The sequence below is a fragment of the Nonomuraea sp. B10E15 genome (assembly GCF_039871615.1).
GTDB lineage: Bacteria > Actinomycetota > Actinomycetes > Streptosporangiales > Streptosporangiaceae > Nonomuraea.
Map to the genome: position 1 here is coordinate 1 of NZ_JBDPMB010000035.1, position 56,871 is coordinate 56,871.

The following is a 56,871-nucleotide window of genomic DNA, read 5'->3' on the forward strand; positions in this document are numbered from 1 at the left end:
ACCCACAGCGAAATCACCCGGTGACAGACGATCACCCGCCATGATCAGGCACCGTCACCTGCCCGAACACCGCCAAACGAGCTCAGGCAAGGGGCGTGACCTGCGATTTCAGGATGGAATTAGCCCACTGGTCGCACGCGTGTAAGGGCGCCGCCGGGGTGGATCTGGTGTTCCTCGCCCCCTATTTCGTCGAGGCGGGGCACAGCGTCGAGCACACCGAAGCGCTGCTGGCGGGCATCCCCGCGTGGAAAGAACTGCCTGCCGTTCAGGTGGCCGGACTGACCGCGCTGTGGACGCTGGTCCGGCTGCACCGGGCCGAGCACGGAGACGAGGTCCGCCGCCCAGAGGAGATGCGCCTGGCCCGTGTCGGGCGCACATGGCTGGCGCACCTGCTGACCAGGCTCTGACCAGGAGCCGACGATGCCGGCGCGGCAACCCGTACCAGTGCGGCCCCACCCGGGAAGGCTGTGCTGTGCCGCGCCCACGTGCGGGGTGTGCCCGGTGTCGTCGTCCCCGCCGCCCCGCACCTTCGGCGCAGGCCGGAGCCTCCGCAGCGGCTCCGGCCTGCGCCACCACCACCCAAGCCCAAGGAGATACCGATGTTGGCGCGCGAAGTTGAAGCCGCCGCTGACGAGTCAGCACGCAAAGACGTCCAGGAATTGGAGCAGACCGCCCGTGGATGGTTCCACGTGGAGTATTCCCTCCACGGACGAGCGTTCGTCGCCTACTACCGGGGCCACTGCCCTCCGGGCGGCATCATGTGCCGGGCCGCCGTCCGCAGCCAGCTCCTCATGCTGATGGACCGGGTGGCGCCGCCCGGCTGGCGCATACCGGACCTTCCACTGGTGTCCGCCCGGCCGAGCGCGCACCGTTCTACCCCGCGAAGGTAGCCAGCCATGACGAGGCGCCGTCTTCCCACGTCCGACGCAGGTGGCCAACGCGATCCAACACACGCCGCGGAATCCGCGGTGGAGCCCTCCAGCTTCGTGTGGGAGACGTACAACCCCACCGGCGGCACCCTCCGCATCAGCTACACGTCCTGCTGCGGAGCCTTCGAACTCGCCTCCGAGGGCGGCCACTTCTTCGTACTGCGCTCCACCGGCGACGGCGGCTACGAGGAGACCGGCCGCGGCCTCCACCGGCAGGCGATGGACCTCTACATCACTCTGGCCGAGCGTCACCGCGACGAGCATCTGCGCCGCGGGGAGAGGCCAGAGCCCGACACCTTCCTTCAGGACGAGGGTCAGCGCGGCTAACCGGCACTGCGAATGCGCCCGCAGCAATCATCGACCAGTTGCCCATCACAACCGACAAGAGGAGACCTGCCCGTGACCACCGACAACGACGTCCAGGACGCCGCCGAGCTACGTGACGCCATGGTGCGCGAACTGCGCGATCAGGGGGCCATCCGGTCCGAGGCCGTGGCGGCGGCCGTCGCCACGGTGCCGCGTCACGTGTTCACGCCGGGCGAGACGCTGCAAACCGCCTACGCCCCGGACCACGCGCCACTCGTCAAGGCCGGCCCCAACGGCGGCAGGCATCTCAGCGTCGTCTCCGCCGCCCATCTCCAAGCCACCATGTTGGAAGCGGCCGAGATCGAACCCGGCATGCGTGTCATCGAATACGGAAGCGGCGGCTACAACGCGGCCTTGGCGGCCGAGCTCGTCGGTAAGCGCGGACACGTCACCACAGTGGACATCGACCCCGACATCGTCGCTCGGGCCCGTACCTTCCTCGACGAAGCGGGCTACCACCACGTGAACGTGATGCTGGGCGATGCGGAGCAAGGCGTTCCCGGAGCCGACCCATTCGACAGAGTGATCGGCACGGCAGGATTCTGGGACATCCCACCCGCATGGCTGGAGCAGCTCGCCGACGACGGCCGGATCGTCGTCCCGCTCAGATTCAAAGGGACGACCCGCTGGATCGTCTTCGACCGTGGCAGGTCCGGCCTCGTCAGCCGCGCCTACGGGTTGTGCTCCTTCGTACCAGTCCAGGGGGCCGGCTCCCACACCGAGCGGACCATCACGATCGACAACGGCGTGATGGTGTGCCTCGACGACGAGAGCCTCAGCGTTGACGCGGAGGCGTTGCGCAGGGCGTTGCATCTGCCGAGGATCGAACGCTGGTCCGACGCCGTGTTCGACATGCCCGACGAGCAGATGCTGTTCCTGCTCACGAACGACCCGGACATGGCACTGCTGTATGCCGACCAGACGATCGTCGACCAGGAACTGCTCGCACCCTCGACACTCAAGGGCGTGCCCGTCCTGATCAGCGGCGACAGCTTCGCCTACCGGGCCGCACGACCGAACGCCGACATGAGCAGCGGATACGAGAGCGGCGTCTACGCCCACGGGCCGGCGGCCGAGAACCTCGCCGCCCGCTACGCGGAGCTGCTGCGCCGGTGGGCGGACAAGCACCACCGCCGCGGCGCCGCGTCCATCCGGTACATCCCCAAGCCCTCCGACCCGCCGGCCCCCTCCCCAGGAGTGGTGGCGAAGCGGCACGGGACCGTCGTCGTCACCTGGCCTTAGACCGCCGGGCTCCCAGGGGAGATCGGCCGATCTTCCCTGGCGAGCACCGGGGAATCCCGCCCACCCCAACAAAGGAGGAACCGTCATGACCACCCACGCTCCCGGAAGTACGGCAACGCTCGCACCGTCCGAACCGGAAGGCAAAGACACCGACGGCTGGGACGCCGACTGGCTCGCCGACCTGGACGTGTCCATCGTCGAGTCCGGTGTGGCCGCCGAACAACTCATCCGCATGACCGACGACGGATGCAACTCGACCTGCGGAACAGCGTGCGTCAGCTGCAAGTGAGCACCCAGATCCCCGTCACCTGATGACCCGAGCGCCCGGCCGGCGCGAGTCACCGTCCGGCCGGGCCACCCTCCAGCCACGAGAGCGGATCATGTACCGATACCTCGATGCCGCCGTGTTGCGGGCCCCCGCCTGGCCGCCACACCAGCAGGTCGCGTCATGGCCCGACCTGACCCACCAGGGCGCGAACAGCGCCTCATGGAGAACCTGGCTGGCACGTACGTGGCAGACGCCCGGTTTCGCGGCGGCCGTGGAGCAGGCCAGCCCGGATCTGGCACGGCGCGTATGCGAGATCTGCTCCGGAGAGCCGATCTCTGATCAGAGTGTGCGCCGCGCAGTGCTGTCCGTGATGCGCTACCTGCTGCGCGCCTCTGGCCGCGCGACACCGTTCGGCCTGTTCGCCGGGGTCGCTCCGGCTCGCATCAGCGCCGCAACCGATCTGCCTGCGGCGCGCATCGGGGACGCGCACCGTCCGACAGCCCGTGTCACAGCCGAATGGCTCGCCGCGGTCGTTCAGCAGCTTGAAGGCGAGACAGCGCTCCGGCGACGCTTGACCGTGGTCGCCAACAACCTCGCGTTCGAGCGGGACGGCCGCCTGGTGCTCGAACACCGCGCCAGCCCTGAAGCGGGTGGCGCCCCAGGGCATGTGAGCGTGCGCGCCACCGCCCCCGTACGGGTAGCGCTCCGGCTGGCGCGTGTTCCGCTCCCGGTCGCGGATCTGACGGACGGGCTGTCGGCCGCCTTCACCCGAACTCCCGAGAGCACGATCGACACGCTCGTGGCCGAGCTGGTGGCGCAACGCCTCCTGCTCACCAGCCTGCGCCCACCCATGACGGCCTGCGATCCGCTCCGGTGCCTCCTGCGTGAGCTGGACGCGGTGAACGCGGACGAGATCGGCGAGGTGGCCGACGTCGTCAAATGTCTGCGCGATGTCACTGACGAGCTCGACCGTGTATCCTCCGCTGCGGCGGCCGATCATCGGGCGCGTGCGGTGGCCGCGATGGCAGCCATCCACCGCACCAAGCGCCCGCCGCTCGCGGTCGATCTGCGCCTGGACGCGCAGGTGACAGTTCCAGCCGCTGTGGCGGCAGAGGCCGCCATGGCGGCGACCGCGCTCGTCCGCCTTGCCCTCCGCCCTGCCCTCAGCACGGGCTGGATGACCTGGCATCAACGGTTCCTGGACCGCTACGGGCTGCGCGCCCTGGTCCCACTCCGAGACGTGGTCGACGCCACCATCGGGCTCGGCTACCCGGCCGGTTACGACGACGGCGACCGCGTACCCGAAGAGGCGTTGACGGACGGCGACCGCAAGCTGCTGGCGCTCGCGCACAACGCCGCGATGCGCCGCCAGCACGAGATCCTGCTCGACGACACCATGATTGCCGACCTCGGCGGGGTGGCCCCCGACGCGCCGGTTCAACCCTCCTCGGACCTGACCATGCGGATCGACGCACCCAGCCCCACCGCGTTGGCCGAGGGCCGGTTCACGCTCACCATCGTCGGGGCGTCACGCGCCGCGGGAACCATCACCGGCCGGTTCCTCGACATGTTCGATGACGAGCATCGGCAGCGGATGAGCACCCTGTACGCGGGCGTGCCCACGAGCACCCGGGACGCGCTCGCCGTCCAGGTGTCGGCGCCCGCCCCGTACATCGGCACCGACAACGTCGCCCGCGCCCCCCGAGTGCTGCCGCAGGTGTTACCGGTCGGCGACCATCCCGGCGGCGCGCACGTGCTCGCGCTGGATGACCTCGCTGTCACCGCCGACCTGCACGGCATCTACCTGGTGTCACTGTCGCGTCGCCGCACCGTCGAGCCGGTGATTCTCAACGCGGTCAACCTGATCCAGCACACGCACCCGCTGGTGCGGTTCATCCTCGAAGCGCCACACGCCCTCCAGGCCCCGTGCACAGGCTTCGATTGGGGCCCCGCATCCGCGCTGCCGTTCGTCCCCGCGCTGCGCTACCGGCGCACGATCATCTCCCCCGCCCGGTGGCGGCTCACCGCAGCCGACCTGCCCGCGCCTTCGGCCGACTGGAGAGAATGGGACAACGCCTTGACCGCCTGGCGGGAGATGGTGGCGCTGCCGGAAACGGTCAGTCTCGGGGGCGGCGACCAGCATCTGCAGCTCGACCTCTGCGAGCCTGCGCACCGCGCCCTGTTGCGCGCCCAGGTCGACCGCACCGGCACGGCGGTGCTGCGCGTCGCCTCCGACGCGAACGCGGCAGGGTGGATCGGCGGGCGCGCCCACGAGGTCGTGATCCCTCTCGCCGCGACCGGCCAGCCTGCCGAACCGCCCCGGCTCCCGAACGAGGTGACCTTCCGCGACCACGGTCTCCTACCGGGTCAGAATGGGCGGCTGTCGCTCAAGCTGTACTGCCACCCCGACCGGCACGACGCCATCCTCATCCGCCACCTTCCACGCCTGGTGGAAACGCTCAGCAGCGAAGCGCGGTGGTGGTTCCTGCGCTACCACGACCCCGACCACCATCTCCGTATCCGCCTCGCCGTGCCTGACCACACGTCCGCCGACGCTGCTGCCGAGGTCACCGCGTGGAGCGCGCAGGTGCGCCAGGCCGGGCTGACGTCGCGCGTGCAGTGGGACACCTACTTCCCGGAGACCGCCCGCTTCGGCGGCGACTCCGCCATGAACGCGGCCGAGGCCTACTTCGCCGCCGACTCGGCCACTGTCGTCGCCCAACTGACCGCGATCATTGCTCGGAAAGGGCCCCACCTGCACGCCCTGACCGCCGCCAGCCTGCTCGACATCGCCTCCGCCTTCCTCGGCGACCACGTAACGGCGATGCGATGGCTGATCAGCCATGCCCAAGCCGACGCTTCCGCGCCCGACCGCGCTATCTACGACCAGGCCGTACGCCTGGCCCGACCCGACGATCACCGGGCCCTGGCCGCCTGTCCGGAAGGCGAGCAGATCGTCTCCTGGTGGGCGCGCCGCCGGAAGACACTCGCCTCCTACCGCCGCGCACTCGAGGAGGCGGGCACGATTCCCCCGGCTGCCGTGCTGCCCGATCTGCTGCACCTGCACCACGTCCGCATGGCCGGCACGTCGCCGGCCAGCGAGCGGGCGTGCCTGCACCTGGCCCGCGCCGCCGCCTTGAGCTGGACCGCACGTCCCAAGAGGAGCAGGTCATGAACAAGTCACACAGAACCGCTCTCGCCGTAGCCGATGTCATTGCCACGTCGCTGGCCGATCCGCAGCCGTGGACCGCCCAGCCGCCAGGCGACGGCCTGGTCTGGCCGCAGTCGTTGTGGGCGGGAGCGGCGGGGATCGCCCTGCTGCACATCGAGCGTGCCCGCTCCGGGCACGGTGACCCAGAGATCGCGCACGCCTGGCTTGAAGTGGCCGCCTCCGGCGCGCTGACGAAGGCGGCGAACGCGAACCTGTTCTTCGGCGCTCCCGCGCTGGCCTTCACCATGTACACGGCCGCGGGCACCACAGGCCGCTACCAGCGAGCGCTGGAGCGCCTGGACGACGCGGTCACGTCGATAACCCGCATCCGCCTGACCGCAGCGCACACGCGCATCGTCCGCAGCGAGCAACCCGAAATGAAGGAGTTCGACCTGGTTCGCGGGCTGGCCGGCCTGGGCGCCTACCACCTCAGCCGCCACTCGGACCACCCGATCACAGCCGACGTGCTGTCCTACCTGGTGCGCCTGACCGAGCCACTGCACGCAGGCGGCGAGCTGCCCCCATGGTGGACGACCGTCGCGCCCAATGGGGAGCCCAGCTCGGACTACCCACACGGGCATGGCAACCTGGGCATGTCCCACGGCATCTGCTCGGCGCTGGCTCTGCTGTCCCTGGCTGTGATCCGCAACGTCGGCGTGGCCGGCGCGAAAGAGGCGATCGAACGCATCTGCGTCTGGACCGACACCTGGCGACAGCAGGACAACGCAGCCGCGTGGTGGCCCGGTGTGATCACCATCGAACAGGTACGCGAGCAACGCACCGACCCCTCGCAGCGCCCCCGGCCGTCGTGGTGCTACGGGATCAGCGGCACGGCTCGCGCCCACCAGCTGGCCGGCCTGGCGCTCGCCGACGAGAGGCGGCAGAAGGCCGCCGAAGAGGCGATGCTCGCCACCCTGCGCGATCCCGCCCAACTTGATCGCCTCCCGGAGATCGGCCTGTGCCATGGCACGGCTGGACTGCTCCACTCCGCTTGGCGGATGGCCTCCGACGCCCGCACTCCCCAGCTCGGCGACGAACTCCCGCACGTAGCCGCCCGGCTCGCCGCGCAACTCGCCCGCCCCGCAACGCTGGAACTTCTCGACGGCGCCGCCGGGGCCGCGCTCGCGCTGCACTCCTTCGCCACCGGCACCGTGGTGTCGGGCTGGGACACTTTCCTGCTCTTGGGCTGACTTGGAGTCGACCGCATGGACGCTCGCCCGTGGCGGCAAGTCAACGTCACCTTCCACGATTGGGCTGAAGCCGAACACAACGCCGTGACCCATCTCGCCCCGCTGCTTGCTGGGGCCGAAGACGAACGACTCATCACCGCATGGTTCTTCATGCGCAAACCGCCCTGCTGGCGCATCCGCTACTTCCCTACCTGCGATCAGACGCAGACGCACCTACAGGGTCAGCTGGACAACCTCATCCGGCAAGGTCACATCAACACCGCGACCGAGGTCATCTACGAGGCCGAACCGCACGCCTTCGGCGGTGCCGACGCCATGACGTGCGCCCATGACCTGTTCCACCTCGACAGCCGACACCTGCTCGCCTACTTCGCCAGCCATCCAGGCGTGAAGCACCGCCGCGAACTGTCGATCCTGCTGTGCACCACCTTGCTGCGCTCAGCAGGGCTGGACTGGTACGAGCAGGGCGACGTGTGGGCGCGGGTAGCCGACCACCGCGACCTCCCCGACCCTCTCTCCCCAGAGCGGCGACAGGCGCTGGAGGTCGACCTGCGGCGGCTGATCAGCGTGGACACCCGGCCTCTGATGCGCAGCCGGGAACTCCTCACCTTCGCCGACCAGTGGTCAGCCGCTTACGAGACAACCGGCCGTGAACTGGCTGCTCTGTCCGCCAAGGGGCTATTACGCCGCGGCCTGCGTGCCGTCCTCGCCCACCACATCATCTTCGCGTGGAACCGGCTCGGCATGCCCTACGCCAGCCAGGCCGTACTAGCCCACACCACCAGAGACGTCGTTTTCGGACGCGCACCGAGTCCGAGGACTCAAGGAGCAGAAGACATGACCCCCTCGCTGCAGCAGGTCGCGCAACGCTTCCCCCTGATCGCGCGACCCCGCCCGGCGTGCCTGCCCCTCAGGACACGCATCGCCGAGCTACGCACCCTCAGCGATGAGGCCGCCCACGGCACGGAGGCCGGCCACCTCACCCTCGCTGCCGAGACGCTGAACAAGTCGGCGCTGATCGCCAGCGACTGCGGTGTCTCCGCTCTTGCCCGTTCCCTGTGCTGGCGACACTTCTCCGCCTACCTGCCCGCATGGCCGCTGGACGCATCCCGGGCACGCTCGGCTCTGGAGCCGCTCGTCAACCTCGCCCGGCTGGCCATCCGCGAGCACGATGGCGCCCGCGGCTACCTCCTGCTGTACGACCTCTTCCACGCCGTCAGCAGCGCGGGCACAGCCGACATCGACGGCCGCCATATCCCGTTCGACGGCCTCACCCGAACCGACGCCGAACTCCACACGGTCCGCACGTGGCTGTGGGGTGTCTTCCTGAACGAGGGCATCCGGGCGCTCATCAGCGCGGACCAGTGGGACCAGGCGGTCGCCCACGCACAGCGCTACCGCGGCGTCGGCCGAAGGCTCCTGGACGGCCGGCAGGCCACCATCATCGCTCACTGCCTCGCCGGAGACACCGACACTGCCATGGGGCTTGTCGCAGACAGCGCACCCGAGCAGCCGTGGGAACACGCGGTCGCAGGGTGCCTGGACGCGCTATGTAACCGTGCGTCCGGACGCTCGCCCGGCGAAACGCTCGCCGCAGTTCGACGCCGTTATTTGGAACTCGACCGGGCGCCGGGGCTGCTGGTCTTCCGAACGCGCCTCGGCCTGACCCTTTTCGATCTGGCCGCCGATATCGATGGGCCTTCGGCCGACCACTTGTTCTCCTCCCTGATCGGCAACGTCCTCGCCTCTGGGGACGGATACGCCGCTCGGGAAGTCCTCGCACATGCTGGGCACCCGGCGTTGCCCTCCGTCGCTGAGGAGGCACTGATCGCCGCCGTGCACGCCGCCGGGCTCGGGGCTGGGACGATCCCTGACCCGGCGATGGCCGATCTCCTCGCCGCCGTGGAACGGTGCGAGAAGGCACTAGGACAGAGCCTACCCGCATCCCGTCCGTAGCCGTTGCCCACGAGGGGACCCGAACGTCAGCTATGACCGTAATAAGACGCGCATCGCCCTCCCCCTCCATCTTCGCCAGGAGACCTTGGCCCCGGTGTCCTCCTCTTCCGGGGTTCATGGCAACAGCTCATCCATGTACGACGACATGTCCGCCGGCCCGATCGGCGCGTCCTCCGTCGTGGGCACGTTGGCCCACACGGTCTTCCATCCGCGAGCATCCAGGCGTACGCCCCACTGCTGCGCCAGTTGTTCGACGAGACGCAGGCCCCGTCCATGACAATCGCCATCATCGGGATTACGAGGGCGAGGAAGGGTTGTGCCCCCTTCATCGGTCACCTCGATACGGGCCAGGCCCTCGCCGATCGCGATCACGTCGGCGGTGACCAGACCTCCAGGCCATCCCGACCGGCTGTGGACCACCGCGTTCGTCACCAACTCGCTCGTCACGAGCTGGGCGCCGTCGACGCACTGGTGGTGCGCAGCTGTGAGCGCGTCTCCCACGAAACGCCGGAGCAGCGGCACTGAGCGGGCCATCCCCGGCAGCACCATTTCGCCGAGGAATTCGCCATTCACCGGACCGACCGGGTACGCGCGACAGGCCCGACTGAATAGCTGTACTGTTGTTCTCGATTTACCCCGAATGTCCACTTTGTTTCCACGGCCCGACCTTTCGTCTGCGGCGCTGTGCAACCTTGCGCCCGGACACGTCGCGTCAATCGGTGCACCATGTAGACGCACAGGTTACTGTTAATTACGCAAAGTCATCATGCAGTTACACTGTTCATCCTGTCAATGCACAGTGCAGATTCGGAGTGATTCAAGCAATGAGATAGTGATGTCGATTGACGGTCTGGCACACTGCCCCCATGCCACCGCCCCACAGCCCTACCGTGAGACTCCGACGTCTCGCGCGCGAACTACGCAAAACGCGCGAAGAAAGAGGATTGACGCCCGAAGCTGCCGCCGCCCAACTCGGATGGAGCCGCAGCAAGGTCAGTCGCATCGAAACAGGCCGGACGATGGCAAGCCCCAAAGATGTCGCCTCCGTCTGCGACCTCTACGGCGTAGGGTTCGACGTCCGAGCCGGACTGATCCAACTGGCGAAGGACGTCCGGCAACGCGGCTGGTGGACGGCCTACGCCGACGTCTTCACCGGCTCCTACATCGGCCTCGAAGACGAGGCCCACCTGATCCGCCAGTGGGAGGCACAACTCGTCCCCGGACTCCTCCAGACGGAGGACTACGCCCGAACGGTGATCAGCACTCTCCGCCCCGGCGATGACGTGCAACGCCGGGTCATGGCCCGCATGGCGCGACGCACCCTGCTCAGCAGACCCAATGCCCCCGAACTGTGCGCGATACTCGACGAAGCCGTCCTACGCCGCCCGGTCGGCGGCCCGCAAGTGATGTACGAGCAACTCGAAGCACTCCTGATCGCCAGCCGGCGCCCCAACGTCACGATCCACGTCCTCCCTTACGAAGCAGGGGCCCACGCCGGATTGGAAGGAACCTTCACCCTGCTCAGCTTCGCCGAGGAGATCGACCCCGACGTGGCCTACGTGGAAGGCACCGCAGGCGACATATACGTCGAAAGCACAGAGCAGGTCGACCGCTGTAAGCTCATCTTCGAACGCATCCAAAAGGCCGCACTGCCCTCAGACGACTCCCTCCAGATGATCAACGAGATCAAGGAAGCCCTCTGCCATGGTTGATCTTTCGCAGGCTATCTGGGTCAAAAGCAGCCGCAGCGGCGGCGGAAACAACTGCGTCGAAGTAGCACGCAACCTCCCCGGCATCATCGCCGTCCGCGACAGCAAGAACCCACATGGGCCAGCGCTAATTTTTACGGACTCCGAGTGGGCAGCTTTCCTGGCAGGGGTGAAAGACGGAGAGTTCGATAACGCCTAACGCGCTGGCGCTACGCGCAACGTTTAGCTTCGACACCTGTAACGTGCTTTGGGTTCCGGCGTGCCCAAAAACATGGAGACGCCAGCCCGACTATGAAAACGCAGCCGAAGCGGCATATCTACGATCTTAAGCAGATAGCGGTTGGCGGCCAGTGGCTCCTGGACGACAACCGGACGTCAAGCACGACCAGGCTCGAGTCGGCTGATAGTTTCTTCTTCTCGCGCAGCAGGTCATGGATCGTCTTGTCGGGGCCGTCATCACGCCACCTGCTGAAGTAGTAGTACGTCGCGCTCTTGGGCGGCAACCCTCGTGGCCGCTGACCGACCGGTACTTGCGGCCTTCCGCGCCGCGGGTACCGGCTCGATCAACGCCCACCTCCACTCAAATCACAGCGCTTCACAGCGCACGCCGTCACCCAGACAGTCCCTCAGCACGGATACGCGGAGCGGTGGCTGCCGGAAGCGTTGTGACGGTCCCATGACCTGCGAAATCGGTTGATGCGAAGCGATGCGGGATAGGTGTGTGCCATGTCCGAATCCCAGCCACGGATCCGAAACGAGATGATCGTGGGGATGCTGGCCGCTCCCGGCCTCACGGCCGAGCTCGCACGCAATCTGTCCCGCAATCTGACGGTACGGCTGGGTGAGCGATTCCCCGGTTACTGCTGGCGGGTCGAGCTGGAAACGGCGGTGCAGGCTGGTCCGGTGGGAAGCGGCGAGGACGTGGTTCGGATGACCCGGAACGGCTGCTCCACGAGGCATGGCTGCTGGCGATCTGCCTGACCGATCTGCCCGTGCACGTGGGGCGGAGACCGGTCACCGCGCATGTCAGCGTCTCGCTCAGAGTCGGCGTGGTGTCGGTGCCCGCCCTCGGGCCGGTGGACGTCGAGGAGCGCTTGGAGGAGACGGTGCTGCGCATCGTCGAAGGAGTGCTCGACGAGCAGGTGACCCGCGACGGTGCGCACTCCGCCGACATTGACCGGAACCTGCGGATGCGCCAGCGACTGGAGAAGCTCACCTCACCCGTCGGGCGGCCGGACGAGCCGGAACAAGGCACCTTCCGGCTCGTCACCGCGGCGACCCGGGGCAACATCCGGCTGCTCGCCGGTATGGTCCGGGCCAACCAACCCTGGAAGCTGGTGATCGGGCTGTCGCGAGCTCTGGTGGCCGCACTGGGGACGGGCGCCTTGGTGCTCACCTCTCCCGGCATTTGGCGAATCGCCGACGGGATGGGAGCAGGCAGGCTCACGCTTCTGACGGTGGGCTCGCTGCTGGCCATCGGTTTCACCCTCGTTCTGGTTCACCGGCTGTGGGAGAACGGTCCCGACGGCAGCCGAGGCAAAGAGGTCCGCGAGCAGGTGATGCTGTTCAATATGGCCACCGTAATCACGGTCACGATCGGGATTCTCACGCTGTATCTGGCGCAGTTTCTGATCGTCTTGCTTGCAGGGCTGGCACTGATCACACCCGATGTCCTGGAGAGCGAGCTCAAGCATCCGGTCGGCCCGGCCGACTACATGCTGCTGTCGTGGCTCGCCGCCTCCATGGCAGTCGTTGGTGGCGCGCTCGGCGCGGCCCTGGAAAACGAGGACGTCGTACGTGCCGCCGCCTACGGCTACCACCCTGAGGAGCCGACCGAGGCCGGTCATCACGAAGACCGAGAGCAGGCGTGAGCTCGCCCTCCGGGACAGCGAACCCGAGGAGAACCGCCACGTCGAAACCGTCGGAGGTGATGCCTGCCCGGGGCGAGGTGGAGCACGAGCTCGACGCCAGGCAGGCGATGAGGGCGCAGTCGTCGTCCTGGAGGTCCTCTTGGCGGAGGGCGAGCAAGAGCAAAGCGGCCTGTGCTCGGTCTGGTTCGAGGCGCAGGAAGGCGATCAGGTCCAATATCTCGGCATGATAGATCTTGGCCGGGTCGCCGGCTGGAAGGCCGAGGTGGCCGTGGCCTCCAGGGAGATCAGCCGTGCGTGCGGTCCCAGACGAGTGGCGCGAGCGCGAGGGCAGCAGGAGGGAGACCGAGGAACTCCCCGCGCACACGGAATCTCAGCGCGGGTGAAAAGCCGGACCCACTGAGAACTGGCTCAGCAGGCTCGCCGCTGTCGGGGATCAGCTGCAAGTGTGTGCCTGAGCTGGGCAGATGATGGACGGCACCGGACCGGGCCGGGAGATTCACGGGTCCCTGTCCGAGGGTATTGGTCACCGTGTACGACGGTCGCAGCACACACAGCACGATGCCAGGTACAGATCATGAACGACCCGACGGACAGATCAGGCGCGCCCGGGCCTTCATCTTCGGCCGAGGCCGTGGCACACGAGGTCGCCCGCAGGCCGGGGAACAGCAGGCTGCTCGCGATGCTGGTCGCTGCCGAGCATGGGATTCTCTACCTGGTGTCGTTCGCGCTGCTGGCTCTTGGCGTCGGCATTCTCGCTCTGATGACCCTCACGATCGTCCAAGGAGGGGCATCTGGCGCTGAGAAAATCATTATCATCCTGGAAGAGCTACTCCTGGTGCTGATTGTGCTGGAGATCTTCGTGACGGTGCAGACCCACCTGGGGGGCGGCCGCCTACAGCTGGAACCGTTCATCATCGTCGGCATCATCGCGATCATCCGGCACATCTTGTCGGTGGTCGTCCGGTTGACCATCCCGGTGAACCCGGCAGAGAGCCGCCAGCAGCTCACGGAGCTTGCCATCTACGCAGGGAGCGCCTTCATACTGGTCGCGGCGTTGGCGCTGGCGCGATGGTCGCGGCGGCGGTCCACCCTGTCCGCTGTCGGGCGCGACGACTCCAGCGCTTCTGAATGAGAACTGTCCGATCCTCGCCGTCAGCTTTCCTCCTTCCGTACCTGGTCCGGCCGCTTGTCCGGGCGAAGACCGCGCCAGCTCGGATGCCGCAGACGGCCGTCTGCAGTCCACTCCGTGTACTGCACCTCGCCCACCAGGGCGGGATCGACCCAGCGCGCGTCGCGCGCGTGCGGGCGCGGCAGCTCCTCGTCGAACGGGCTGTCCGGCCGCTCGTACGGCGCCAGTCGGGCGACGAGATCCCGCAGCATGTCGTCCGTGAAGCCCGTGCCTACATGCCCCACGTAGACCAGCCGTCCCGCGTCGTCGTACACGCCCAGGAGCAGCGATCCGATCGTGTCGGCGCGTCTGCCCTCGCCTGGTCTCCAACCCCCCACGATCACCTCCTGGGTGCGAAAGTTCTTCACCTTCACCCAGTCGCGGCTGCGCCGTCCCGGCAAGTAAGCCGATGCCAACCGCTTGGCGACCACGCCTTCCAGCAGGCGTTCGCGGCTCCGCCGGAATGCCGCGGCCCCGTCGCCGACGCTGTGGGACGGGACGTTCCAGCGTTCTCCCGCCGCCACGGTCGCCGATAGCAGTTCTCTGCGTTCCGCGTACGGCAGGTCGATGGTAGGGGAGTCGTCCACATGCAGAACATCGAAGATCAGATAGGAAACCGGAGTCGACCGAGCCAATGCCGCGACTCTGCTCGGATCCCGCTGGTGGATGCGCGGTTGTAGCGCGGTGAAGCTCGGCACGCCCCGGTGGTCGAGTGCGACGATCTCCCCGTCGAGCACGGCGCTGCCGCGTACGGCGGTCGGGAGCGGTCGGAGCTCCGGATAGGCGGCCGTGACGTCGAGGCCGTTGCGTGAGACCAGCCGGAGCGCGGCGCCATCGACGTAGCCGAGCGCCCGTGCACCGTCCCATTTCATCTCGTAGCCGAACAGCTGGTCCTGTGCCGACGGCGGTAGCTGCCCAAGCCGCGCCAGCATCGGTGAGTACTTCGGAAGGTCCCCCATGAGGAGGTCGTACCCAAGTGCGGAACGCATCTGTGACAACCGAGGCCGGGTGAGATACGCGGACTGAGCCGGTCTCACTTCTCCGGCGGGCCGTACTTGCCAGGGGAGAACTCCTGTGCCCGTCCCTCGCGGACTGCCTGGCGCAGGGCGGCGCGGAATCGGCCGGGTCCCCACGTACGGCCGCGGACGCGCTCGGCGAGCGTGTCGCGATCCGCGGGGCCGTGGTGCTCCAGCGCGTGAGCCACCTCGTCGATCTCCCGATCCAGTGCTTCCTCGGCTATGGCGGCGTGCCGGCTGGCCGTCCCACTGGTGCCGATCGCGCCTGGCGACGACAGCCTGGTCCCGGGACCTGGGCGGAAGCGTCGGGCCCCTGCGCTCTCCAGCGTCCTCCGTCGCTTGCTGCGCGAGCGGGCCCGCTCCCTGCGCTCCGCCGCCTCGCGCCTGCTCTCCATGCTCAGGCCATACTCGTTCTCGGCCCGGAGCAGGGACTCGCGCTCGGCGGGCTCCATCTCTTCTTCCTCCGCCGTCAGCGGGCGGGCGATGTTCTCCAGCGACTGCTGCTCGGCCCGGACGCCGAACAACAACTCGGCGATGCCGCCGGTGGCCATGGCCACCGCTCCGATGAAGAACCCGACCGCCACCAGGCTCACGTTGCCACTGTGGATGAACTGGCCGAACAGGGCCGGCCCGGTGACGCCGCCGATGGCGGTGCCGATCGCGAAGAACAGGGCGATGGCCAGGGCCCTGGTTTCCATCGGGAAGACCTCGCTCACTGTGAGATAGGCGGAGCTCGCACCCGCCGAGGCCACGAAGAAGGTCAGCGCGATCAGGGTCATGAACGAGCCTGTGGTCAGCGCCTTGTTCATGAGCAGCACGGCGATCAGGGCGGTCAGGGCGGCGGAGACCAGATAGGTGCCGGCGATCATCGGAATGCGGCCGACGGTGTCGAACCAGCGCCCCATGACAAGGGGACCGAGGAAGTTGCCAAGTGCGAAAATGGCCATGAAGTACGGGACGTTGCCGGACGTCACGCCGAAGAAGCCGTTCAGCAACGTCCCGAGATCGAACGTGACGGCGTTGTACAGGAACGCCTGGCCGACGAAGAGAGCCATGCCGAGGATCATCCGGCGCGGATAGCGCTCCATGGCCACCCGGGTGATCTCGCGGAAGGGAATTGCCTTCCGCTGCCGGACGGTGATCGCGGAGCCGGGCGGCGGGAGCTCCTGACCGGTCTCCGCGCGGACCTCCGCCTCGATCCGGTTCACGATCCGTTCGGCCTCCTCGGTGTGCCCGTGGATGAACAGCCAGCGCGGACTCTCCGGGAGATGTCGGCGGGTAACCATGATCGCGAACCCGATGACGCCGCCAATGGCGAAGGCCAGCCGCCAGCCGAGGCTCGGCGAGAACAGCGGGCTGAGGAAGGCGAGCGCGGCGACGCTGCCGATGGCGGCGCCCACCCAGTAGCTGCCGTTGATGGCGAGGTCCACCCGGCCGCGGTTGCGCGCCGGGATGAGCTCGTCGATGGCGGAGTTGATTGCGGCGTACTCCCCGCCGATGCCCATCCCGGTCAGGAAGCGCAGGAGGAACAGGTACCAGGGCTGGACGGCGAAGGCGGTGGCCACAGTGGCGGCCATGTAAAGCCCGAGCGTGACCACGAACATCTTCTTGCGGCCGAGGCGGTCGGTCAGCTGGCCGAACAGGAGAGCCCCGATGCACGCTCCGGCGACGTAGATGGCCGCCGCGGTGCCGATGTCGGCGGTGTTCACGGCGATGCCGCTGCCACGTTCGGTCATGCGGGAGGCGACCGCGCCGACGATCGTCACCTCCAGTCCGTCAAGGATCCACACGGTTCCGAGCCCGAGGACGACCTTCCAGTGGAATCCGGCCCAGGGCATGCGGTCGAGGCGGGCGGGGATATCGGTTCGAACGGTGCCAAGCCGCGATGTGGTCATGGTCAGAACTCCTTCACGTAACACCGACGAATGGCGGGGCGGCGAAGCCCTGGCCGTTCTGCGCTGTACGGTGGGCTACATGCTTCGCTGTCGGGTTCTCGGGCATCGCTTCCGGTTCACCAGCGAACGGGAGACGATGAGCTGGCAGTGCCAGCGAGGCTGCGAGGCAGGCGGCGCCAAACGGTACGCCTCCGTCGAGGATGCCCGCCGCTACGCCCAGGCCTTCGACAAAGAGGACCGGGACGATCTCGGCAGGCGAGCCCCCCTGGTGGGACTCCTGCCGCTCCGGCTCATCCGCGCCCTGCGTCAACGGCGAAAGAGTGACCGCTAGGGCAGCACCGAAGCCAGGTCCTTCGGCATGCTGGATTTCACGTCCTCCCACTCGCCGTCGGTGATGTGCTTTCTGAGCGCCTGCAACACCGTCTTGACGAGATCTTCCGTACTCTCCTGGAGTTCGAAGTCCACCCCACTCGACACACGGTCGAGGAACTCCTCGCGGTCGAGCTTCACGGAACCGCGCCCGGGCGCCAGCCGTCGTAATAGAGACCCCGGATCAGCAGTGGCAGCTGGGCGGCGAGGTGCGCGCTCTCCTCGACCGACAGCCGGTCGCGCAGCGCGTGAAGCACCGCCCGGAGGGCGGCGTAGGACCGGTTCCGGTGCTCAGCAGACCAACCGTGCGCCTCTTCGATCTCCCGCAGGACCCGGTTTGTCTTGTCCACCGTCCGGTTGAACGGCGCATAACCGGTCTCCGCCATCTCGCCCACCCCTTCCGTTCTCTTGCGGCACTACAACCATGGCTCCAGCCGTCCCCGACCACATCCCCAAGACATGTAGTGCACCGAGCGTGAAAGATCTTGACAGGCATGAGATTGGCCGCTCCGGCGCAGGAAAGGGCTCGGTGAAGGGGACGAGATGCGGGGACGCGAACGGGAATGGCGCCAGGTTGAGGGGTTGCTTGGCACCCTGCGACAAGGCGGGACCGGCACGCTACTAGTAGACGGTGAACCCGGGGCGGGCAAGAGCAGGCTGTTGCACGAAGCCACCGACGCCGCTGCCCACCACGGCATCGGGGTGATCCGCGGCAGCGTGGAGGAACTCGGCGAACTCGTTTCGTGCGGTTTCCTGCTGGAGGCCCTCGGCCTCCCGTTCGAGGCAGCGTCCGCCGACTCACCGGCGCACCTGCTGGACCGCCTGACGAAGGGCTTCGAAGAGCGGACCGGAGCGCCGGTGCTGGCCGTGTTCGACGACCTGCACCGGGCCGAACCGGCGACGCTGAAGACCATTCAGGTCCTACATGATCGGCTGACGACCTGGCCCGTCGGCTGGTTGCTGAGCGGCTCGACCGCTGACAACGACGGCCGGGCCGCCTGCCTGTTCGGCCTCCTGAAGCGGAAAGGCGCCGCGCGGGTGACGCTCGCGCCGCTCGCGCCGAAAGCCGTCGCGGAGCTGGCAGCGGACATGCTCGGGAGGCCACCCGATCCGACGACGCGCGCGCTGGTGGCCGGTGCCGGGGGCAATCCACTGCTGACCATCGAATTGCTTGCCGGCCTGCGCGACGAAGGCCGCCTCGACGCGTCCTGTGGTCCCATGTCACGTGCCCATTTGCCCGCCAGGCTGCGAACGGTGGTGCGACGCTGGACCGATGCCCTGGGCGGGGAGGCCAGAAGCCTGGTGGAGACGGTCGCCGTGCTGGGCGGGCCGCTGCCGATCGAGCAGGCAGCGTCGTTGCTCGGCACCACACCGGCCGCGTTGCTGTCTACCATCGAGGAAGCCACGGCGGCGGGCATTCTCGACGTCACCAGGCGTGGGATCGCCTTCCGCTACGGGCTGGTCGGGGCCGTCACCGCCACGTGGATACCTCCGCCAGTACGGGATGCCTTGCTGAGCCAGTCCGCCGCTCTCACACACCTGGAACCGGCGGACGCCCGTTTCACCGCTTCGGCCGCTGTCGTCCACGCGGCGGTCACCGGTGGGCGGCTGGAGGAGGCCGAGAGCATGGTCCAGGAACGTCTCGCCGACAATCGCTCCGCTCAGAGCGTGGCGGAACTACGATGCCTGCTGTCGGACATCATGTACCGGACCGGCAGGGGCGACGAGGCGATCCACGAGGCCGACAGCGTGCTGGCCCTCCCTACGCGTTGGCAGCACGTGCGCGACCGTGCGGCCGCCGTGAGGCTGTATGCCATGACGCGCCTGCGTGACGACTACGCACGGGCGTACGCAAGTGAGATCATCGACGGCGAATCCGGGCACGGTCCGGCAGTCACGGTCGCCGCGCTGACCGCCCTCGCCACGATAGAACGGGACGAGGGCAGGCTCGCGAACGCCGTGGCCCTGGCCGAGGACGCCTGCCGGCTGGCCGGCAAGGACCGGCCGGACGAACGCCGCTATGAGCCCTGTCTCACCGTCGCGGGGATGCTCATCGATGTGCGCCGCCTCGACGAGGCGCGGGCGAAGCTCCAGCAGGCACGCATGGACATACTCGCTCACGACCATCTGGCCTGGGCGGCGGGCGTCGCGGCATTGGAGGCTCGCGCCGAGTTCGCCGCAGGCCGGTTCGACGGTGCGGTCTCCGAAGGGAGGAGAGCCCTGAGCCTCGCCGCCGTCCACCACATGCCGCTGGCCGCCGAGGTGGCCAGCGGCATGCTGGCCGCCGTCGCTCTCCGGCGGGGCGACCTGCGAGAAGCGACGCGACGTGTCGTGGCCCCCGCTGAGGGATCGAGCGAAGCGCGTGCGCGGCACGCCCTGCTGGCAGCCCAGGTCGCCGAGGCACGCGACGGCCCCCGGAGCGCGATGACCTTGCTCACGGATCCCTCCGGCCCGCTCCAGCAGCCGTCTTCGCTGCTCGCCATGGATCCGACGGTGAGTGCGTGGATGGTCCGGATCGCCGTGGGTGCGGGAGACCGTGCAACGGCCGAGTCGATCGTCAGCATGGCGGAGTCCCTCAGCCGCGCCAACTGGGGATTCCCGATGTTGGCCGCGTCCGCCGCGCACGCCCGGGGCCTGCTCGATGGAGATCGCGAGGCTCTCACCCTGGCTGCCGAGCACATCGAGGACATATGGGCGCGGGCCTCGGCCGAGGAGGACCTTGGCGTGCTGCTGAAGGCCGCTGGGGAGCAGCAGGAGGCGGTCACCAGCTTCGATCAGGCCTTGACGATCTACCATGACATCGGATCCTTCAGGGACGCGGCACGCGTCCGTCGTAGGCTGCGTGGCATGGGAGTGCGCCGCCGCCACTGGCACAACACTCCGCGGCCCGCCTCCGGCTGGGACAGCCTCACGGAGACCGAGGACGCCGTCGCGCTGCTCGCCGTCGACGGATGGACCAACCGGCAAATCGCCGAGCAAATGTTCCTCAGCGTCCATACGGTCGCGTTCCATTTGCGGCATGTCTACCGCAAGCTGACCATCGGCTCCCGCGTCGAGCTCATACGTCTCGCGGTGGTGCAGGGACGTGTCGGCCCCGACGGGTCGCACGATGAGAGGGAAACTGAGCCGCCGAAACTACACCCATGGGGGATGTGACCGCCCAGTGCGAGGACAAGGGTCAGAACTGTAAGTACTGAACCCGAACCCCCATCCCAGGAGGGGGGACCGATGGCACGGCTGGCAATGCGCCGCAGGGGCGGCGAAGCATACCCGATGCGCGAGTTCGAGGACGTCTACGACCGGCTGGGGCAGCTGATGAGCGCAGCCTTGGGAGAGTTCGCCGAGGACGGGCCCACAGGCGTGTGGACTCCCACGGCCGACATCTCGGAGACCGAGGACTCGTACGTCGTGGAGGTCGACGTCCCCGGCGTGAAGAAGGACCAGATAGACGTCCAGCTCTCCGAGCGCGAACTGATCGTCACCGGGCAGATCGAGAAGCACGAGAGTCAGCGGCGGCACCGCGAGACGCGCAGGACCGGCAGGTTCGAGCTGCGCACGCTGCTCCCGGGGGAGGTGGACGCCGAACGAGTCGAGGCGCGTCTGTCCGACGGCGTGCTGTCCATCACCGTTCCGAAGGCGGCGGCTGCCAAGCCCCGGCACATCGAGGTGACCGCCTGAGGCGGGAGAGGAGGAGTCATGTCCGTCACGCCAGCCGGTCCCCTTACTGCCAACAGGCAACTGCTCGCCAGTTATCCCACGTATCAGGAGGCACAGAAGACCGTCGACTACCTGTCGGATCACGGCTTCCCTGTGCATGGAACGCTGATCGTGGGCGTGGGGCTACGCTCGGTGGAGCACGTCCTCGCGCGCATGACGTACCTCCGCGCGGCCGGCTGGGGCGCGCTGAGCGGAGCCTGGTTCGGCCTCCTCATCGGCCTGTTCTTCGGGATCTTCGCGACCACGGCAGCGTCCATGGTCGCCCTGGTCCTGTGGGGACTACTGGGCGGCGCGGGCGCCGGAGCGATCTTCGGCCTGATCGCGCACGCAGCACACGGCGGCCGAAGGGACTTCGTCTCCGAGGCCAGCCTGGTGGCGGACAAGTACGAGGTCCTCGTCGACTCCGAGCACGCGGCCAGGGCCCATGAGCTTCTCGGGAAGGCGAACGAGCAATGGCGAAGGCAGTAGGCATCGATCTCGGAACCACGAACTCGGTGATCGCCGCCACGGAGGACGGTCACCCCACGGTGCTCCCCAACACGGAGGGCTCGCGCACGACCCCGTCCGTGGTGGCGTTCACCACCGAGGGTGAGCGCCTGGTGGGTCAGCTCGCGCGGCGCCAGGCGATACTGAACCCGAAGGGAACGATCTACTCATCCAAACGTTTCATCGGCCGTCGCTACGACGAGGTCGAGAGCGAGATCCACGCTGTGTCGTTCGACGTCGTCGAAGGGCCGCAGGGAGCCGTCCGCTTCCAGGTCGGCGACAAGCAGTATGCGCCGGAGGAGGTCTCGGCGCTGGTCCTGCGCAAGCTGGCCGCCGACGCGGCGAAGTACCTCGGCGAAAAAGTGACCGAGGCGGTCATCACCGTGCCGGCGTACTTCAACGATGCCCAGCGCCAGGCCACCAAGGACGCGGGGCGCATCGCCGGCCTCGAGGTCCTGCGGATCATCAATGAGCCGACCGCCGCCGCCCTGGCGTACGGGCTCGACAAGAAGGCCAACGAGACCGTGCTGGTCTTCGACCTGGGCGGCGGTACGTTCGACGTCAGCATCCTGGACATCGGCGAGGGGGTCGTCGAGGTCCGCGCCACCTCCGGCGACGGGCATCTCGGCGGCGATGACTTCGACCGCAGGATCGTCGATCATCTTGCTGACGATTTCCAGCGAGAGCAGGGCATCGACCTGCGCAAGGACCCGCAGGCGCTGCAGCGCCTCTTCGAGGCGGCTGAGAAGGCCAAGGTCGAACTGTCGTCGGTGACCCAGACCACGGTCAGCCTGCCGTTCATCACGGCGGACGCCTCCGGGCCCAAGCACCTCAACACCACGCTCATGCGGTCCACCTTCGAGAAGATCACCACCGACCTCGTCGAACGCTGTATCCATCCCGTCGAGCAGGCGATGGAGGACGCCAAGCTCAGACCCGCGGACATCGACGAGGTCATCCTCGTCGGCGGATCCACCCGAATCCCTGCCGTTCAGAACCTCGTCCGCAGGCTCACCGGCGGCAAGGACCCCAACATGACGGTGAATCCGGACGAGGTGGTCGCCATCGGAGCGGCGATCCAGGCGAGCATCATCAAGGGCGAGGTGCAGGACGTCGTGCTGCTCGACGTCACGCCGCTCTCACTCGGTGTCGAGACCCTCGGCGGGCTCATGACCAAGGTCATCGAGCGCAACACCACCATCCCGGCCCGCCGGACCGAGACGTTCTCTACGGCTGAGGACAACCAGAGCGCCGTGGACATCGTGGTCCTGCAGGGTGAGCGGGAGCGCGCCGCCGACAACCGGGTGCTCGGGCGCTTCCGGCTGGAGAACATCCGGCCCGCGCCGCGAGGAGTGCCGCAGATCGAGGTCACCTTCGACGTCGACGCCAACGGCATACTCAACGTTTCCGCCCGGGACAAGGACACCGGGGCTGAGCAGCGGATCACCATCAGCGAGAGCTCCAACCTGGACAAGTCGGAGATCGAGCGGATGGTGACGGACGCCGAGCAGCACCGTGACGAAGACACCAGGCTCCGGGAGACCATCGACGCGCGCAACGAGCTGGACTCGGTCGCCTACCAGGTGGAGCGGCAGCTACAAGAGCTCGGGGACGCCGTACCCGTGCACGAGAAAGCACGTGCGGAGCAGCTCGTCGAGGAGGCCCGCCAGGCGATCAAGGAAGAGGCGCCGACTGACCGGCTGCGGTCGCTCAGCGGCGAGCTCCAGCAGGTGTACCACGGACTCGGCGCCGCTGGTGGTCGGCCGGAGACGTCTGGGGTGCCTCCCCAGGGCCGGACGGAAAGCGCCCCGGGCGCCGGCGACGACGTGATCGACGCGGAGTTCACCACCTCGGAGCCCGATTGACATGAACGAGAACGTGCCCGAGGTTCAGGAGGAGCCCCGCGAGGAGAGCACCGCCGCGTCCGCGGAGACGGACGCCAAAGTCGCGGAGCTGGAGGACCGGTGGCTGCGCGCCGTCGCGGACTTGGACAACCTCCGCAAGCGGATCGCCCGCGACAACGAGCGGCTGCGGGCCGAGGAACGCGCCAGGGTCGCCGCCGCGTGGCTACCCGTCCTGGACAACCTCGAGCTCGCGCTGAGCCATGCGTGCCGCGACGACGACGCGAAGGCGGTGCTCGACGGTGTACGAGCGGTGCGCGACCAGGCCGTCGCCGTCCTGTCCAACCTGGGCTACCCACGACAGGACGAGACGGGCGTCAGCTTCGACCCGGCCCGCCACGAGGCGGTGGCGGCCGTCGAACGCACCGATGTCGAGCCTGGCAAGGTCGTGGAAGTGCTGCGGCCCGGCTATGGCGAGGGCGAGCGGCAACTGCGGCCCGCAAGAGTCACCGTCGCGAAGAAGGCCGAATGATGGCCGCGCAGCGGGACTTCTACGAGGTGCTCGGCGTGGACAGGAACGCCGACACCGACGAGATCCAGCGCGCCTACCGCAAGCTCGTGCGTGCCTACCATCCGGACGTCAATAAGGATCCAGGAGCCGAGGACAGGTTCAAGGAGATCTCCGAGGCCTACGCCGTGCTCTCCGATCCCGAGACGCGCCGCCGCTACGACGCGTTCGGGCACGACTTCCGTCAGGTGCCGCCCGACGTGGACCCGGCGGAGTACGCTCGCGCCCGCCAGGGTGCCGGCGCCCGGACGGGGACCGGCGGCGCATGGCGGTCGGCGCGGGGCGATGACGTCGGCTTCGGCGCGGGCATCGACCTGGACGACCTGCTCGGCGGCATGTTCGGTGGCAGGCGGCGCTGGGGTCCTGTGCCCGGTGCCGACCAGGAGGCGCAGCTCACACTGACCGTCGAGGAGGCCTACCGAGGCGGCCGTCGCCAGATCACACTGCCCGGTGGCAGGCGGCTGGACGTCACGATCCCACCGGGGGTCACGAACGGGCAGCGCATCAGGCTTGCCGGGCAGGGCGGGCGAGGAAGCGACGGAGCGCCGGCGGGCGATCTCCACCTGATCGTGCAGATCGCCGACCATCCCCGATATCGCGTGGAGGGCCGCGACATCCACACCACCCTGCCGCTCGCCCCCTGGGAGGCGGCACTGGGCGCCATGGTGCCCATCGACACACCAGGCGGCGAGGCGAAGCTGAAAGTGCCCCCGGGCACGTCCAGCGGTCGTCGCCTGCGCTTGAAAGGCCGCGGCATGCGCAACCCGAGCGGCCCCCCGGGCGACTTCTTCGCCGAAGTCCGGATCATGGTGCCGCCCACGCTCACCGACGCGGAGCGACGCCTGTTCGAACAACTCGCTGCCGCATCGCGGTTCGACCCGAGGAGGCGCTCATGATCTACGCCATGGTACGCCCGGCCCGGCTCGACCTCGATTCCTACGCGCGAGCCACGGGGCTGCATCCGGAGATCGTCCGCCGGCTGGTGACGCTCGGACTGCTGGAGCCGGACAGGGACGCGGGAGGGGAGCTGCGCTTCGCCCCCTCCCAGGTCAGGGCGGCCGCCCGCATCCAGCGGCTACACCAGGGTTTGTGTATCAACTACGCCGCGATCGGCGTGGTGATCGACCTCCTCGACCGGATCGAAGAGCTCGAGACCGCCCTGCGCGGCCCTTTGCCACGACACTAGGGGGACGGGAATGGACCCGAACAGGATGACGCAGAAGACGCAGGAGGCCCTGCACGACGCCCAGACCAAGGCGCTGCGGCACGGTCACACCGAGGTCGACGGGGAACATCTCCTGCTGGCCCTGCTCGACCAGTCCGAAGGGCTGGCGCCCCGGCTGTTGCAACAGGCAGGTGCCGACACGCAACGTCTCGGCGCCGATCTGGAGGCGGAGCTGGCGCGCCGGCCCAAGGTCAGCGGCCCAGGCACCGCGCCCGGCCAGGTCTTCCTCACCCAGCGCCTGGCCCGCTTGCTCGACGCCGCGGACCGGGAGGCGGGCCGGCTCAAGGATGAGTACGTTTCGGTCGAGCACCTGCTGTTGGCCCTGATCGAGGAGGGCTCCGCGACTGCGGCAGGGCGGCTGCTGCACGGCCAGGGTGTGACCAGGGACCGGTTCCTGCAGGCGCTCACCGCCGTCCGAGGCAACCAGCGGGTCACCTCGGCCATGCCCGAGGTCGCCTACGAGGCGCTGGAGAAGTATGGGCGCGATCTGGTCGCGGACGCCCGCGCCGACAAGCTCGATCCTGTGATCGGCCGCGACACGGAGATCCGCCGCGTGATCCAGATCCTGTCCCGCAAGACGAAGAACAACCCCGTGCTGATCGGCGACCCCGGCGTCGGCAAGACGGCCGTGGTCGAAGGGCTCGCCCAGCGGATCACCCGTGGCGACGTCCCAGAGGGGCTGCGCGACAAAAGCATCTTCAGCCTGGACATGGGCGCGCTCGTCGCGGGAGCCAAGTACCGCGGGGAGTTCGAGGAACGCCTCAAGGCCGTGCTGAACGAGGTGAAAGCGGCTGAGGGTCGGATCCTGCTGTTCGTCGACGAGCTTCACACGGTGGTAGGTGCCGGGGCGACCGAGGGCGCCATGGACGCGGGCAACATGCTCAAACCGATGCTCGCGCGCGGCGAGTTGCACATGATCGGCGCGACCACGGTGCAGGAGTATCGCCAGCACATCGAGAAGGACGCCGCCCTGGAACGCCGGTTCCAGCCGGTACTGATCGACGAGCCCTCGGTAGAGGACGCTGTATCGATCCTGCGCGGCCTGCGTGAGCGGCTGGAGGTCTTCCACGGCGTGAAGATCCAGGACAGCGCGCTCGTCGCCGCGGTGACGCTGAGCCACCGTTACATCGCCGACCGGTTCCTGCCGGACAAGGCCATCGATCTGGTCGATGAGGCCTGCGCGATGATCCGCACCGAGATCGACTCCATGCCGGCCGAGCTCGACGCGCTCACCAGGAAGGTGATGCGGCTGGAGATCGAGGAGGCCGCGCTGGCCAAGGAGGACGACCCCGCGAGCCGGTCCCGCCTGGAAGAGCTACGCAAGGAGCTCAACGCCTCGCGTGCCGAGGCCGAGGCGATGCGGGCGCAGTGGGAGGCCGAGCGGTCGGCCCTGCGCAAGGTGCAGAGCCTGCGGCAGGAGCTGGAGAGCGTGCGGCGGGAGGCCGAACAGGCCGAACGTGCTTACGACCTCAACCGTGCCGCTGAGCTGCGCCACGGCCGGCTCCCCGAACTGGAACGCCGGCTTCGCGCCGAGGAGGAGCGGCTCGGCACCCGGCAGAACGGCCACCGGCTGCTGCGCGAGGTCGTCACGGAGGACGAGATCGCGTCCATCGTCTCCCGCTGGACCGGCATCCCCGTGACCCGGCTGCAGGAGGCGGAGCGGGACAAACTGCTGAAGCTCGATCAAATTCTGCAAGAACGTGTCATCGGACAGGTGGAGGCCGTGCGGCTGGTGGCCGACGCCGTCATCCGCGCTCGCTCCGGCGTCAAGGATCCTCGGCGCCCCATCGGATCGTTCCTGTTCCTCGGACCCACCGGGGTCGGCAAGACCGAACTCGCGAAGTCCCTCGCGGCGGCCCTGTTCGACACCGAGGACAACATGGTGCGCATCGACATGAGCGAGTACCAGGAACGCCACACGGTCAGCCGGCTCGTCGGTGCTCCTCCGGGTTATGTCGGTTATGAGGAAGGCGGTCAGCTCACGGAGGCGGTGCGGCGCAAGCCGTACTCGGTGGTGCTGTTCGACGAGATCGAGAAGGCCCACGCGGACGTGTTCAACACGCTGCTGCAGGTCATGGACGACGGGCGGCTGACCGACGCGCAGGGCCGCACGGTCGATTTCCGCAACACCGTGGTCATCATGACCTCCAACATCGGCTCCCAGCATCTGCTGGACGGGGTCACCGCCGACGGGGAGATCAAGCCCCAGGCACGCGAGAGCGTGATGGGGGAGCTGCGCATGCACTTCCGGCCCGAATTCCTCAACCGGGTCGATGACATCGTGCTGTTCAAACCGCTGACCGAGGCCGAGATCGAGCGCATCGTGGACCTGATGTTCACCGACATCAAGAACCGCCTGGCCAGCCGCCGGCTCACCCTTGAGGTCACCGAGGACGCACGCAGGCTCATCGCCAACCAGGGCTACGACCCCGTCTACGGTGCCCGGCCACTGCGCCGGTTCATCGCCCGCGAGGTGGAGACCAGGATCGGACGCGCCCTGCTGGCCGGCGACGTGCCCGACGGATCGACCATCACGGTCGGCGCCGACAAGGGCGAGCTGAACGTCACCTTCTATCCGCCCAGGACCTGACATGCACACCGTGAACTGCGCCAACTGCGGCAGACCCAACAGGGTCCCGGACGCCGCCTCGGGCAGGCCCCTGTGCGGGGTCTGCCACCGGCCGCTGCCGTGGATCGCCAACGCTGACGACAGCACTTTCGCCGAGGTCACCGAACGCGCCGACCTTCCCGTCCTCGTCGACTTCTGGGCGCAGTGGTGCGCGCCGTGCCGGACGGTCACCCCGGCACTCGAACAGCTCGCCCGCGAGATGGCGGGACAGCTCAAACTCGTCAAAGTCGACGTGGACGGCTCTCCGGCCCTCTCCCGCCGATACACGATCACGGCCGTCCCGACACTCATGGTGCTGCACGAGGGCCGCGTCGTGGCGCAACGCGCAGGCGCGTCACCGGCGCCGCAGTTGCGCGAGTGGGTCGAAGACGCAGTGCGAGCTCCGTCATGACAGAGCACTCCGGCGTGGAAACACCGGACCTGTGCGGGGCCTATCCCCGGCTGGACGAGGGGCAGATCGCCGAGTTGTCCCTGCACGGCGAGCGGCGGTCCGTGTCGCCTGGCGACATCCTCTACCGGGAAGGCGAGCCTATCCCCGAGTTCATCGTGATCCTGCGGGGCAAGGTGGCCATGGTCGAGGGGGAGGGTGCGAAACAGCGGACGATCGCAGTCCACGGCCCTGGGCGTTTCCTCGGCGAGCTCGGCCTCCTCACCGGCCAGGCCGGATTCGTCACTGCGGTCGTGCGGGAGCCCGGCGAGGTGCTCGCCGTACCGGCGGACGAGGTGCGGACACTCGTGGCGGGCGACCCGGCGCTCGGTGACCTCATCCTGCGGTCCTACCTGACCCGCCGCGCCCTGCTGATCGGCCTGGACGCCGGTTTCCGCATCATCGGCTCCCGATACTCACCCGATGCCCGGCGGCTGCACGAATTCGCCGCACGCAACAGGATCCCTCACCGGTGGATCGACCTGGAGGAGGACGAAGCCGCGGACGTGCTCCTGCGCGAGTTGCGCATCTCCCCGCACGATACCCCGGTGGTGATCTGGCACGGCGACCAGGTACTCCGCAACCCGACCCCGGCCGAACTGGCGAAGACCATCGGCCTCCCCGCCCCTACGTCTAACGACGCCGTATGCGATGTGATCGTCGTAGGCGCGGGACCCGCAGGCTTGACCGCCGGTGTGTACGCAGCCTCTGACGGCCTGACAACCGTCGTGCTCGATGCCGTAGCTGCGGGCGGCCAGGCGGGCACCTCGTCCCGCATTGAGAACTATCTCGGCTTTCCCACCGGCATCTCGGGCGCCGAGCTCGCCGAGCGTGCCGTCATCCAGGCAGGCAAGTTCGGCGCCCGCCTGACCGTCCCCGCCGAGGTGAGCAGCCTGGAACCGCGTGAGGGCCACTACGGCATCATCGTGGAGGGCGAGTGCGCCGTGAAGGCCCACGCCGTGATCATCGCCACCGGCGCCCGCTATCGGAAGCTCGACGTTCCCCACCTGGAGAGATTCGAAGGGTCCGGCGTCTACTACGCGGCGACACCGTTTGAGATGCGCATGTGCCGACGATCGCCCGTGGTCATCGTCGGCGGCGGGAACTCCGCCGGACAGGCAGCGCTTTACCTGGCCAGGGACGCCTCCTCGGTATGCATGCTCGTGCGCGGCGGCAACGTACGCGCGAGCATGTCCCGCTACCTCGCCGACGAGATCGACCGAGCTCCCAGCATCGAAATCATGTACTACACCGAGGTACGCGAACTACTCGGAGATCGCACACTACGGGCCGTCCGCGCGCAGAACACGCGAACAGGAGAACTCCTGGAGATCCAGACCAGCGCGCTGTTCACCTTCATCGGAGCCGACCCGCACACTGCATGGCTCAAGGGAACTCTCCCGCTGGACGACCGCGGCTTCGTCGTCACGGGCCAGGGCACGTCGCCCGTGGGCGCCCTCCTCCCCCTGGAAACCGGGCACCTGGGCGTATTCGCCGTCGGCGACGTTCGCAGCGGCTCCGTCAAACGAGTCGCCTCTGCGGTCGGTGAAGGCGCAATGGCGGTCCGCATGGTGCACGAGAGATTCACTGCCACAGGGAATCAACAGGAAAGACGGTGATCCACATGCCCGTGATCGCAGTTTCCAGGTTCGAGCACTTCTTTCGCGCCGCCGCGGGACTCGACGTGGACAAGGCCGACCTCAAGCGCTACAGCGACTTCGTCAACCGCAAACTGTACGACATGCTCATCGTCGCCGAGGTCGCCGCGAAGTCGAACCGGCGCGACATCATCCAGCCCTGGGACCTGCCCATCACCAAAGGACTGCAGGAGAACATGCACGACTTCCGTGACCTGGACGAGGAACTGGACCTGGCATCGATCCTGGAGGAGCTCGCGGCGCTGCCTCCGCTGGATCTGTCGCTCAGCGAAGAAGCCGAGGTTCGGCTGCCGGCCGTGGCGGGTGGCCTCTCTGTGGCGCTCGCCAGGGCTATCAGAGCCATAGTTCCTGATCGGAAGAACCCGGCGAGCAAGGAGTGGACACGCACCATCCGTGTCTTCGACCTGCTGCTCTGACGGGATTCGGCGGGTTGCTGGTGCCTTTGCTCGCCACGCGATCGGATCGCGGCTGCTCCGCACAGGTAGGCCTGGCCCACCCCACGGGGAGGATGGGCTCGAGCGTGATGAGTAGGAGGTGTGTTCGAGAAAGGAGGACGCCATGCGTCACAACGGTCTGCGTACCGCGGCGCTGCTCGGCGCCCTGTCTGCGCTGATCATCCTGGTGGGGTGGTGGCTCGGCGGCAGCACCGGAATCCAGATCGCCGTCCTGGTCGCGCTCGTCAGCAACGGCGTCGCCTACTTCTTCTCCGACAAGATCGCACTGTCGGCGATGCATGCACAGCCTGTCGGCCCCGGTGACTGGCCCGCGCTGCACCAGACGGTCCGCGAACTGTCGGAGGAGGCGCGCCAGCCCATGCCCCGGCTGTACGTTTCGCCGATCCTGCAGCCGAACGCGTTCGCCACCGGGCGCAATCCGCGTCATGCCGCGGTCTGCGTGACTCATGGGATCACCCAGTTGCTGAGCGAACGCGAGCTGCGTGCGGTCCTCGGGCACGAACTGTCGCACGTCTACAACCGCGACATCCTGATCTCCTCCGTTGCGGGAGCTCTGGCCACGATGGTCACCTATCTGGCATACATGGCCGGGTTCTTTGGCGGGGGAGACGATGACGAGGGTCCCAGCTTCCTCGGGGCCCTCCTGATGATGGTCCTCGGGCCGGTGGCGGCCGCGATGGTTCAGATGGCCATCTCCCGGGCGCGGGAGTATCAGGCCGACGAGTCCGGTGCCCGGCTGACCCGTGACCCGATCGGGCTGGCCAGCGCGCTACGGAAGATCGATGCGGGCACCCGGCAACTGCCGTTGCCGGAGACCGGCCGGCTCTCCTCGACCTCGCATCTCATGATCGCCAACCCGTTCCGTGGCGGGGGCATCGGGAGGCTCTTCTCCACCCACCCACCGATCGCCGACCGGATCGCACGGTTGGAGGCCATGGCCGGTTACCGCCGCTGATCTGGCTGCGCTCGGGGCCGACGGGTAATTTCCCGGTGTCGGAAGGGCGAGAGCGAGGTCAGCGACGGCGAGCGTGCGCTGGACTCGCACGTCAAAAGGGGTGGCGTCGGCCCGTCCTATGACACTCTGGTGCAGGTGAGGGCAGCGTGGGAGCGTCGCGGACGGCGGATACTTTCCTTGCGACGGGTTTTGATGTGCGTCCTGCTCGGTGCCGTGGCCGGCGGGGGCGTCGCGCTCATCGGCGCCCCTGAACTGTTCTTCTTCGTCACTTGGGATGTGGCTGTTTCCCTCGTCCTGGCGTGGGCGTGGCTGATCAGCTGGTCGCAGGACCACGAGGGGACCAAGCGCATCGCCGAACAGGAAGGTGGGACGCACACCACCGACACGGGCATCCTGATCGCTGCGGTGGCCAGTCTCGCGGCTGTCGTGGCGGCCCTCCTCCGCCCGGGCAGCGATCAGGACCCTGTTGCCGCAATCGCGGTGATCTTGAGTTTGGTGACCGTGGTCCTGTCCTGGACTTTGACGAACACCGTTTTCGCCCTCAAGTACGCACGCTTGTACTATGTCGAAGTTGAGGGAGGCATCGACTTCCGGCAGGAGCAGCCGCCGAGCTATAGCGACTTCGCCTACACGGCGTTCACCGTGGGGATGGCTTACGGAGTATCGGACAATGTGCTGGCCAGCACCCGCATCCGGAAAGTCGCCTTCGGGCACGCCCTGCTTTCCTACCTTTTCGGCACCGTCGTTATCGCGGTGTCGGTCGGTCTCCTCGCCGATCTGGGGCAGCGATGAGCCCGTGTCGATGCCTGACGATCTCGAACAGGTCACCCTGGAGCGTCGAGACAGCACTGGACGAGGCTGGTCGACAGCACCAGCGAACGGTCCCGCATACGCCCAGGTAGTACGAGGCGCGGTTCCTGCGTCCCTCGGGTTCAACGGACACTGGGCATGCTTTGGGCCTCCGAGGGGGTGGCACGGGGCAGGGAGATGGTCATGAGACGAAGAACCCGCGTCGTGATCGTGGGAGCCGGTTTCGCCGGGCTGGCCGCGGCGCGAACGCTGGCCAAGGCAGGTGCGCTGGTCACGCTGATCGACCACAACCCGTACTCGACCTTCCAGCCCTTGCTCTACCAGGTGGCTACGGCCGGGATGAGCATGTCCGACGTGTCATACCCCGTCAGGACCTACGCCGCCAAGTGGCCGAACGTGCGCGCCCGTCGGGGTGCGCTGAGCACGGTGCTGCCCGAGAAACGGCGTGTGGAGTTTGATGACGGAAGCACGCTGGACTACGACTTTCTCGTGCTGGCCACCGGTGTGACCACCAACTGGTACAACGTGCCGGGCGCGCCGGAGAACGCACAGCCGCTTTATTCGCTCAACGACGCGGCAGCGTTGCGGCGGCGGCTCCAGCACTGTCTGGAGGACGCGGTGGCGGGTCGGCGCGACAGCGTCCACGTCGTGGTGGTGGGCGGGGGCTCGACCGGGGTCGAGATCGCCGGGACGCTGGCCGAGCTGCGGCGGCGCACGCTGCCACCGACGCATCCCGAGATTCGTCCCGACCAGACGAGTGTGACGTTGGTGGAGCGCTTTGACTTCGTGCTGGCGCCGTACAAGCCGCAGCTGCGAAATGCGGCGGCGGCCGCGCTGCGCAAGCGAGGGGTGCGGCTGCGGCTGGGGGCCACAGTGGCGTCGGTGGAACCGGATGCGGTGGGGATCGTCGATGGGACGCACGTGCCGAGCGACGTGACCGTGTGGGCGCTCGGCGTGACTGCGCCCGCCTATGTGGCGGAATGGGGGCTGCCGCAGACCAAGGGCGGCAGGATCAGGGTTACCGAGGCTTTGAGCGTGCCGGAGCATCCCGAGATCTTCGTGGCCGGAGACCTGGCCGGGCCGCCCAAGCCGATGCCCCAGCTCGCTCAGCCGGCGATCCAGATGGGGGAGCACGTGGGCAAGCAGATCCTGGCGGCGGCTCAGGGGCTGCCGCTGCGACCGTTCGCATACCGGGACCCGGGGATCATGGCGACCGTGGGCCGGGCCGAGGCCGTGTTGCAGTTGTCCAACGGATTGACCATGCGTGGGTGGCCAGCGTGGCTGATATGGATCTTCATCCATGTGGCGTACCTGCTGGGCGGGCGCAACCGGATCACCGTGCTGGTCAACTTCTTCTGGCGATACGCCGGGCCGCGCCACGCCGCCACCAGCGTCAGCCAGTGAGCGCCGCCGGCAGAGCGGCCAGGTCACCAGCTTGGAGACCCCGTGGGCTGGGCATCGACAGGCTCGCCCCGGGCGACCACACGCACTGCCGACGACCTGCCCGGTCTACCACCCGGTCTGGGCTTGACCGTGGTGGGAACCATGGACCGACTGGTGGTGCCGGGATCATCACGGGCGGTCGCCGGTTCTGCGCGACGGAGGGCTCGGTCATGACGATAACGCTTTGCGACCGAACGTGTGTGATCCGACACATATAGGGAATAACATGGAAGCCTTGGACCTTGCGCGCTGGCAGTTCGGGATCACCACGGTGTACCACTTCCTGTTCGTGCCCGTCACGATAGGGATGTCGCTCCTGGTAGCGATCCTGAACACGGCCTGGGTGCGCACCGGCAAGCCCGCCTATCTTCGAGCCACGAAGTTCTGGGGCACGCTCTTCCTGATCAACTTCGCCATGGGAGTGGTGACGGGAATTGTGCAGGAGTTCCAGTTCGGCATGAACTGGAGCTCCTATTCCCGGTTCGTCGGCGATGTCTTCGGCGCCCCACTCGCGCTTGAGGCGTTGCTCGCTTTCTTCCTGGAGTCGACGTTCCTGGGTCTGTGGATCTTCGGCTGGGACCGGTTGCCCAAGGCGGTGCATCTCGCGTGCATCTGGATTGTCGCGATCGGCACGATGGTGTCCGCCTACTTCATCCTGGCCGCCAACTCCTTCATGCAGTGGCCGGTGGGATTCAAGCTCAACGGGCGGGCCGAGCTCGTCGACTTCGGGCAAGTGCTGACCAACAAGGTCCTGCTGGCCACCTTCCCGCACACCGTCCTGGGCTGCTGGCTGGCCGGCGGGGTGATCCTCATGGCCATCTCCTCCTGGCATCTGGCCAGAAAGAGGGATCTGGACGTGTTCCGTCCATCCCTGCGGCTGGGCGCGCTCGCGGTGCTGGTGGGCGCTCTCGGCACCCTCGTCTCCGGCGACATCCTCGGCAAGATCATGACCGAGACCCAGCCGATGAAGATGGCCGCCGCGGAGGCGCTCTACGAGACTCGGCAGCCCGCGCCGTTCTCCCTGTTCACCATCGGAACGCTCGACGGCACCAAGCCGATCTACTCGCTGGAGATCCCGGGCCTGCTGTCACAACTGGCCACCGGTTCCTTCGACGGCAAGGTCGAGGGCATCAACGACATCCAGGCGGCGTACGAGCGCAGGTTCGGCCCCGGAGACTACCGTCCCTACATCCCCGTCGCCTACTGGGGCTTCCGGCTCATGATCGGGTTCGGCATGCTTGCCGCGCTGGTGGCCTTCGTCTTGCTCTGGCTGACCCGAGGAGGGCGCGTCCGGGGCAGGGGCTGGATCTGGAGAGCCGCCGTCTGGTCCGTCGTGCTGCCCTTCCTCGCGCACAGCTTCGGGTGGATCTTCACCGAGATGGCCAGGCAGCCATGGATCGTCTTCGGCCAGATGAAGACCGCCACCGGCGTCTCGCCCAGCGTCGGAGCGGGCACCGTGCTCATCTCGCTCATCGCCTTGACCCTCTTGTATGGAGCGTTGGCCGTGGTGGAGGTCGGCCTCATGATCAAGTACGGCAGAGCCGCTCCTCCGCCCGCCGACGGCCCAGAACCAAGCGGCGGCGACGAGACGTCGTTCGCCTACTAGGAGAGGGAATGGGCCAGTGGAGCTCACCGACGTCTGGTTCGTGGCGATCACCATCCTGTGGATCGGCTATTTCGTTCTCGAAGGGTTCGACTTCGGCGTCGGCATGCTGCTGCCCGTCGTGGCCAGGAACAAGAGGGAACGCGGGACCATGATCGAGACGATCGGCCCCGTGTGGGACGGTAACGAGGTGTGGCTGATCACCGCGGGAGGCGCCACGTTCGCCGCGTTTCCCGAGTGGTACGCCTCGCTGTTCAGCGGGTTCTACCTGCCACTGCTGCTGATCCTGCTGGCGTTGATCGTACGCGGGGTGGCCTTCGAGTATCGCGGCAAGCGGGATTCGACAGCGTGGCGACGGCGGTGGGACGTGGGCATCGTGGCGGGCTCGTTCGTGCCCGCGCTGCTGTGGGGGGTCGCGTTCGCGAACATCGTGCGGGGCGTGCCGCTTGACGACCGTCACGAGTACGTCGGCACGTTGGGGGACCTGCTCAACCCCTACGCGCTGGTCGGCGGACTGACGACGCTGACGCTGTTCGCCACGCACGGCGCCGTGTTCCTGGCGTTGAAGACCACCGGGGAACTCAGCCGGCGTGCGGCCGCGGTCGCGCACCGCGCGGGCGTGGCCGCAGCCGTGCTGTTGGCAGTCTTCCTGGTATGGACGCAGGTCGAGGGCGGCAAGCTCGGCACGGTGATCCTGGTCGCCTTCGCCGTCCTCTCCTTCGCCTCAGCGCTCGGCGCCCTGGCCAAAGATCGTCAAGGCTGGGCGTTCCTGCTGTCGGCTGTCGCCGTCGGCGTGACCGTGATCACTTTGTTCGCGGTTCTCTATCCCAACGTCCTGCCGTCGACGATCGACCCGGCCCACAGCCTGAACGTCGAGAACGCCGCAGCGACGCCGAAGACGCTCGGCATCATGACCTGGGTTGCAGTGATCTTCCTGCCGCTGGTGCTGCTCTACCAGAGCTGGACGTACTGGGTCTTCCGCCGCAGGATCAGCGCCGGCTGAGTTCAGGCAGACTTCCGCTGTGGCCGCCGCCCGACATCGCGTGGCTTGCAGGTCAGCGCACTACGCGCGGGCGGCTTCGACGGCTTCGGGATAGCCTGCCGTTTGTCGTGTTAGGCCAGGACGCTAGAGCACCCGGTCAGAGTGTTGTCGGCAGGATCGGGCGACCCGGCACACCGGGGTCGGCGGCGAAGAGGCCCGCCTCCAGCTGCTCGGCGCGGTTTACGTCCCTCGCCGAGGTGGTGTGATCGCAGGGTCGGTCCACGCCTCGCCGAGCGAGCGTAATCGAAGTCGGCCAGCAGCAGCTCGCGTTCGGGCCGCCACCACGTAGCCTCCCGACACGCGCGGCCGTACGACGACGGCGACCTTTGCCACACGGCGGTGGCGTACGTTGCCGTCGGGTCGAGCATCAGCAAGTCGCCGGCCAGTATGTCGACCCACAGCAACCCGCCCCACCGGCCAGACCAGCCGGGCCCCTCCCCATGCTCAGCGACGGGGTCGGTCACGGTGTACGAGGCGATGGTCATGCCGATCTCCTTGACGAGTCTCACGGGGTACGGGGGCCGCTCATACTGCCCGACGCCACCGCGAAGTCCACCATGGAGATCGGCGACCTGCCCCGTGCATCGGCCAAGGGGGCAAGGGTGCGGTTGGCTGCGGGATGGCGGCACGGTAAGACAGCAACGAGGCGCCCGGGTCTTCGAAGGCCTGGTGAGGGCAAAATGCTGCTCGGGAACGGAGCGCCCGCTACCCGACAAGGGCAGCCTCACGGTAGGAGGTAAAAGACGACCCGGAAGCCGCCAGGCGGGGCGCCACGGCTGGGGGTGCGGGGATGGCATTTTCCGCCGCGAGGCGATGGCTGCACCGGTGGATTGACCGAGTTCCGGGCTCGGGTCGATGGCGGCGGCGTGGGCTACGCCGCTGGGTGCGGCGCGAGAGGCAGTTGCTGATGCCGACGGTGACGGTCACCGTCGGCTGCCTGGTGGCTTGGTGGATCTCCACCGAACTGATCGGCTCACCTCAGCCGGTGCTCGCTCCCACCGGCGTGTTGCTGTCGGTGACGGCGACCGCCTACAGCACCGTGGTCCAGGCCATCCAGCAGACCATCGCGGTGCTGGTCGGACTGGCGGCTGCCATCGGCTTCGTGCAGGTGTTCGGCGCCAACGCCGCCACCATGGTCGTCCTGGTCGCGGTCGCGCTGGTGGTCAGCAGAACCGTCGGCATACCCTGGCAGAACACACAGGCGCCCATCACCGCCCTTCTCGTATTCACTCTGGGCCGCGAGTACGGCATGGCGCGGCTGCTCGACATTGTCATCGGCGCGGTCGTCGGAGCCACGCTCATACTGATGATCCCGCCCCGTCACGTGGGCCGGGCCGCCAAGGACATGGCCGACTTGGCCGATGATCTCGCAGACCTTTGCTCCGACCTGGCGGAAGGCGTCAGGCAGTCCTGGACCGCGCACCAGGCGCAGAAATGGCTGGCCCGCGCCAGGCGCCTGTCCATCAGGCTGCGTTCGGCCCACGAGAGCGCCGAACGAGCCAATGAGTCCCTGCGTTTCACCCTACGTCGGGCGCGAACCCGCCGGCGCCTGCGCCGCATCATGCAGGCTGTCCTATGCCTGGAGCACGCCTGCCATCAACTGCGCGGCGTCGCCCGTGCCCTTGCCGACCTGGCTGCCGGGGTTCTCGGCCTGCCAGGACAGCGCGAGACCGGCAATTTTCCCCAGGTCTTCGCCGACCTGCTGGATGTGATCGGGAAGGCCTACGCCTGTTTCGAGCACCTGCTGGTCGCCCCTGGCAGCGGCGAGGACCTGGTCCACCTGCGCGCCACCATAGCGGAAGGCGAGCGTCTCGAACGCGCTGCCCGCAAGCAGATGGCAGAGATCGATCCGCGTTCACCTCTCTGGACGTTGTACGGCGCGCTGCTCCACGACTGCGTCCAGCTGCGACATGAGGTCGATCCCGACGACGGGCCACATCGTGAGGCCATCCCCCCACGCGCCCGTGAACAAGCGGCCCGGCTAACGTCACGTCGGCGACGCTAACCTTCTGCCGTCCAGCAGGCGCAACACGGGTCTCGTGCGACATGTGGTGGCGCTGATCCACGAACCGCAAACGAGCTCGGGTCGTCCCACCCCGTCACGCTAGGGACGAGGTCCCCAGTCGTCACACCTAGACCTCGTGGTGTCCCGCGCCGGCGGGACACCGCGGCCGGACTGAGCGGGTCAGCCCATTTCCTCGAGCTTGCGGCCCTTGGTCTCCCTGATCCATCTGGCGACGAAGAGGAACGACAGCAGCGCCATGACGGCGTACCCGGCGTAGGTGAGCGGAAGATTCCACTCCGCGAGCGCCGGGAACGAGACCGAGATCAGCCAGTTGGCGAGCCACTGGGCCGCGGCGGCGACGCCCAGGGCGGCGGCGCGGATGCGGTTGGGGAACATCTCGCCGAGCAGCACCCAGACCACCACGCCCCACGACAGTGCGAAGAACAGCACGAACGTGTTGGCGGAGACGAGCGCGATCAGCCCCTGCGGGTCCGGCAGCGTAACCCTGCCGTCGGTCATCCTGGCCGCGCTGAACGCCCACGCCGTGGTGGCCAGCGCGATCGTCATCCCCACCGAGCCGATCATGAGCAGTGGCTTGCGGCCGATCTTGTCCACCAGCGCCATCGCGATCAGCGTGCCGATGATATTGATGATCGAGCTGGAGAAGCTGATCAGCAGGGACTCGCTCTGGTTGATGCCGACCGACTGCCACAGTACGGTCGAGTAGTAGAAGATCACGTTGATGCCGACGAACTGCTGGAAGGCCGACAGAGCGATGCCGATCCAGACGATCGGCAGCAGCCCGAGCGCCGGGCCGCGCAGGTCCTTCATCCCCGGCACGCGTTCGGTGCGCACCACGTGCTGGATCTCCGCGATACGCTCGTCGAGGTCCACGTCTTCACCCTCGATCTCGGTGAGCACCTCGCGCACCTGGCGAACGCGGCCCGACATGATCAGATAGCGGGGCGATTCGGGGAGTTTCAGAGCGAGCAGCAGATACAGCAAGGCTGGGATCGCGCAGGCACCCAGCATCCACTGCCAGGCCTGCAGCGGCCCCAGGTGGTTGTTGACGTTGCCGCCGGCGATGCTGGCGATCACGTAGTTGACGAGCTGCGAGACGGCGATGCCAAGCACGATGGCCAGCTGCTGGAACGAGCCCAGCCGGCCGCGGTAGGCGGGCGGCGCCACCTCGGCGATGTACGCGGGTGCGAGCATCGACGCCATGCCAATCGCGAAGCCCGCGATCACCCGCCAGAAGCCGAGATCCCAGACCGTGAACGGCAGCATCTGCCCGATCGAGCTGATCATGAACAGCAGCGCCGCCACCTGCATGGACCTCGTACGCCCCAGCTGGTCGGCCAGCCTTCCGCCCGTCCAGGCGCCCGCGGCCGACCCCAGCAGCGCGATCGCCACCACGACCCCGGTCTCGACCGGTCCCACCCGGAAGTGGTTCTGGATACCGACGACCGCGCCGTTGACGACGGCGCTGTCGTACCCGAACAGAAATCCGCCGACCGCCGCGGCCGCCGCGATGAACACGACATGTCCCAGGCGCTCTTGACGAGCCCGGTTAATGATCATGAAAGTTCCCCCTTGATGGGACATACCCCGAGGTCACTCTCGGTAGCCGACTTGGGATGTTCCGCTACGTGGTGAGGTGGATGGATGATGATCGCTATGGCGGCGGCCCACACCTGCTCCAAGCACAGGGCTGAGATGCCGATCACATCCGGCACCTCGTCCTGGCAGCGGGCGGACGCGTCAGGGGTGTGCCGGCGACAGGTCAGGCGGGATGATCGGCCAGCGCGAGGGCAGTGAGTACGACTGCCGAACAGTAACGGCCACGACAGCGAATACGGGAAAGGCGGGGCTGCCGGTGCTGGTACATGGGAGCACGCCCCGGTGGTCGGTCAGCTCGGTGTTCGTACCGACCGAGACAGATCTTCGACGCGAGGAGCCCACACGATGAGCGCGGTGCTCGGGCTGCTGGCTGTCTTCGTCCTCACCGCAGCCACCGGCTACTTCGTCGCCCAGGAATTCGCCTACGTCAGCGTCGACCGCCTGACGCTGTCCACCCAGGCCGCCGCCGGCGACAAGAAGGCGGCCAAGGCCATCGAGGTGATGGAGCGGCTGTCGTTCATGCTGTCCGGCGCGCAGCTCGGCATCACCGTCACCGCCCTGGTGGTTGGCTTCATCGCCCGGCCTGCGCTGGCCGAGCTGATCGCCCCCGCGTTGACTGGGCTGGGCATGCCCGAAGGCATGGTCGGCGCCGTCGCCCTGGCGATCGGCTTCGCCCTGGCCACGATCATCCAGATGGTGCTCGGCGAGCTGGCCCCCAAGAACCTCGCCCTGGCCAAGCCCGAACCACTCGCCCGTGCCCTGGCCGGCTCCACTCTCATCTACCTGACCGTCGCCGGGCCGATCATCAAGCTGTTCGACACCGCGGCCAACAAGCTCTTGCGCAGCGTGGGCATCGAGCCGGTCGAAGAACTGCACCACGGCGCCACCTTGGAGGAGCTAGGCCAGATCATCGGCGAGTCCGAGGCACATGGTCACCTTCCCGGCAGTCAGGCCGACGTTCTGGAGCGCGCCCTGAACTTCTCCGACCACACCGCCGAGGAGGTCATGGTGCCGCGCGTCGAGGTCGTAGCCATCAGCGCCACAGCCACCGTGGCCGACCTGGACGAGCTCATCGCCGGCCACGGCCACACCCACTACCCGGTGCTCGGCGCCACCCTCGACGACGTGATCGGCCTGGTGAGCCTGCGCGAGGCCGCTGCCGTCCCACCGGACAAGGCCGCCGAGACCCGCGTCGCGGACATCGCCCACGACGTGCTCATCGTTCCGTTCTCCCTGCCGCTGCCCGACCTGGCGCGCCAGCTGCACGAGCGCGGCGAGGAGGTGGCGTGCGTGGTCGACGAGCACGGCGGCCTGGCCGGACTGCTCACCTGGGAGGACGTGGCCGAGGAGCTGGTGGGCGAGATCGCCGACGAAAACGACGTCGAGGAACCTTCCGCGGTACGCCGGGATGGCGGCTGGGAGTTGGACGCCGGGCTGCGCATCGACGAGATCGCCCTGGAAACCAACCTCAACCTGCCCGATGAAGACGAGTACGACACCCTGGCCGGGCTCATTTTGCACCGGCTCGGACGCTTCGCCGCCCCTGGCGACACGATCACCGTGGATCTGCCCGCCACGCTGGACGACGAGGCGCCTACACACGCCCGCATCGAGGTGCTGACCCTCAACCGGCACGTGCCCGAACGCGTCCGCCTGACCCCCTACCGCGACAACACCCGGGAGCAGCCGTGAACCTGTCGACCGGCCTGATCCTGACCCTGCTCCTGCTGGTGGGCAACGGCTTCTTCGTGGCCGCCGAGTTCGCCCTGGTCGCCGCCAAACGCCACCGCCTGGAAAGGGCCGCCGCTGGCGGTAGCCGGGCCGCCTTCGCCGCGCTGGCCGGGATCAAGGAGCTATCGCTGATGCTGGCTGGCGCGCAGCTCGGCATCACACTGTGCTCGCTCGGCCTCGGCGTGGTCTCTGAGCCGCTGATCGCCGGCACACTCACCCCGCTCTTCCACACCATCGGCCTGCACGAGGCCGTCGCACACACACTCGCCTTCGTCATCGCGCTGGCGCTGGTGACGTTCCTGCACATGGTGCTCGGCGAGATGGCACCCAAATCCTGGGCGATCGCCCACCCCGAACGCTCGGCTACTCTCCTGGCGCTGCCGTTCCGCGGCTTCACCCTGCTGGTCCGGCCCCTGATCCGCGCGCTGAACTGTATGACCAACGGCCTGCTGCGCCTGGTCAAGGTCCGGCCCAGGGAGGAGGGCGCCAACCCGCGCACCCCCGCCCAGCTCCAACACCTGGTGGAGGAGTCACGCCGGCTCGGCCTCATCGAGGCCGACGACCACGCCGTGCTCACCCAAGCCCTCCAAGCACCGAACGCCCCCATCACCCCCCTGATCACCCCGGCCGAGCAGGTCGTCACCGTACCCGTTTCCGCCACCCCGCAGCAGGTCGTCGACGCCTGCCTGCACGCCCAACGCTCCCGCCTGATCGCCGGTCCCCTCACCGACCCCGCAGGCGTCGTGCACGTGCGAGACGCCTACCTGGCGCGCCGCCGCGGCGCCACCGTGACCGCCGCCCAGCTCGCCCACCCACTGCCCGCCTTGACCCACGACACCTCGATCGCCCAGGCGGTCTCCTGGCTGCGGGCAGCCCACAGCCAACTCGCCCTCGTCCACGCCGCAGACGGCACCCCAGCCGAACCCACCGGTCTTGTCGGGCGCGCCAACGACAGCTCCGCCAGGGGTGCAGTCGTAGGCATCGTCAGTCTCGACGACCTACTGACCACGCTTCTCGTGCCCGCCTGACCACCAACCGCCTACAAGCTGTCATCACCAGGCCAGCAGCAGTTCGTGAACGTTGAGCGTCCACACCAGCAGCCATAGCGCGAGCCAGTGGATAAATATCACGTAATGATCAGCTGACTGGGCCGTCAGCGGCCGGAGGACGGCGGCTACCCTGATCCGGCAACCATAGGTAGTGGATCGGCTTCTCTAAGTGAGGATTCTGGTAGGTGCGGGTCGGTATCTCAAGATCACGGCAAGTCATGCCGGTGGCGGCGCTGATCGTCACCGCAGTAGGCGGCGTCGCCGGCTGCCAGTCCGGCGAGCAGCACCCGGGCCCGACCCTTGCAGCCAAGCACTCGGCTGCTCCAACCACGCCGACTCCCAGCCCCACCACGGACAAGGAAGCCGTCATGGCCGTGTACCGCGAGGTGTACCGAGCTGGACCGCTTGCCGAACGCGCCCAGCCCGAGGCGCGCAGGGCTATTCTCAAGCCAGTCGCGACCCAGCCCCTTCTCGGCACGATGTTGAAGGGCATCGCCGCACTGCGCGCCGAGGGCCGGGTCACCTGGGGGCAGCCCGACTTCCATATCTTCGAAGTCGACATCCGAGATGACGGGGCTCTGCTGCGCGACTGCCAGGACGCTCGGAAAGCCGGCCAAGCGGACGACCGAACGGGGAAGCGCCTCACCCATGGCATGCCCCACACCTACATGGTCGCCGCCCTCACCAAGGAGGCGGACGGCGTGTGGCGGGTCGCGAAGATGACGCAGCTGACCGAGCCATGTTCTCCAACCTCATGACCCTTGTCGTCGTCGGCGAACTCATGGGCCTGCCTGTCACGCACGACGACGGAGATGGTGTCGGCGTGGCAACGCAGCCTTTCAACTACACCATCTGGGCTCAGGACAAGCCCCGCAAAGCACCTGCCGCTCGCGCCGGCAAGCCGAAGGTCGCCTGCTCCTACCAGCGATGGTGGTACGCGCACGGTCTCCAGAAGGTGGGCCGCGAGTACGCCGACCCCGACAGGCCCCTCAGCACCGAGCCGGTGAAGAAGGGTGCCTGGTACGAGGTCAAATGCTCCAACGGGTCCCGGAAGATTGTCTGGATCGCGAACAAGCGTGCCCCTGCCGTCATCGCCGAGCAGCTCGCCCATCGGGCGTACAAGCGCATCCCGATCGCGCCGCCGCAGGTGCTCACGGCTCCGCCACGCGGACGGGACGGGCTGGTGGGACTCCCGCACTGGTTCTACCTGGCCAAGGGACAGTGGACGGCCAAGACCAAGCGGCTACGTACCGGCGGAGTCTGGGCCGAAGCCACGGCGAGGCCGCAGCGGATGACCATCGACACGGGCGAGGGCCACACCATCACCTGCAACGGCCCGGGAACCGCCTACGACCCCAGCCGGCCCGCGGCGCGCCAGAGCTCCACCTGCTCGTACCGCTTCCAGCGTCCGGCGAACGCACGCCGCGTGACCGTGTCGGTCACCTGGGGTGGCACGTGGCGCGGTTCCGGCGGTGCGGGTGGCGCGCTGCCGGCGATCACCAGGTCGGTCACGTTCCCGGTACGCATCGTCGAGGCGCAGGCGCTGGTCACGAAGGGATAGAGGTTGATGCTGCTTCAGCGGCTCTCGCCGCCCAGGGAGACGGGCCAGCTGCGTCCGTTGCCGACCCGGCGCAGCCCGATGATGCTCGTGGTCGGCGTCGCCTTGACCGCGCTGGGGGCGTTGGGGGCCTGGCAGGTGTACGGCGTCGCCAGCCAGCGGGTGCCAGTGCTGGTCATGGCACGTGATGTGCCGGTCGGCCAGCAGATCCAAGCGCAGGACCTGCGCACGGTCGCGCTCGGCGTGGACGCGGCGGTCCAGTCCGTCGACGCGACAGGGAAGAGCACCCTGATCGGAAAGCGCGCCGCGGTGAACCTGAAGGCGGGCAGCCTGCTCTCCCCCGCCCACGTGACCGAGACCTTGGTGCCGGGGCCGGGTGAGGTCGTGGTGCCGGTGGCGCTGAAGCCCAGCAGACTGCCGGCCCGAGGAATCCAGCCCGGTGACCGCGTCGTGGCCACTGCGGTGTCCTCGGGCGAGGCAGGCCGTGGGCTGGCGCAGGACCATCAGGCCAGGGTGGATCGGGTGGGCCAGCCGGACGCCGACGGGCTGATCGTGGTCGATCTGATCGTCCCGGCCGCAGCCGGTACGGCGCTGGCCCGCCACGCGGCCGAGGGCACCGTCGCGATCGTGCTGCAGTCGCGGGCCGGGTGAGCGCGCTTATGCTGATCGTCCTGTGTTCTGGCGGGCACAGCCCCGGCGTGACGACGGCCGGGCTGGCGCTGACCCTCGCCTGGCCGCGTACCGTGCTGTTCGCCGAGTGCGACCCGGCGGGTGGGAGCGTCCTGTCGGGGTTCCTGGTCGGCCAGCTGCAGGATCGCGGGCTGGGCGAGTGGGCGGTGCAGTTGCGGCGCGGCGCCGACGCGACGGCCACGCTGGCCGAACAGGTGCTGCAGCTCAACGGTCCGGACAGCCGCCGGATCCTGCCGGGTCTGGCGAGCCCTTCCCAGGTGTCGGCGGTCCAGCCGCTGTGGCGGGACATCGCCGAGACCTTCGCCACCATGTCCGGGGATGTGATCGTCGACCTCGGGCGCATCGGCGGGGCGGAGACACCTGTTCCCCTGCTGGCCGCCGCGGATCATGTCCTCGTCGTCGCCCGGCCGACGCTGCGGGACCTGTCCGCGCTCGCTCCCCGCCTCGCCACGATCACGGCAGCGCGGGGCCACCGGCCCAGCCCGCGCGTCCTGCTGACCGGCGACGGACCCTACGGGCGCAGGGAGGTGGCCAAGACGCTGGACATCGACGTCGTGGGCCACCTTCCGCGTGATCCGAAGGCGGCGGCGGTCCTGACGCACGGCACGGGCAGCGAGCGTCACCTGTCGCGATCCCTGCTTCTGCGGGCAGCGCGGTCGCTGGGAACCAAGCTGGGCGAGCAGGTGCCGGCATCGTGAGCTTCGACGTGCAACGAGCCGTACGGGAGCTCGTGCCGCAGGTGACCGAGGCGCTCGACAACGCAACGGTCACCGGTGACGAGGCCGTCCGGGAGTACGCGCGGGCGGTCATCATCGACCTGGTCCGCGAGTACACCGATGGCAGGACCCTCGCCGGCAGGAGCGCGCCCACCCTGTCGGAGGAGCGGCTGCTGGCCGAGGCCGTACACAACGAGATCTTCGCATTGGGACGGCTGCAACCGTTCGTCGACGACCCCGACGTGGAGAACATCGACGTCAACGGCTGCGACCAGGTGTGGATCACCTACTCCGACGGCCGCAAGGTACTCGGCCCGGCCATCGCCGACAGCGACGAAGAACTCGTGGGCAATGTCCGCCGCTGGGCCGCCTACCAGGGCCAGACCGCTCGGGACTTCTCCATCGCGCGTCCGCGCCTGCACCTGTCGGTCGGGCGAACCCGGATCGCCGCGATCATGGGCGTCACGCCGCGCCCGTGCCTGTCGATCCGCAGGCACGGCATGCTCCACGCCGACCTGGACGACCTCATGGCGTCCGACACCCTGGACAAGGGCTGCCGGGCCTTCCTGGCCGCCGCCGTACGCGCCCACAAGGACATCGTGATCACCGGCGGGATGGGCGACGGCAAGACCACCTTCGCCCGCGCCCTGGCGGCCGAGATCGACCCGGACGAGCGGATCGCGACCGTCGAGAAGGAGTACGAGCTCTTCCTCCACGCCCAGCCCGACCGGCACCGCGACGTGCTCGCGCTGGAGGCCCGCGAGGGCAACACCGAGGGCTTCGGCGCGATCACCCTGCACCAGCTGATCGAGGACGCCCTGCGCTTCAACGCCCGCCGCATCATCGTCGGCGAGGTCCGCGGGGACGAGCTGGTCCCGATGCTGGAGGCGATGAACACCGGCGGCGCCGGCTCCATCTGCACCATGCACGCCGACTCCGCCGACCAGGTGTTCTCGCGGATGCTGATCCTCGCCGGCTCGGGCGGCCTGTCGATCGCGCCGGAGACGCTGTTCCGTACCATCGGCATGGCCGTGGACTTCGTCGTCCACCTGCGGCACGAGCTCCGCCACGACCCCGGGGGCCTGGTGAACCGCCGCTACGTCGCCGAGATCCACGAGGTCCTGCCACCGGCCGACGGGCTGGAGCCGGCGGTCAACCGCGTCTACGTCCCCGGCCGGGACGGACGGGCGGTGCCCAACACCATCCCGCAGTGCATGGACGAGCTGGTCGCGGCCGGGTTCGACGCCAGCCTGTTCGCGGGAGGGTGGGCGTGACCGGCTGGCTGGCCGCGCTCGCCGGAGCGGCGCTGGTCGCCGGGCCGCTGCTGGCCGCCGCCGGGTTCCTCCGAGTTCCGGTACGTCCGCCGCGCCCGCCGCGACGCCGGATCCCCCACTCCGCGCTCATGCCGTCGGTGTACGGGTTGGGCGCGTTCTGCCTGACGTGGTGGCTGACCGGCTGGCCGGTCGCCGCCGCCGGGGCCGCGGCCGGCGCGGTGGCCCTGCCGCGCATGCTGACCAGCCGCGACACCGTCCAGCGGATCGAACGGCTCGAAGCGCTGGAGGCCTGGATCCGCCACCTGGCCGACGTACTCGGCGGCAGCGCGGGCATCGAAGAAGCGCTGCGTTCCAGCGCCGACCACCCACCCGCGCCGATCGCCGCCGAGGTACGGGCCCTGGCCCGGCGGCTCACCTACCGCACCCCTACCGAGCAGGCGCTGAGGGCGTTCGCCGACGATCTGGCCGACCCGACCGGCGACATGATCGCCGCCGCGCTGATCCTGGCCTGCCGGGCTCGCGGGCAAGGGCTGCGCGAGGTGTTGCAACGCCTGGCCCGTACCGTCGCCAAGGACGTCGCCGCCCGCCGGGAGATCAACGCCGAACGCGCCACCCACCGCGTCACCGCCCGCTGGGTCGTCGGCGCGCTCCTCGGCTACACGACCTTCGCCCTGCTCAACACCACCTACGTGGCACCGTTCAGCACGGTCGGCGGGCAGCTGGTGCTCGCGATCGTGATCGGTCTGTACGCGGGCGCGTTCACCTGGCTGCACCGCCTGGCCAGAGCGCCGAAGGGGCACCGTTTCCTCACAGGGGAGCGTACATGATCGAGATTGTGCTGGCCTGCGGCGCGGTCGGCGGCCTCGGAGCCGCTCTCGCCCTGTCCGCCGCTTTCCCGGCCCCTCCGGCGCTCGCCCCCGCGATGGAACGCCTGCGGCCGGGCGCACGGGCCGAACCCGCCCAGGACTGGAAATCACGGCTGGTCACGAGACTGTCCGGGACGATGATCGGCGCGCGGGTTCCGCACGCGGATCTGGTTCTGCTCGGCAAGATGCCCCACGACTACCTCGCCCAGAAGGCGTTGATGATCGCCTTGGGGGCGGCCGGTCCGTTCGTGTTCTGGGCGTGGTGCGCGCTGCTCGAGGTCGTCCTGCCCTGGCCCGTCTCCTGGGCGGCGTGCCTGGCGTTCGGCGTCGCCGTGTTCTTCGCCCCTGACGCCGCCATCCGCGGCCAGGCCGCCGAGGCACGCGCGGCGTTCCGGCAGGCCATCGTCGCCTACCTCGACCTGGTCGCGCTCGCCCGCGCCGCAGGGGCAGGACCGGCCGAGGCGCTGGAGTCCGCGGCGAAGGTCGGCCACGGGTGGACCTTCCAGCGGCTGGCCCAGGCTCTCGACCCTGGACGGAGAGGCACCGGCAGCGCGTGGGACGAACTCACCCGGCTGTCCAAGGAGGTCGACGTCCCGGAGCTGGCGGACATGGCCGCCATCGCCCAGCTCGCCGGCACCCGAGGAGCGAGCATCCTCGACACCCTGATGGCCAAGGCCCAGTCCCTGCGAGAGGCAGACCTGTCGGCCGAGGTTTCCAAGGCCCGATCCCGTACCGAGACCATGACCGTCCCGATGGCCCTGTCGGTCCTCGGGTTCCTGCTGCTGCTCGGCTATCCCGCCTTCGCGCGGATGACCGGCGGCTGACCGCTCTCCAGGAGGTATCCGACCGATGATCCGTAACCGCGCGCTCGCGATCGCCGTACGGCTGGAGCTGCTGATCAACCGCTGTGCCGTACGACGCGGCCTGGACCCCGAGCGCGGCGCGTCGACCGTGGAATGGGTGATCATCGCGGCCGTGGTCTTCCTGCTGGCCATCACCGTCGGCACGAAGATCACCTCTGTCGTCAACGAACAGCTCGCCAAGATCAAATGAGTGAACGCGAGCGCGGATCGGCGACGCTGGAGGCCGCCCTGGTCTATCCGGCGGTGCTCCTGCTCGTCATGCTCACCATGAACACCGCGCTGTGGTTCCACGCCAGAACCCTCGCCATGGCCGCCGCCCAGGAAGGACTACGCGCCGGCCGCGCCCACGGCTCCACCCTGTCGGCAGGCCAGGCGAGCGCCGAACGCTTCATCCGCCAGGCCGGCGGCTCCTTCCTCACCCACCCCGACGTCGCCATCACCCGCGACACCGACACCCTCGAAGTGTCGGTCAGCGGCCAGGCCATCAGCCTGGTCCCCCTGCTCACGCTCCCCGTGACACAGGTCGCCCGCGCCCCCATCGAGAAATGGACCACCGGATGACCCACGAGCGCGGGTCCATCGCCCTGGAGATGGCGATCATCGCACCGGCACTGATCGCGCTGCTGGTGATGGTCATCGGGCTCGGCCGCGTCTCCTTCGCCCACAGCGCCATCGAAGCCGCCGCCCGGGACGCCGCCCGCCAGGCCTCCATCGCCCGCGACCCGGCCACCGCCCGATCAGCCGCCTTGAGCAGCGCCCGGGCGGCGCTCGCCCGCGAAGGGCTGGCCTGCACGCCGTCGGTGACCGTGAACACCACCGGCCTGTCCGCCCCGCTCGGCAGGCCCGCGACCGTGGTCGCCCAGGTCTCCTGCGAGGTGCAGCTGGCCGACCTCACCGTACCGGGAATCCCCGGCACCAAGAACCTCACCAGCAGCTTCACCAGCCCGATCGACCCCTACCGAGCCCGCGGAATCCAGTCGTGAACGGCGAGCGAGGTTCGGTCACGGTGTTCACCGCGGTGATCGCGTTCGCCCTGCTGCTGTGCGCGGGCCTCATGGTGGACGGCGGCGCCAAGATCCGCGCCTACCGGGAGGCGTACGCCGCCTCCGAGGAAGCCGCCCGCACCGGAGCCGTACAGCTGGACACCGCACGCGCCTACGCCAGCGGCCAGTTCGAGACCGACCCCGCCCGAGCTTCCGCCGCGGCTCGCGCCTACCTGTCCGCAGCCGGCCACACCGGCGCCGTCTCCACGACCGGCAACCAGGTCCGGGTCACCGTCACCGTGTCCCGGCCCACCTTTCTGCTCTCCCTGATCGGCATCGACACCGTTACCGCCACAGCCTCCGCCGCCGCGCGGATGTTCCACGGCATCGAGTCGGGTCGGGAGCAGGCGAGGTGATGATGTCTGACGGTAGGGCCCAGGGCCTTTCTTCCGCCGGTTTCCCGGACGGCTGTGCTGTCCCTGGTGACCGTGGCCAGGTCACTCCTTCTCCTGCTCCCGCCACCTCGAACTGGGCGTGCGGTTCTCCCGCACCCAGCTCACCGACGCCGTTCACCGAAGGCATGCGGTCTGTCCCGCCAGGGCTTGTTGGCTCTGGGCGCCACGACGATTCCAGACATGTTGATCAGGCCGCACCGGTCGGGCGATCGGTAGGCGATCACGCTCAGGCCGAAGTGCCTGCCGCGTTTATGTCGCTTGCCGATGAAGATCGCCAGCCGGTCGGTCACGTAGTCCCTGATCTTGTCGAAACGGAGGCTGGAGTGGCCGTACTTGAAGTACATGAGCCAGCCGCGCAAGAACTCGTTCAGATCCCGCACCACCGCTTCAACGCTCAGCAACAGCCGGGACCGGGCGGTAAGTTCCCGAATCCGATCTCGCGCCCGCTGCATCGCTCTGTCGCTAGGCCAGCGTGCGAGGAAATAGACCCGTTTGGCACCGCGCAGCCCCTTCGCCCGCACCATCTTGTGATGGAAGCCGAGGAAATCGAAACCTTCCTCCCCCTCCCACAAGCCGACGATGCGGGTCTTGGCCTCCTTCAGCTCCAAGCCGAGGTCGGCCAGCAACTCCCGAAGCCGCGCGAGGGCGTCTTCGGCCTGCTGCCGGGACCTGCACATCACCACCAGATCATCGGCGAACCGGACGATCACACCATGCTCGCGCACGTCCCACACCCGATCGATCCGGTGCAGGTAGACATTGCAGAGCAACGGCGAAATCGGACCGCCCTGAGCGGCCCCGGTCACCTCCCGGCGGACCTGCCCGTCCTGCATCACCCCTGCCCGCAGAACCTGCCGCAGGAGCTTCAAGACGCTCTGGTCCACCACCCGTTCCTCGATCGCTCGCATCAACTTCTCGTGCGGAATCGCCGAGAAACAGTTGGCGATGTCCGCCTCGACCACCCACCGGCGGCCCCTCCAAGCCTCATCGATGACGACTTGGAGAGCATCATGCGTACTGCGCTTCGGGCGGAACCCGAAACTGCACGGCAGAAAGTCCGCCTCGAAGACCGGCTCCAGCACGATCTTCAACGCGGCCTGCACAATCCGGTCCCGAACCGTCGAGATCGCCAGCGGCCGGTACTCGTTCTTCATGCCCGGCTTGGGGATCATCACCCCACGCGCAGGTGCAGGACGATACCGCTGCCCTCGCAATTCGGTGGCCAGCTCATCGAGCAGGCGCTGGACGCCGCCGTTGTTGGCGCGCACCGCGACCCATCCGCGCCACAGGACGTCCCTGCGACAGACCTTGTCCATGAGCGCGTGGAACCGTCGTCCGGGATCGGCCTTGGCCGTCCGGTAGAGCGTGTGCTGCAGGGCACGCACCTTGTCCCGGGGAACTCCCGGGCTGGCGGGACTAGCCGATCTCCCGGCACTCACCAAGCACCTCCAACTACCTCATCACGCATCGACGAAGCAGGGGCCTTTCCCTCACCGCCGGTTATGTTGTCCGGTCGGCTCAAGCGGTACTACGGCCCCCTCCGACTCCCTTCCGGCCGGCTTCCATTTCCCGAGTTCATCGGTTATAGGTCGCCACACTCCGATGACACTCTCCGCAGGTCATCGGGCCGGGGAGGGTCTCTCCAGTTCCCGCCGTCACTATCTGCACGTTCCGAGCCCCTTACGCCGGGGGATCCATCACGGCTGCACCTTCAGGATCTTCACCGCTTCCATGGCCTTCGCCCTCCTTGCCCGGGCTCGGCATCCCCACGTCCCACCCTCACAGGCAGGTGACTTAACGACGCGGCAGGCTTCACTTCACGTTACGGACCGCACAGTTGCACACCCCCGAACCGGGGTGCTCGACGCTGGGCTTCGACCCCGCCCGTTTCCAGACGAGACCGCCAGCCTGCTACCGGGCTCCCTGACGACTACCCGGACCGGACTTCCACCGGCAAGCGACGACGAGCTTCCGCAACCGATCGTCAACCACTCATTCGATCAACCACCAATCACTACTGGACGCACACAAGGACAACCATGACGATGTACGGGCTGCGTCATCCACTACTCGCCAGAACCGCCGCCGGCACGGCACTCATCGCCCTGCTGGCCGGGATCCCCGCCATCCTGCTGATCTTCTTCTGGCCTGTCGACCTGCCCACGCTCGATGACCTGGCCACGCCAGGCGAGCCCGTCGTCATCAAGACCCTGCTGCTGGCCACCGTGTGGACCTGCTGGGCGCTGTTCGCCCTCGCGGTGACGGTGGAGCTGGTGGGCACGGTCCGTGCCCGGCGCAACCACGTACGCCTGCCGTTCCAACGACTGGCCGCGTACCTGATCACCACCATCACCGTCGCCGCGACCGCCCCCATCGCCGCGCCCCGCGCCCTGATCCCAGCCGCGGTCGCCGCCACCTCCACGGAACTGCCCGAACACGCGGCAACCGCTGAACCGGCCGGCAGCGTCGCCGAGAAGCCCTACGTCACCTACGTCGTGCAGCAGCGGGACACCCTGTGGACCATCGCCGACAAGCAGCTCGGCGACCCGATGCGCTACCGCGACATCATCGCCCTGAACCAGGGCCGCACCATGGACGACGGCCGCCCCTTCACCCGCGGTGAGTGGCTCGAACCTGGCAGCACCCTGCGCCTGCCCGCCGACGCCAGAAGGCCCGAGCGCGCACGGACGCATACCGTCGCTTCCGGCGAGACGCTGTGGGACATCTCCAAGCAGCATCTCGGCAAAGGCAGCCGCTACAAGAAGATCTTCAAGCTCAACAAGGGACGCCCACAGCCTGGAGGGCTGCGGCTGACCGACCCCGACGTACTGGAACCAGGATGGCGTCTCGTCCTACCCAAGCAGGGGGCCGACGCCCGAAGAGCGAAGCCGGTCCTGCGCCGTACCCTCCCCCGGCCCGCCACCAAACCACATCACCATGCCCCCACGAACGAGCCGCCGCACTTCTGGGCCTCCTCGTCGCGTCTCATCACCGAGCCGGAGCCCCGCCAGCCCACCCGCGGCGAAACCGCGCCTACCACCGAGGCCTTCTCGCCACGCCCTCTGGCCGCACCCGCCATGCCCAACGCGGAAGCAGCCTCTTCCGAGGTGGTCATCCCTCCCCAGGGCGGGATGATGGCGCTCTCCTTCGCCGCCGGCATCGCCGTCGCACTCGCCGCCACCCGGCTCCACCGCAGACGCCGCCTGACCACTCCTGCCATCGACGAGCCCATCAGCGTCCCCGCCCCCGAACCCCAGCCTTCAGCCGTACGGGCGCTGGAACAGGCGTACCGAAGCACCCGACCAGAATTGGCACCACCAGCCGATCTTGACCTGGTCAGCTCAGCCTTCGAGATAGACCCACCCGTCACGCTCAAAGCCGGAACCCGCGACGACAAGCCCGTACACCTGCCCCTGTCAGGGCTGAACCTGGCCCTCACCGGCCCAGGAGCCTACGACTGCGTCCGAGCCATCGTCCTCGACCTGCTCACCCAGGCCGACGCCTACCGCGCCAGCGTCCTCATCCCCGCCCAGGACGCCGAACGCTGGTTCGGCGACACCATCACCACCCTGGCCGCCCACCTGCCTGAACTCCAGCTGACCGCCACCCTCGACGAAGCCCTCACCCACCTCGAAGAACAACTCGTCGGCCGCCGCGGCCTCCTCCAGGACTACGAGGCCGACGACATCCACCAGCTCCGCCAAACCGAACCTGGCGAACCCCTGCCCGCGCTGCTACTGGCCGCGTCCTGCCCCGACGGCCACCCGTACCTCGACAACCTTCTGACCATGGCGTCCAGCCTCGGAGTCGGCGCCGTACTGACCGGCCACGCCCCATCAGGAACCACCTGCGAGCTCAACCAGAACCACCGCGTCACCGAAGCAATCGGTCCCATGGCCGCAGATCTCCGCGGCTCCACGCTCTTCCACCTACCGCCAGAGGCGGCAACCTCGCTGCTTCACACGCTCGCCACCGGCAACGGCATGCCCGTCGAACACTCCGAACACCCCGCCGACCTCCCCGTCCCCGAGCCGGCCACCACACCGCAGCCGGTACGATTCACGCTCCTCGGCGAACCCGCCATCCACGTACACGGCACCCCCGTGGACCTGTCCCGACGAACCAAGGCACTCGAACTTCTCGTCCTCCTCGCCCTCCACCCCAAAGGACTGGGCCGCGAACAGATCTGCGACCACCTCTGGCCCGACCTCGAGGAAACCCTGGCCGGCTACCGCTTCCACGCCGCCCTCAAGGACCTGCGCACCGCCCTGCGCGACGCCTGCCCTCCGGACGACAAGAAGGCTCACTTCATCGAACGCAGCGGCAAGACCTACCGCATCGGACCCCAGCACATCCACATCGACCTGTGGACCTTCCACCAGGCACTCGCCGACGCCCGCACCGCCAACAGCGAGCACGCGAAACTCGTGGCTCTCGAAACCGCCGCAGCCCTATGCCACGGACAACTCGGCCAGGGCCTGCGATACGACTGGCTCGACCAGGACCACCGCTGGCCACTCACCATCGCCAGCGTCAAAGCCTTCCTCCAGCTCGGCACCCTCCACGAACGCGCAGGCCACAACGAACGAGCCCTGGAGATCTACGACCAAGCCTGCGCCCTCGACCCCGACATGGAGAGCGCCACCCGCTCCGCCATCCGCCTCCTCATCGATCTCGGCCGCACCGACGAAGCCCGCCAACGCGCCCGCCACCTCGACGCCCGCCTTAACACCCTCGGCGTCGACCCCTCCCCCAAGACCCAGGCCGTCCTACAACGGCTACACACACCACGCGCGTAAGGACCTGGTCAGCCGCTCCAACGCCGGGGGCGCGCGACAGCAGCGACACCCAATAGCCAGCGACACGTCCCCCTCCCGCACATCCACCGTGCAATTGCCACTGTTGCGATGACTTTAGGGGTGGTGAGCCCTGGCCTTGATGGCAGGGGAGGAATATACGCGCTTCACTGGAACCTAAACGTAGAGACAATCAAGTCGACATCTTTGAGATACGTCGCAGGGATGTCCACTGCTTCGATCAGAAGTTTCTTGTCGAGGGCCCACCAACTGTAGGCCGTGTACGATACTTGTCCATTGCAACGCAGCAGAAACTTCCTGTACTGAGCTTCAACGTTTCCCATCTTGCGCAGTTCCCGCTCCGCGAGAGACCCGTCTGCCGATTCGCCGTCGTCGCAGGAGAAACGTTCTCGACCGTCATCAAGATTCAGATCGCCGATCTCGAACCAAGGGTATATCGTGACCGACCGGTAGCAATTTTCCTGGCTCCTCGGGGTCACACACATAGTTCCTCCTGAGGCGCCTCCGTAGACGAAGGTCTTCCAGCGTACCGGCAGAATGAAAGAGTGCCCTGTTCCAACCTCCACCCTCCGACCCGGCGTAGGCGAGGCGCTTTCCCGCTGTGGAGTCTCTGCGATAAAAGCAGGTGAGGACTTCCTTGTCCTTGCCTGTGGGGTTCCCTAACCCTGTCGCGGTGTGTGACCTGCGGTGTCACAGTCGGCTGGCAGCGGTCATGCTGACTGCCGGTACTCGCTGATCAGTCCGCCCAAAACCCTCCGCCGTCGTATCCTCGCCGCCGTCATGTCGGTCATTGCGGCCGTTGCGAAAGGGCTGTCGTCGCAGTCTGGTGGCCGCAGATTCCGGGCTCGGTGCGGACGATGCTGGTTGTAGTGCGCGACGTACTCCTCCAGGACTGCGTGCAGGTGGCGGGACCCGGCGATCAGCATTCGGTCGGTGACTTCGGCCCGCACGGTGCGGATCCAGCGTTCGGCATAGGCGTTCGCCCTCGGGCTCCGCGGCGGGATCTTCACCACCGTGATCCCGGCAGCGGCAAGCACTGCGTCGAACGCCACGGTGAACTGCCCCGCCCGGTCGCGCACCAGGAAACCGAACTCGGCAGCCCGATCGCCCAAATCCATCAGCAGATTCCGTGCCTGCTGTACCGTCCAGGCTCCATCCGGGTGCGCGGTCACGCCCAGGACATGGACGTGGCGGGTGTTCACCTCCATCACGAAGAACACATAGACCCTGCGCAAGGTCACCGCGCAGTCGACGTGGAAGATTCGCACGCCAGCATGGTCGAGGCCTGCATGCTCAGGAACTGCCGCCACGTGGACCGGTTGCGTTGCGGCGCAGGCGGGATCCGCAACCTTTTCAGCACCCGCCGCACCGTGGACGCCCCAACCCGGATGCCCAGACCTAGCAACTCACCCTGAATCCGCCGGTAACCCCAGCCCGGATTCTCCCGCGCCATCCGCTCGATCAGCACCACGAGCCGCGCATCGACCGTCGGTCGGCCACCGCGATGAGGATAGGTCCACCGCCAGCGGACCAGCCGACAATGCCAGCGCAACAGCGTCTCCGGGGTCACCAGCCGACTCATCCTCGCCGGTCTGGGCAGCAGCCGCGCCAAGGCGGCGATCACCGCCCGATCCGCCCAGTCCAGCCTGGGCCGGGGATTCTGGCGCCGCAACACCGCGACCTCCTGGCGCAGCACCAGCAGCTCGGCGTCCTTGGACGCCGCCGACCGCGCCAGCAGCGCCATCCACCCGGTCAAGCGGACGAACGTCACATACAGCATCCGTACCGTCACAAGCACCCGATCCTGCCAGCACAGCAACCACCACGGCTGACATACCGGCAGGTCAGACACCTATGCCCCGTTTTGGAACCCAACAGGCAGGATCGCCCGAGCGCAGCACACGGCCGCGCAGGATCGTGCACCGGAGCGCGTAGTAGGGCGACTCGTGTTCCCACCGTTGGTGATACAACGCCACCAGCGTGGCGGCTGGATGACGGCGGGCATCGGTCAGCGTCGTGACCAGCCGGTAGGACGCGTCGAAGACCGTGCCGTCCGCGCAGGTGACGGTGATGTTCGCATCCACGATCCGCACTCTGACCGATCCGATCGCCGACAGGTAGGAGCCATCGGCCAGACGCGATAGGACCGGGACGCGACGGTTGCTCCGCAGCCGGCCCACCACCTGGGCGCCGGT

54 protein-coding genes and 2 pseudogenes (1 of these 56 only partly in view) are annotated in these 56,871 nt (G+C 68.1%); 45 read left to right on the forward strand and 11 right to left on the reverse strand.

Annotated features, from left to right (window positions below):
- Window positions 1-113 precede the first annotated feature (113 nt).
- The 8 genes from ABGB14_RS46920 (at window position 114) to ABGB14_RS46955 (ending at window position 9,162) form a co-directional block, all read left to right on the forward strand.
- Window positions 114-407: a hypothetical protein gene (locus ABGB14_RS46920; RefSeq protein WP_347650380.1), complete on the forward strand. Its 294-nt coding sequence runs from the start codon at window positions 114-116 to the stop codon at window positions 405-407.
- A gap of 282 nt (window positions 408-689) precedes the next feature.
- Window positions 690-890: a hypothetical protein gene (locus tag ABGB14_RS46925; RefSeq protein ID WP_347650381.1), complete on the forward strand. Its 201-nt coding sequence runs from the start codon at window positions 690-692 to the stop codon at window positions 888-890.
- Between the two features lie 78 nt (window positions 891-968).
- On the forward strand, window positions 969-1,256 hold the full coding sequence (locus tag ABGB14_RS46930) for a hypothetical protein (RefSeq protein WP_347650382.1): 288 nt from the start codon (window positions 969-971) through the stop codon (window positions 1,254-1,256).
- 72 nt (window positions 1,257-1,328) lie between these two features.
- Window positions 1,329-2,537 carry a methyltransferase, FxLD system gene (gene fxlM / locus ABGB14_RS46935; RefSeq protein ID WP_347650383.1) on the forward strand — a complete coding sequence of 403 codons (1,209 nt, stop codon included), beginning with the start codon at window positions 1,329-1,331 and terminating at the stop codon, window positions 2,535-2,537.
- Between the two features lie 85 nt (window positions 2,538-2,622).
- Entirely contained in the window at window positions 2,623-2,826 is a 204-nt protein-coding gene (locus ABGB14_RS46940; RefSeq protein WP_347650384.1) for an FxLD family lanthipeptide, read from the forward strand.
- 22 nt (window positions 2,827-2,848) lie between these two features.
- Window positions 2,849-5,980, forward strand: a complete 3,132-nt coding sequence (locus tag ABGB14_RS46945; protein WP_347650385.1) for a lantibiotic dehydratase — start codon at window positions 2,849-2,851, stop codon at window positions 5,978-5,980.
- On the forward strand, window positions 5,977-7,206 hold the full coding sequence (locus tag ABGB14_RS46950) for a lanthionine synthetase C family protein (protein WP_347650386.1): 1,230 nt from the start codon (window positions 5,977-5,979) through the stop codon (window positions 7,204-7,206). The genes ABGB14_RS46945 and ABGB14_RS46950 overlap by 4 nt, the downstream gene beginning before the upstream one ends.
- Window positions 7,207-7,221: 15 nt before the next feature.
- On the forward strand, window positions 7,222-9,162 hold the full coding sequence (locus ABGB14_RS46955; protein WP_347650387.1) for a thiopeptide-type bacteriocin biosynthesis protein: 1,941 nt from the start codon (window positions 7,222-7,224) through the stop codon (window positions 9,160-9,162).
- A 114-nt stretch (window positions 9,163-9,276) separates the two neighbouring features.
- Here ABGB14_RS46955 and ABGB14_RS46960 read toward each other — a convergent pair whose 3' ends face one another.
- On the reverse strand, window positions 9,277-9,735 hold the full coding sequence (locus tag ABGB14_RS46960; RefSeq protein WP_347650388.1) for an ATP-binding protein: 459 nt from the start codon (window positions 9,733-9,735) through the stop codon (window positions 9,277-9,279).
- Window positions 9,736-10,028: 293 nt separating this feature from the next.
- On the opposite strand from ABGB14_RS46960, the gene ABGB14_RS46965 reads away from it, so the two are divergent.
- Together ABGB14_RS46965 and ABGB14_RS46970 are read left to right on the forward strand one after the other, a co-directional pair.
- Entirely contained in the window at window positions 10,029-10,874 is an 846-nt protein-coding gene (locus ABGB14_RS46965; RefSeq protein WP_347650389.1) for a helix-turn-helix transcriptional regulator, read from the forward strand.
- On the forward strand, window positions 10,867-11,070 hold the full coding sequence (locus ABGB14_RS46970) for a DUF397 domain-containing protein (RefSeq protein ID WP_347650390.1): 204 nt from the start codon (window positions 10,867-10,869) through the stop codon (window positions 11,068-11,070). The genes ABGB14_RS46965 and ABGB14_RS46970 overlap by 8 nt, the downstream gene beginning before the upstream one ends.
- Before the next feature lie 250 nt (window positions 11,071-11,320).
- Here the strand turns inward: ABGB14_RS46970 and ABGB14_RS46975 are convergent.
- Window positions 11,321-11,444: pseudogene (locus ABGB14_RS46975) on the reverse strand (IS5/IS1182 family transposase); the annotation flags it as partial.
- Between the two features lie 153 nt (window positions 11,445-11,597).
- Between ABGB14_RS46975 and ABGB14_RS46980 the strand changes: the two are divergent.
- From ABGB14_RS46980 to ABGB14_RS46990, 3 genes are all read left to right on the forward strand, one after another.
- The gene (locus ABGB14_RS46980) at window positions 11,598-11,852 is read left to right on the forward strand and encodes a hypothetical protein (protein WP_347650391.1); all 255 of its coding nucleotides are present in this window, start codon (window positions 11,598-11,600) and stop codon (window positions 11,850-11,852) included.
- Between the two features lie 71 nt (window positions 11,853-11,923).
- Complete coding sequence (locus tag ABGB14_RS46985; protein ID WP_347650392.1) at window positions 11,924-12,742, forward strand: hypothetical protein; 819 nt, start codon at window positions 11,924-11,926, stop codon at window positions 12,740-12,742.
- A 574-nt stretch (window positions 12,743-13,316) separates the two neighbouring features.
- On the forward strand, window positions 13,317-13,874 hold the full coding sequence (locus ABGB14_RS46990; protein ID WP_347650393.1) for a phosphate-starvation-inducible PsiE family protein: 558 nt from the start codon (window positions 13,317-13,319) through the stop codon (window positions 13,872-13,874).
- Window positions 13,875-13,894: 20 nt separating this feature from the next.
- Here ABGB14_RS46990 and ligD read toward each other — a convergent pair whose 3' ends face one another.
- Together ligD and ABGB14_RS47000 are read right to left on the reverse strand one after the other, a co-directional pair.
- Window positions 13,895-14,899 (reverse strand): non-homologous end-joining DNA ligase, encoded by a 1,005-nt coding sequence (gene ligD / locus ABGB14_RS46995; RefSeq protein ID WP_347650394.1) that lies wholly within the window; start codon window positions 14,897-14,899, stop codon window positions 13,895-13,897.
- Between the two features lie 44 nt (window positions 14,900-14,943).
- On the reverse strand, window positions 14,944-16,821 hold the full coding sequence (locus ABGB14_RS47000; protein ID WP_347650395.1) for an MFS transporter: 1,878 nt from the start codon (window positions 16,819-16,821) through the stop codon (window positions 14,944-14,946).
- Between the two features lie 79 nt (window positions 16,822-16,900).
- Between ABGB14_RS47000 and ABGB14_RS47005 the strand changes: the two genes are divergently transcribed.
- Entirely contained in the window at window positions 16,901-17,152 is a 252-nt protein-coding gene (locus ABGB14_RS47005) for a hypothetical protein (RefSeq protein WP_347650396.1), read from the forward strand.
- Here the strand turns inward: ABGB14_RS47005 and ABGB14_RS47010 are convergent.
- Window positions 17,149-17,576, reverse strand: a pseudogene (locus tag ABGB14_RS47010) (DUF2267 domain-containing protein). The gene ABGB14_RS47005 and the pseudogene ABGB14_RS47010 sit on opposite strands and share 4 nt — an antisense overlap.
- A 157-nt stretch (window positions 17,577-17,733) precedes the next feature.
- On the opposite strand from ABGB14_RS47010, the gene ABGB14_RS47015 reads away from it, so the two are divergent.
- The 17 genes from ABGB14_RS47015 (at window position 17,734) to ABGB14_RS47095 (ending at window position 38,054) form a co-directional block, all read left to right on the forward strand.
- Complete coding sequence (locus tag ABGB14_RS47015; protein ID WP_347650397.1) at window positions 17,734-20,346, forward strand: AAA family ATPase; 2,613 nt, start codon at window positions 17,734-17,736, stop codon at window positions 20,344-20,346.
- A gap of 72 nt (window positions 20,347-20,418) precedes the next feature.
- Entirely contained in the window at window positions 20,419-20,868 is a 450-nt protein-coding gene (locus ABGB14_RS47020; protein WP_347650398.1) for an Hsp20/alpha crystallin family protein, read from the forward strand.
- Window positions 20,869-20,886: 18 nt separating this feature from the next.
- Window positions 20,887-21,375 carry a general stress protein gene (locus ABGB14_RS47025; RefSeq protein ID WP_347650399.1) on the forward strand — a complete coding sequence of 163 codons (489 nt, stop codon included), beginning with the start codon at window positions 20,887-20,889 and terminating at the stop codon, window positions 21,373-21,375.
- On the forward strand, window positions 21,360-23,258 hold the full coding sequence (dnaK, locus tag ABGB14_RS47030; RefSeq protein ID WP_347650400.1) for a molecular chaperone DnaK: 1,899 nt from the start codon (window positions 21,360-21,362) through the stop codon (window positions 23,256-23,258). Before ABGB14_RS47025 ends, dnaK begins: the two co-directional genes overlap by 16 nt.
- 1 nt (window position 23,259) lies before the next feature.
- Entirely contained in the window at window positions 23,260-23,766 is a 507-nt protein-coding gene (locus ABGB14_RS47035; RefSeq protein WP_347650401.1) for a nucleotide exchange factor GrpE, read from the forward strand.
- On the forward strand, window positions 23,763-24,698 hold the full coding sequence (locus ABGB14_RS47040; protein WP_347650402.1) for a DnaJ C-terminal domain-containing protein: 936 nt from the start codon (window positions 23,763-23,765) through the stop codon (window positions 24,696-24,698). Before ABGB14_RS47035 ends, ABGB14_RS47040 begins: the two co-directional genes overlap by 4 nt.
- A complete protein-coding gene (locus tag ABGB14_RS47045; RefSeq protein WP_347650403.1) occupies window positions 24,695-24,988 on the forward strand; it encodes a chaperone modulator CbpM in 294 nt (97 codons plus the stop codon). Before ABGB14_RS47040 ends, ABGB14_RS47045 begins: the two co-directional genes overlap by 4 nt.
- 10 nt (window positions 24,989-24,998) lie before the next feature.
- The gene (gene clpB / locus ABGB14_RS47050) at window positions 24,999-27,617 is read left to right on the forward strand and encodes an ATP-dependent chaperone ClpB (RefSeq protein WP_347650404.1); all 2,619 of its coding nucleotides are present in this window, start codon (window positions 24,999-25,001) and stop codon (window positions 27,615-27,617) included.
- Window position 27,618: 1 nt separating this feature from the next.
- Window positions 27,619-28,047, forward strand: coding sequence for a thioredoxin (gene trxA / locus ABGB14_RS47055; RefSeq protein ID WP_347650405.1), 429 nt, complete (start codon window positions 27,619-27,621; stop codon window positions 28,045-28,047).
- Window positions 28,044-29,702: an FAD-dependent oxidoreductase gene (locus ABGB14_RS47060; RefSeq protein WP_347650406.1), complete on the forward strand. Its 1,659-nt coding sequence runs from the start codon at window positions 28,044-28,046 to the stop codon at window positions 29,700-29,702. Before trxA ends, ABGB14_RS47060 begins: the two co-directional genes overlap by 4 nt.
- A gap of 5 nt (window positions 29,703-29,707) precedes the next feature.
- Window positions 29,708-30,157, forward strand: coding sequence for a DUF1931 family protein (locus ABGB14_RS47065; protein WP_347650407.1), 450 nt, complete (start codon window positions 29,708-29,710; stop codon window positions 30,155-30,157).
- A gap of 142 nt (window positions 30,158-30,299) precedes the next feature.
- Window positions 30,300-31,151, forward strand: coding sequence for a zinc metalloprotease HtpX (gene htpX, locus ABGB14_RS47070; RefSeq protein WP_347650408.1), 852 nt, complete (start codon window positions 30,300-30,302; stop codon window positions 31,149-31,151).
- A 192-nt stretch (window positions 31,152-31,343) separates the two neighbouring features.
- Window positions 31,344-31,943, forward strand: a complete 600-nt coding sequence (locus ABGB14_RS47075) for a DUF1345 domain-containing protein (RefSeq protein ID WP_148032305.1) — start codon at window positions 31,344-31,346, stop codon at window positions 31,941-31,943.
- Window positions 31,944-32,144: 201 nt separating this feature from the next.
- Window positions 32,145-33,365 carry an NAD(P)/FAD-dependent oxidoreductase gene (locus tag ABGB14_RS47080; RefSeq protein WP_347650443.1) on the forward strand — a complete coding sequence of 407 codons (1,221 nt, stop codon included), beginning with the start codon at window positions 32,145-32,147 and terminating at the stop codon, window positions 33,363-33,365.
- 265 nt (window positions 33,366-33,630) lie between these two features.
- Window positions 33,631-35,010, forward strand: a complete 1,380-nt coding sequence (locus tag ABGB14_RS47085; RefSeq protein WP_347650409.1) for a cytochrome ubiquinol oxidase subunit I — start codon at window positions 33,631-33,633, stop codon at window positions 35,008-35,010.
- Between the two features lie 16 nt (window positions 35,011-35,026).
- The gene (gene cydB / locus ABGB14_RS47090; protein WP_347650410.1) at window positions 35,027-36,010 is read left to right on the forward strand and encodes a cytochrome d ubiquinol oxidase subunit II; all 984 of its coding nucleotides are present in this window, start codon (window positions 35,027-35,029) and stop codon (window positions 36,008-36,010) included.
- 946 nt (window positions 36,011-36,956) lie between these two features.
- Window positions 36,957-38,054, forward strand: coding sequence for a hypothetical protein (locus tag ABGB14_RS47095; protein WP_347650411.1), 1,098 nt, complete (start codon window positions 36,957-36,959; stop codon window positions 38,052-38,054).
- A gap of 180 nt (window positions 38,055-38,234) precedes the next feature.
- Here the strand turns inward: ABGB14_RS47095 and ABGB14_RS47100 are convergent, their stop codons facing one another.
- Entirely contained in the window at window positions 38,235-39,635 is a 1,401-nt protein-coding gene (locus ABGB14_RS47100; RefSeq protein WP_347650412.1) for a sugar porter family MFS transporter, read from the reverse strand.
- A 384-nt stretch (window positions 39,636-40,019) separates the two neighbouring features.
- Between ABGB14_RS47100 and ABGB14_RS47105 the strand changes: the two genes are divergently transcribed.
- From ABGB14_RS47105 to ABGB14_RS47120, 4 genes are all read left to right on the forward strand, one after another.
- A complete protein-coding gene (locus tag ABGB14_RS47105) occupies window positions 40,020-41,366 on the forward strand; it encodes a hemolysin family protein (protein ID WP_347650413.1) in 1,347 nt (448 codons plus the stop codon).
- Entirely contained in the window at window positions 41,363-42,433 is a 1,071-nt protein-coding gene (locus ABGB14_RS47110; protein ID WP_347650414.1) for a CNNM domain-containing protein, read from the forward strand. Before ABGB14_RS47105 ends, ABGB14_RS47110 begins: the two co-directional genes overlap by 4 nt.
- Before the next feature lie 206 nt (window positions 42,434-42,639).
- Window positions 42,640-43,212: a hypothetical protein gene (locus tag ABGB14_RS47115; RefSeq protein WP_347650415.1), complete on the forward strand. Its 573-nt coding sequence runs from the start codon at window positions 42,640-42,642 to the stop codon at window positions 43,210-43,212.
- Between the two features lie 65 nt (window positions 43,213-43,277).
- Window positions 43,278-44,015 (forward strand): hypothetical protein, encoded by a 738-nt coding sequence (locus ABGB14_RS47120; protein WP_347650416.1) that lies wholly within the window; start codon window positions 43,278-43,280, stop codon window positions 44,013-44,015.
- Window positions 44,016-44,029: 14 nt separating this feature from the next.
- Here the strand turns inward: ABGB14_RS47120 and ABGB14_RS47125 are convergent, their stop codons facing one another.
- Complete coding sequence (locus tag ABGB14_RS47125; RefSeq protein ID WP_347650417.1) at window positions 44,030-44,191, reverse strand: hypothetical protein; 162 nt, start codon at window positions 44,189-44,191, stop codon at window positions 44,030-44,032.
- Here ABGB14_RS47125 and ABGB14_RS47130 point away from each other — a divergent pair.
- From ABGB14_RS47130 to ABGB14_RS47170, 9 genes are read left to right on the forward strand one after another with little or no spacing between them, the layout of a single operon-like run.
- Window positions 44,190-44,663: an SAF domain-containing protein gene (locus ABGB14_RS47130; RefSeq protein WP_347650418.1), complete on the forward strand. Its 474-nt coding sequence runs from the start codon at window positions 44,190-44,192 to the stop codon at window positions 44,661-44,663. The genes ABGB14_RS47125 and ABGB14_RS47130 overlap by 2 nt on opposite strands.
- 8 nt (window positions 44,664-44,671) lie before the next feature.
- Window positions 44,672-45,400 carry a hypothetical protein gene (locus ABGB14_RS47135; protein ID WP_347650419.1) on the forward strand — a complete coding sequence of 243 codons (729 nt, stop codon included), beginning with the start codon at window positions 44,672-44,674 and terminating at the stop codon, window positions 45,398-45,400.
- Entirely contained in the window at window positions 45,397-46,692 is a 1,296-nt protein-coding gene (locus ABGB14_RS47140) for a CpaF/VirB11 family protein (protein ID WP_347650420.1), read from the forward strand. The genes ABGB14_RS47135 and ABGB14_RS47140 overlap by 4 nt, the downstream gene beginning before the upstream one ends.
- Window positions 46,689-47,519: a type II secretion system F family protein gene (locus ABGB14_RS47145; RefSeq protein ID WP_347650421.1), complete on the forward strand. Its 831-nt coding sequence runs from the start codon at window positions 46,689-46,691 to the stop codon at window positions 47,517-47,519. Before ABGB14_RS47140 ends, ABGB14_RS47145 begins: the two co-directional genes overlap by 4 nt.
- Window positions 47,516-48,382: a type II secretion system F family protein gene (locus ABGB14_RS47150; protein WP_347650422.1), complete on the forward strand. Its 867-nt coding sequence runs from the start codon at window positions 47,516-47,518 to the stop codon at window positions 48,380-48,382. The genes ABGB14_RS47145 and ABGB14_RS47150 overlap by 4 nt, the downstream gene beginning before the upstream one ends.
- 25 nt (window positions 48,383-48,407) lie before the next feature.
- Window positions 48,408-48,611: a hypothetical protein gene (locus ABGB14_RS47155; protein WP_138198581.1), complete on the forward strand. Its 204-nt coding sequence runs from the start codon at window positions 48,408-48,410 to the stop codon at window positions 48,609-48,611.
- Window positions 48,608-48,982 (forward strand): TadE family protein, encoded by a 375-nt coding sequence (locus ABGB14_RS47160; RefSeq protein ID WP_347650423.1) that lies wholly within the window; start codon window positions 48,608-48,610, stop codon window positions 48,980-48,982. Before ABGB14_RS47155 ends, ABGB14_RS47160 begins: the two co-directional genes overlap by 4 nt.
- Window positions 48,979-49,404, forward strand: a complete 426-nt coding sequence (locus ABGB14_RS47165; protein ID WP_347650424.1) for a TadE family protein — start codon at window positions 48,979-48,981, stop codon at window positions 49,402-49,404. The genes ABGB14_RS47160 and ABGB14_RS47165 overlap by 4 nt, the downstream gene beginning before the upstream one ends.
- Window positions 49,401-49,820 carry a pilus assembly protein TadG-related protein gene (locus tag ABGB14_RS47170; RefSeq protein ID WP_347650425.1) on the forward strand — a complete coding sequence of 140 codons (420 nt, stop codon included), beginning with the start codon at window positions 49,401-49,403 and terminating at the stop codon, window positions 49,818-49,820. The genes ABGB14_RS47165 and ABGB14_RS47170 overlap by 4 nt, the downstream gene beginning before the upstream one ends.
- Before the next feature lie 140 nt (window positions 49,821-49,960).
- Here ABGB14_RS47170 and ltrA read toward each other — a convergent pair whose 3' ends face one another.
- The gene (gene ltrA / locus ABGB14_RS47175) at window positions 49,961-51,244 is read right to left on the reverse strand and encodes a group II intron reverse transcriptase/maturase (RefSeq protein ID WP_347650426.1); all 1,284 of its coding nucleotides are present in this window, start codon (window positions 51,242-51,244) and stop codon (window positions 49,961-49,963) included.
- Between the two features lie 654 nt (window positions 51,245-51,898).
- On the opposite strand from ltrA, the gene ABGB14_RS47180 reads away from it, so the two are divergent.
- Window positions 51,899-54,658: a LysM peptidoglycan-binding domain-containing protein gene (locus tag ABGB14_RS47180; RefSeq protein ID WP_347650427.1), complete on the forward strand. Its 2,760-nt coding sequence runs from the start codon at window positions 51,899-51,901 to the stop codon at window positions 54,656-54,658.
- Window positions 54,659-55,386: 728 nt separating this feature from the next.
- Here the strand turns inward: ABGB14_RS47180 and ABGB14_RS47185 are convergent.
- The 3 genes in view from ABGB14_RS47185 to ABGB14_RS47195 are tightly spaced (each overlapping or abutting the next) and all read right to left on the reverse strand, a layout consistent with a single transcriptional unit that may run on beyond the window.
- The gene (locus ABGB14_RS47185) at window positions 55,387-55,944 is read right to left on the reverse strand and encodes an integrase core domain-containing protein (RefSeq protein WP_347650428.1); all 558 of its coding nucleotides are present in this window, start codon (window positions 55,942-55,944) and stop codon (window positions 55,387-55,389) included.
- Window positions 55,914-56,528 (reverse strand): hypothetical protein, encoded by a 615-nt coding sequence (locus ABGB14_RS47190; protein WP_347650429.1) that lies wholly within the window; start codon window positions 56,526-56,528, stop codon window positions 55,914-55,916. The genes ABGB14_RS47185 and ABGB14_RS47190 overlap by 31 nt, the downstream gene beginning before the upstream one ends.
- Window positions 56,521-56,871 carry the 3' portion of a hypothetical protein gene (locus tag ABGB14_RS47195; RefSeq protein WP_347650430.1) on the reverse strand. Its footprint extends 9 nt past the window's final position, so only the last 351 of its 360 coding nucleotides appear in the window; its start codon lies beyond the right edge, outside the window — the gene reads right to left on this strand; it ends in the stop codon at window positions 56,521-56,523. The genes ABGB14_RS47190 and ABGB14_RS47195 overlap by 8 nt, the downstream gene beginning before the upstream one ends.

What these genes read in the sequence shown, in the direction of transcription:
- ABGB14_RS47075 (WP_148032305.1), top strand. Translation starts at nt 31,344, where the DNA reads ATGTGCGTCCTGCTCGGTGCCGTGGCCGGCGGGGGCGTCGCGCTCATC.
- ABGB14_RS47105 (WP_347650413.1), top strand. Translation starts at nt 40,020, where the DNA reads ATGAGCGCGGTGCTCGGGCTGCTGGCTGTCTTCGTCCTCACCGCAGCC.
- ABGB14_RS47005 (WP_347650396.1), top strand. Translation starts at nt 16,901, where the DNA reads ATGCTTCGCTGTCGGGTTCTCGGGCATCGCTTCCGGTTCACCAGCGAA.
- ABGB14_RS47135 (WP_347650419.1), top strand. Translation starts at nt 44,672, where the DNA reads ATGCTGATCGTCCTGTGTTCTGGCGGGCACAGCCCCGGCGTGACGACG.
- ABGB14_RS47045 (WP_347650403.1), top strand. Translation starts at nt 24,695, where the DNA reads ATGATCTACGCCATGGTACGCCCGGCCCGGCTCGACCTCGATTCCTAC.
- ABGB14_RS47125 (WP_347650417.1), bottom strand. Translation starts at nt 44,191, where the DNA reads ATGACCAGCACTGGCACCCGCTGGCTGGCGACGCCGTACACCTGCCAG.
- ABGB14_RS47085 (WP_347650409.1), top strand. Translation starts at nt 33,631, where the DNA reads ATGGAAGCCTTGGACCTTGCGCGCTGGCAGTTCGGGATCACCACGGTG.
- ABGB14_RS47155 (WP_138198581.1), top strand. Translation starts at nt 48,408, where the DNA reads ATGATCCGTAACCGCGCGCTCGCGATCGCCGTACGGCTGGAGCTGCTG.
- ABGB14_RS47040 (WP_347650402.1), top strand. Translation starts at nt 23,763, where the DNA reads ATGATGGCCGCGCAGCGGGACTTCTACGAGGTGCTCGGCGTGGACAGG.
- ABGB14_RS47095 (WP_347650411.1), top strand. Translation starts at nt 36,957, where the DNA reads ATGCCGACGGTGACGGTCACCGTCGGCTGCCTGGTGGCTTGGTGGATC.
- ABGB14_RS47025 (WP_347650399.1), top strand. Translation starts at nt 20,887, where the DNA reads ATGTCCGTCACGCCAGCCGGTCCCCTTACTGCCAACAGGCAACTGCTC.
- ligD (WP_347650394.1), bottom strand. Translation starts at nt 14,899, where the DNA reads ATGCGTTCCGCACTTGGGTACGACCTCCTCATGGGGGACCTTCCGAAG.
- ABGB14_RS47180 (WP_347650427.1), top strand. Translation starts at nt 51,899, where the DNA reads ATGACGATGTACGGGCTGCGTCATCCACTACTCGCCAGAACCGCCGCC.
- ABGB14_RS47165 (WP_347650424.1), top strand. Translation starts at nt 48,979, where the DNA reads ATGACCCACGAGCGCGGGTCCATCGCCCTGGAGATGGCGATCATCGCA.
- ABGB14_RS47100 (WP_347650412.1), bottom strand. Translation starts at nt 39,635, where the DNA reads ATGATCATTAACCGGGCTCGTCAAGAGCGCCTGGGACATGTCGTGTTC.
- htpX (WP_347650408.1), top strand. Translation starts at nt 30,300, where the DNA reads ATGCGTCACAACGGTCTGCGTACCGCGGCGCTGCTCGGCGCCCTGTCT.
- ABGB14_RS46920 (WP_347650380.1), top strand. Translation starts at nt 114, where the DNA reads ATGGAATTAGCCCACTGGTCGCACGCGTGTAAGGGCGCCGCCGGGGTG.
- ABGB14_RS46970 (WP_347650390.1), top strand. Translation starts at nt 10,867, where the DNA reads ATGGTTGATCTTTCGCAGGCTATCTGGGTCAAAAGCAGCCGCAGCGGC.
- dnaK (WP_347650400.1), top strand. Translation starts at nt 21,360, where the DNA reads ATGGCGAAGGCAGTAGGCATCGATCTCGGAACCACGAACTCGGTGATC.
- ABGB14_RS46980 (WP_347650391.1), top strand. Translation starts at nt 11,598, where the DNA reads ATGTCCGAATCCCAGCCACGGATCCGAAACGAGATGATCGTGGGGATG.
- ABGB14_RS47065 (WP_347650407.1), top strand. Translation starts at nt 29,708, where the DNA reads ATGCCCGTGATCGCAGTTTCCAGGTTCGAGCACTTCTTTCGCGCCGCC.
- ABGB14_RS46965 (WP_347650389.1), top strand. Translation starts at nt 10,029, where the DNA reads ATGCCACCGCCCCACAGCCCTACCGTGAGACTCCGACGTCTCGCGCGC.
- ABGB14_RS46945 (WP_347650385.1), top strand. Translation starts at nt 2,849, where the DNA reads ATGACCCGAGCGCCCGGCCGGCGCGAGTCACCGTCCGGCCGGGCCACC.
- clpB (WP_347650404.1), top strand. Translation starts at nt 24,999, where the DNA reads ATGGACCCGAACAGGATGACGCAGAAGACGCAGGAGGCCCTGCACGAC.
- ABGB14_RS47130 (WP_347650418.1), top strand. Translation starts at nt 44,190, where the DNA reads ATGGCACGTGATGTGCCGGTCGGCCAGCAGATCCAAGCGCAGGACCTG.
- trxA (WP_347650405.1), top strand. Translation starts at nt 27,619, where the DNA reads ATGCACACCGTGAACTGCGCCAACTGCGGCAGACCCAACAGGGTCCCG.
- ABGB14_RS46955 (WP_347650387.1), top strand. Translation starts at nt 7,222, where the DNA reads ATGGACGCTCGCCCGTGGCGGCAAGTCAACGTCACCTTCCACGATTGG.
- ABGB14_RS46950 (WP_347650386.1), top strand. Translation starts at nt 5,977, where the DNA reads ATGAACAAGTCACACAGAACCGCTCTCGCCGTAGCCGATGTCATTGCC.
- ABGB14_RS47035 (WP_347650401.1), top strand. Translation starts at nt 23,260, where the DNA reads ATGAACGAGAACGTGCCCGAGGTTCAGGAGGAGCCCCGCGAGGAGAGC.
- ABGB14_RS46940 (WP_347650384.1), top strand. Translation starts at nt 2,623, where the DNA reads ATGACCACCCACGCTCCCGGAAGTACGGCAACGCTCGCACCGTCCGAA.
- ABGB14_RS47000 (WP_347650395.1), bottom strand. Translation starts at nt 16,821, where the DNA reads ATGACCACATCGCGGCTTGGCACCGTTCGAACCGATATCCCCGCCCGC.
- ABGB14_RS47020 (WP_347650398.1), top strand. Translation starts at nt 20,419, where the DNA reads ATGGCACGGCTGGCAATGCGCCGCAGGGGCGGCGAAGCATACCCGATG.
- ABGB14_RS47080 (WP_347650443.1), top strand. Translation starts at nt 32,145, where the DNA reads ATGAGACGAAGAACCCGCGTCGTGATCGTGGGAGCCGGTTTCGCCGGG.
- ABGB14_RS47150 (WP_347650422.1), top strand. Translation starts at nt 47,516, where the DNA reads ATGATCGAGATTGTGCTGGCCTGCGGCGCGGTCGGCGGCCTCGGAGCC.
- ABGB14_RS47060 (WP_347650406.1), top strand. Translation starts at nt 28,044, where the DNA reads ATGACAGAGCACTCCGGCGTGGAAACACCGGACCTGTGCGGGGCCTAT.
- ABGB14_RS47160 (WP_347650423.1), top strand. Translation starts at nt 48,608, where the DNA reads ATGAGTGAACGCGAGCGCGGATCGGCGACGCTGGAGGCCGCCCTGGTC.
- ABGB14_RS47015 (WP_347650397.1), top strand. Translation starts at nt 17,734, where the DNA reads ATGCGGGGACGCGAACGGGAATGGCGCCAGGTTGAGGGGTTGCTTGGC.
- ABGB14_RS46990 (WP_347650393.1), top strand. Translation starts at nt 13,317, where the DNA reads ATGAACGACCCGACGGACAGATCAGGCGCGCCCGGGCCTTCATCTTCG.